Source organism: Roseateles sp. P5_E8 (assembly GCF_054177665.1).
The window spans coordinates 1-55,078 of sequence record NZ_JBGCUM010000026.1; the positions used below are offsets into that span (position 1 = coordinate 1).

Below are 55,078 nucleotides of genomic sequence, written 5' to 3' on the forward strand. Positions count from 1 at the left end.
GGCTGGGTGCCCGGGCGAGGCGCGCAACGACGCCCTGCGCCCGCGCAGACCCTCTCCCGAAGGGTTGTCACTCAAAAGCCCGCGCGCGGCGTTGCGAAGCCTCGCTGGGGGCGACCCCAGCTTCGACTCCGCGCCTTGCTCGCGGGCTTTTGAGTGGCAACGCATCCGACTCCCGTAGCCTTAACAGGCCCTCAATTCATGGGCAACATAGCACACTATCCCGGCGCTTCCACCCCATAGGAAACACCATGTTTGCCCGCGCTGCCACGCGCTTGAATCGGTGCATGAGCACCGAGCGCTTCACCCGCTTCGCCGACTTCTACCCCTTCTACCTGCGCGAGCACAGCAACGTCGTCTGCCGGCGCCTGCACTTCATCGGCTCGACGCTGGTGCTGGTCTGCCTGTGGCAGCTGGTCGCCACCGGCCACCCTGTCTGGCTGCTGAACGGCCTGCTGTGCGGCTACGGCTTTGCATGGATAGGCCACTTCTTCTTCGAGAAAAACCGGCCGGCGACCTTCAAGTACCCGCTCTACAGCTTCATCGGCGACTGGGTCATGTACGCCGACATCTGGCGCGGCCGCATCAAGATTTAGGCTTCGTCGACGAGCACATAGGCCACGCGCTCTGCGCGCGGGTCCAGCGCCGGCTGGGCGCAGTCGGTACCGCCGGAGCGGCTGAGGTTGCGAGGCGGCGAGCCGTCGCGCGGCAGCAGCATGATGTCCAGCCACTCCAGCATGCCCGACTTGCCCTCGCGGCTTTGCTGGCGCGGGCCGATGACGAAGCCCGCCGTGCCGCGCGACTCGCCACGCATCTGGCCCAGCATGCGCAGGGTCTCGTCGGCCGTCAGGTCCAGCTCCAGCAGCTGGACGGCACCACCGCCCAACGGCCAGGCGGCCAAGGGCTGCCGGGCATCCGAGCGCAGGAAGATCAGCTCACCATCGGACACGCCCACCAGCTTCTGCGCTCGCTCCAGCAGCGCCAGCCTGACCGGTTCGCGGCCGGGCGCGTCCAGGCGCACCAGGTCGTCGCCGCGCAGCGCGTAGAGGCTGCGGCCTTCGGCGTCGAACACCGGCGAGCGCAGGCCGCCGCGCCGGCTCCAGCGCTGCGGCGCCTCGTTGCCACTGAGGGCCGCCACCCAGATGCTGCCGGTTGCGTCGCCCGGCCCCTTCAGCTGCCCCGGCGCCAGGCTCAGGCCCGTGATGCGCAGCAGCCGCTTGACCAGCGAGGGCTTGGGCGGCGGCGGCGCGCCGTGCACCACACCCGCCAAGGCCAGCAGGCCCAGCAGCAACTGGCGGCGCGGCGCCGGGGTGGTCTTTCTCGTCATGGTGCACTCCCTTGCTTGGACGGTGGCGCCGGCACCACCACCAACAGGCGCGGCACGATGGCATCGACGCCGATGACCTCGATGGTCGGCACCTGCTTGCGCTCCACGCTCAGCAGGCTGCGCCGGCCGTCGGCGCCCAGCACCAGGAAACTGACCGCCTCCTTGCCCTCCCAGACCAGCCAGGCCGACTCGCCCGCCAGCAGCACACGCGGCCCGGCGGCGGCGACCCGGGGCAGGCTCTGGTCCAGCACCAGCATGCCGTAGTTCACCGGCAGCAGCAGCAACTGGATGGCCACCAGCAGGGACAGCAGGGCCCGGCCCAGGCCCAGCGCCGACGAAGGCGCCTCGACCGCCCAGAGCTGGCGCAGCAGCAGGGCCGACACGGCGCAGGCGCCGATCAAGGCCATGAAGTAGAAGGGCTGGCTGCCTTCGTCCAGCAGCACCTGCCGGACCCAGGGCAGCATGTCCTCCGGCAGCGCCTTGATGAAGAGCAGGTTGCTCAGCGCCCAGCACTGGCGCATGACGAGCTGTATCCAGCCCAGCGTCCACAGCACGCCCAGCCACGCCAGGCGGTGCGGCGCCAGCCACCAGGCCTGCAGGCGCGCGAGCCGGCGCCGCGCCAGCATGGCCAGCAGCGAGGCCAGCAGGACGACTGGCAGCAGCACCAGCACGAGGTTGGGAATGGCCGCCGCGAGGTAGACCAGGAAGCGCGCGCCGGCAAAGAGGTAGCGCTCGTCCAGCACCGCCAGGTCGCCGGTCACGCCCAAGGCCATCAGGTGAAAGCGCAAGGCCAGGTAGCCGCACAGATAGAGCACGAAGCTGCCGAGCGCGGCATAGCCGGCCCAGCCGCCGGCGAGCTCCTTCAGGGATTTGGGYAGATCGTCCAGCGGGTTGCTCATCGGGATGTCCGCGTGAAGGCGGCCCAGTGGAAGGAGCGGCGGGGGCATCGGCGATGCCCGGTCAGACTAAACCCAGCCGCTCAGGGATGGCATCCCCACTTGTGGAGACGGCAGCCTAGTTGCGCCAGGCGACGCCCATGGCGGCCGAGGTGCCGCTGCGCTTCTGCACCAGCGGGCTGTCCGCCGCCGGGCCGAGCAGGCGGCTCGTGCCGGCGCCGCCGAACAGGAACCAGTGCTTGCTGAACATGTGCTTGAAGTTGACGCCGAGGTGGGCGTCACGCAGCCCCGCGCCCGGTTCGTAGAGCGGCTTGCCGCTGGCGACGACGGCCGAGGCCGGCACGCCGAAGTAGCTGCGCAGGTTGAGGCCGTTGGCGGCCGACAGGCCGATGCCGGTCGTCCACTCGGTCTCTTCGCTGCGATAGAAGCGCCAGCCCAGGTCCAGCCCGGTCGTCATGCCGCCCTTGCGGCCCAGCACGTCCTGGGACAGCGAGACGCTGGCGTTCCAGTCCTTGGTGAAGCTGTAGCTGGCATTGAGCCGTGCGCGCAGCGTGCGCTTGACGTCGGGCAGGCCCTGCGTCGTGCGGGCATCGCCGCTGTCGCGGCCACTGTCGATGCGCAGCGAGAGACCGACACGCCACTTCTCGCCCTCGATGAGCTGGGTGCTTGCACCGGCGCCCACGCCCTCGCGGCCGAAGCCCAGCAGCGCGCTGCCGCCCGAGGTGGCGATGCGTATGCGACCGAACTTGGCGGCCCACAGCGGCCTGATTCTGACCTTGCGCTGGCTGGCGCCGTCGTACTCTGGGCTGCTGGCCAGCGAGGCGCCGAGCAGGTAGCGCATGCTGTCTTCCTTCTCCGGCGCGGGCTCGGCCTGCGCCAGGGCAGGCAGGGCAGCCATCAGGGCGGTGGTCACGAAGGCTGCGGGCAGGAGGGCGCTCATGCGGGCCAGCCTAACAGCGCAGCTCCGTGCGCCCTGTCAGGCAGGTTTCAATTCGCGTGCCAGATTCAACAGCATGTCGTCGACCATGGCGTCAAGGTCGTAGCGCAGCGCCCAGCCCCAGTCGGCCTGCGCGGCGGTATCGGCGATGCGCTGCGGCCAGCTGGCGGCGATGGCCTGGCGGAAATCAGGCACGCAGTCCATCGTGAACTGCGGCAGCTTGCGGCGGATGCTGGCGGCGATCTGCTCGGGCGTGAAGCTCACGCCAGCGAGGTTGTAGCTGCCGCGCTGCTTCACCGCTTCGGCAGGCGCGTTCATCAGCTCGATGGTGGCGCGCAGCGCATCGGGCATGTACATCATCGGCAAGGCCTGGCCGGCTTCGAGGAAGCAGGTGTAGCGGCCCTGCTGGAGGGCGGCGTGGAAGATCTCGACGGCGTAATCCGTCGTGCCGCCGCCGGGTGGCGTCTTCCAGCTGATGAGGCCGGGGTAGCGCAGGCTTCGCACGTCCACGCCGTGCTTGGCGTGGTACCAGGCGCACCAGCGCTCGCCGGCGAGCTTGGAGATGCCGTAGACCGTGGTCGGGTCCATCACGGTGGTCTGCGGCGTATCCACGGCCGGCGTGTTGGGGCCGAAGGCGGCGATGGAGCTGGGCCAGAAGATGCGGTCCAGCTTTTCGTGCCGGGCCAGCTCCAGCACATTGAGCAGGCCCTTCATGTTCAGGTCCCAGGCCCACATCGGATGCTTCTCGCCATTGGCCGACAGGGCCGCGGCGAGGTGGTAGATCTGCGTGATGTGGTGGCGTTGGACTATTGTGGCCAGCGCGCCCGCGTCGGTCACGTCCAGCGTCTCGTGGTGCAGCTGGGGCACGCGACCCTTGGGGCTGAGGTCGCTGGTGACGACGGCATCGTTGCCGTGCAGGCGGGCCAGCTCGGTGGCCAGCTCGGTGCCGATCTGGCCATTCGCTCCGATGATGAGGATCTTCATTTGATGATCCCCAGTTCGCGGCCGGCCTGCGTGAACGCGGCGACAGCCTGTTCCAGATGCTCGCGCTCATGCACCGCCGAGACCTGCACGCGGATGCGCGCCTGGCCCTTGGGCACGACCGGGAAGAAGAAGCCGACCGCGTAGATGCCCAACTCCAGGATGCGCTTGGACAGTTCCTGCGCCTTCACCGCGTCGTAGACCATGATGGGCACGATGGGGTGGGTGCCGGGCTTGATCTCGAAGCCGGCGGCCTGGATGGCCTCGCGGAACCAGGCCGTGTTGGCTTCCAGCTTGTCGCGCAGGGCGGTCGAGCCTTCCAGCAGGTCCAGCACGGCCAGCGACGCACCAGCGATGCTGGGCGCCAGCGTGTTGCTGAAGAGATACGGCCGCGAACGCTGGCGCAGCAGCTCAACGACTTCCTTGCGCGCGGCCGTGAAGCCGCCCGATGCGCCGCCCAGCGCCTTGCCGAAGGTGCCGGTGATGATGTCGATCTTGCCGAACACGCCACGGTGCTCGTGCGTGCCACGGCCGGTCTTGCCCATGAAGCCTGACGCATGGCATTCGTCGATGCCCAGCAGCGCGTCGTAGCGGTCGCAGAGGGCGCGGATCTTGTCGAGCTGGGCGATGGTGCCGTCCATGGAGAACACGCCGTCGGTGAAGACCAGCTTGAAACGGGCGCCCTTCTCGGTCGCTTCCTTCAGGCAGCGCTCCAGGTCGTCGAGATTGTTGTGCTCGTAGCGCCAGCGCTGCGCCTTGCAAAGGCGAATGCCGTCAATGATGGAGGCGTGGTTGAGCGCGTCGCTGATGATGGCGTCCTGCTCGCCCAGCAGCGGCTCGAACAGGCCGCCGTTGGCGTCGAAGGCGGCGGCGTAGAGGATGGCGTCCTCGCAGCCGACAAAGCGGGCGATGCGGGCTTCGAGTTCCTTGTGCACGTCCTGCGTGCCGCAGATGAAGCGCACCGACGACAGGCCGAAGCCGTGCGTGCGCAACGCCTCGTGCGCCGCTTCAATGACCTGCGGGTGGGACGACAGGCCAAGATAGTTGTTGGCGCACAGGTTGATGACCTCACGGCCCTCGGTCGTCTTGACGACGGCGCCCTGGGGCGTCGTGATGATGCGCTCGGACTTGTAGAGGCCGGCGGCGCGGATGCCATCCAGTTCGGTTTGCAGGTGTTGAAAGAAGGCTTGGCTCATGGCCGCTCTCCTGGTGCACAATTCGGTAAATTGGACATGTTCGATATATCGAACATTCGTGCAGTATCTGAAAAACATCTATTGCCGTCAAGCATGAACAAGCCCGCCCCCGATCTCGAACCACCTCGCGTCGGCGCTGCCCTGCAGGCGCTGCGCGGCAGCCGGGGCCTGTCGCTGGATGATCTCTCCAAGCGGGCCGGCGTGAGCAAGTCGATGTTGTCGCAGATCGAGCGCAACCAGGCCAATCCCACGGTGGCCGTGGTGTGGCGGCTGGCGAACGCGCTGGGCGTGGAGATGGGTGAGCTGCTCGGCACCGAGCGCGCCGCCACGCCGGCCATAGAGACGGTGCCGGCCCACGCGACGCCGGGGCTGACCAGCCCGGACGGCCTGTGCAAGCTGCGCATCCTCGGGCCCATCGAGCTGGCGGGTCAGTTCGAGTGGTACGAGCTGAGCATGCAGGCCGGCGGCGTGCTAGACAGCCAGGCCCACGAGCCGGGGTCGCGCGAACACCTGAGCGTGCTGAGCGGCAGCCTGGAGGTCAGCGCTCAGGGCGTGACAAGCAGGCTCAAGACCGGCGAGACGGCGCGTTATGCGGTGGACGGCCCGCATGCCATCCGCAATGTGGGCAAGTCGGCGGCGACTGCGCTATTGGTCGTCCTTCATCCGTAGACTTCAGCCTCCGCACAAGGAGGCATGCATGCAGATCACCCGTCGCTCGACGCTGGCCGCCCTGGCCGCCCTGGCCGCCCTGCCCTTTGCCAGCCGGGCCGATGACAAACCCATCCGCCTGCTCGTCGGCTTCCCCGCCGGCGGCGGCACCGACGCGATTGCGCGGCTGTTGGGCGAGGCGCTGCAGGCGTCGCTGGGCACGCCGGTCATCGTCGAGAACAAGCCCGGCGCCRGCGGCCAGATCGCCGCCCAGGCCTTGAAGGCTGCGCCGCCCGACGGCACGACCTTCTTCGTCAGTCACGACCACACCATCTCCATCCTGCCACTGGTGCTGAAGAACCCCGGCTTCGACCCGGCCAGGGACTTCGTGCCGGTGGCCGGCTTTGCGACCTTTGCCAACGCGCTGGCGCTGTCGGGCGGCACGCCGGCGGCCAGCCTGCCGGAGTACTTGGCCTGGGTGAAGAAGCAGGGCGGCCAGGGCAGCATCGGCGTGCCGGCGCCGGCCTCGGTGCCGGAGTTCCTCGTCAAGCTGCTTGGCGAGAAGAACGGCCTGAACCTGCTCAGCGTGCCCTATCGCGGCAGCGCGCCCATGGTGGCCGACATGCTGGGCAACCAGATCAGCGCGGGCGTGGGCTCGGTGCCCGACCTCATCGTCAACCACCAGCAGAAGAAGCTGCGCATCGTCGCCGTCATGGGCCAGCAGCGTCAGGCGGTTGTCCCAGAGGTGCCGACATTTGCCGAACTGGGCATTGCCGGCTTCGAGGACCTGCCCTACTACGGCCTGTTCGCGCCGGCCGGCACCGCGCCGGCCGTGGTGGAGCGCTTCTCCAACGCGCTGGCCGGTGTCATCGCCCAGGCCGGCGTGAAGGCGCGGCTGACCGAACTGGGCCTGTCGGTGGGCATGATGAGCTCGGCCCAGCTGGCGGCCCGGGAACGCGCCTACGCGGCAGCCTGGGCCCGCATCATCAAGGGCGGGGGCTTCCAGCCTCAGTGAGCAGGCGGTCCAGCATCAGGCTGGACCATTCGCCCTGCAGCCACAGATTGCCCAGCAGCCCCTGGCGCTCGGCCAGGAAGGCGCTGACCAGCGGCCCGGCCGGCGCGCGCTCGGGCGAGCACAGCAGCACCAGGCGCTGGGCGCCCTCCTCTTCCAGCCGACCCAGCCAATCCATGGCCAGCAGCTTGTCGACGACGGGGCTGAGCTGCAGCGGGTCCACGCGCAAGGCGCTGGCCAGGCCCAGGTCCGACAGGCCCTGCTTGCCGGCCTCGCGCACGCGCCAGAGCTCGCGCAGCACCTCCAACGCCAGCGCCATGGGCTGGCCCGGCGTGTCGGGCCGCAGGTGCAGGCGGCCGGTCAGGCTGGGCGTGTTGGCCGCCAGGATGGCGCCCAGCAGCACGATGACCCAGCCGAGGTAGACCCAGACCAGGAAGACCGGCACGGTGGCGAAGGCGCCGTAGAGCGTCGAATAGGTCGGCACCAGCTTGACGTACCAGGCCAGCAGCGACTTGGCGAAGGCGAAGCCTATCGACACGAAGGCGCCGCCCAGCAACGCATGGCGCCAGCGCACATGGGTGTTGGGCACGTAGTGGAAGAGGCCGGCGATGGCCAGGCCCAGCAGCACGATGTCGGCGCCGCCCAGCAGCGCGGCAAGGTTGCCGGGCATCTTGGTGATGAGACCCTGGCCGACGCTGACGGCATAGCTGGTCAGCGTGAGGCTGCCGCCCAGCAGCAGCGGGCCCAGCGTCAGCGCGGCCCAGTAGACGAGCACGCGCTGGGCCATGGGCCGCGGCCGCTTGACGCGCCAGATGGCGTTGAGCGTGCGGTCGATGGTGAGCATCAGCGCCAGTGCCGTGATGCCGAGAAACACCAGGCCCACCGCGCCCAGCTTGTTGGCCTTGGCCGCGAACTGCGTCAGCGCACCCAGCACGGGCTTGGCGATGTTGGGCGGGATCAGGCTCTTCAGGAAGTACTGCTCCAGCGCCGCCTGCAGGCTGGAGAAGATGGGAAAGGCCGTGAAGATGGCCAGCATCACCGTCAGCAGCGGCACGAGCGAGATGAGCGTCGTGAACGTGAGGCTGCCGGCGGTGAGGCCGAGCTTCTCTTCGCGGAATCGCTGGCGGAAGGTGTGCAGCGTCTGCAGCCAGGGCCAGGCCAGCAGTTCGGTGATGAAGTCGCTGGCGAAGGCGATGGGGTTGCGCGCGAGGGGCGCGTCGGGGCTGTCGGGCTCTGCCGGCGGGACTGGGGTCAGGGACATGGCTTCTATGATGCCGCAGCTATGTCCTCCGCCCTCGAAAGAACCCAACCCCGCGCGAACGAACGCCTGTCGCGCAACCTCGCTTTTGGCGCCACCGTCGCGCTGATCCTGCTGTGCCTGGCCTGGGAGTTGTGGCTGGCGCCGACGGGCCGCGGCACGCTGGCCGTGAAGGCGCTGCCGCTGCTGGCCGCGCCCGTCGGGTTGTGGCGTTACCGCATGTACACCTACCGCTGGCTGTCGCTCGCCATCTGGCTCTATGTGATGGAAGGCCTGGTGCGCTCCACCAGCGAAGCTGGCCTCGGCCAGTGGCTGGCGCTAGGCGAGGTGATCCTGGGCGTCGTCATCTTCATCGCCTGCACGGCGCAGATCCGCCTGAGGCTGGCGGCGGCGAAGGCGTCATGAACGCCCTGCTCGACGCGCTGCGTGAGCGGCTCGGCGAGGCGGGCCTGCTGGTGGGTGGCGACCTGGCGGCCTACGAGAACGACTGGCGCAAACGCTACGTGGGCCACGCGCTGGCCGTGGCGCGGCCGGCCTCGACCGAGGAAGTGGCTGCCGTGATGCGCCTTTGCCACGAGCACCGCGTCGCCGTCGTGCCCCAGGGTGGCAACACCGGGCTGGTGGGCGGCTCGACGCCGGACGACAGCGGCCGCCAGCTCGTGCTGAGTCTGTCACGCATGAAGCGCGTGCGCGGCATCGATGTGGCCAACGCCAGCCTGACGGCCGAGGCCGGCTGCGTGCTGGCCGTGGTGCAGGCGGCAGCGGCCGGTGCGGGCCTGCTGTTCCCGCTCAGCCTCGCGGCCGAGGGCTCGTGCACTCTGGGCGGCAACCTGGCGACGAATGCCGGTGGCACGCAGGTGCTGCGTTATGGCAATGCGCGCGAGCTGTGCCTGGGGCTGGAGGTCGTGACCGCGAGCGGCGAGATCTGGCACGGCCTGTCGGGCCTGCGCAAGGACAACACCGGCTACGACTTGCGCGATCTCTTCATCGGCAGCGAGGGGACGCTGGGCGTCATCACTGCCGCGACGATGAAGCTCTACCCGCAGCCCAAGGACCGCCTGACGGCGCTGGCGGCATGCGCGTCCCTGGACGATGCGGTGGCGCTGCTGGGCCTGGCGCGCGAGCGTGCGGGGGATGCGCTGACCGGCTTCGAGGTCATGAACCGGTCCTCGCTCGCCTTGGTGGCGCGCGAGCTGCCGCAGCTGGCCCAGCCGCTGGGCGCGGCCGAATGGACGGTGCTGCTGGAGCTGTCCGACGCCGAGAGCGCCGAGCATGCGCATGGCGTGTTTGAGGGCTTGCTGGAGGCAGCCATCGAGCAAGGCACCGTGCAGGACGCAGCCATCGCTCAGAACATCCAGCAAGCGAAGACCTTCTGGCACTTACGCGAATCCATCCCGCTGGCCCAGGCCCAGGCGGGGCTGAACATCAAGCACGACATCTCACTGCCGGTGTCTGCCATTCCCGGCTTCGTCGCCGAGATGGATGCGGCGCTGACGGCCTATCTGCCCGGCATCGAAGTGATCGACTTCGGCCACCTGGGCGACGGCAACCTGCACTACAACGTGCAGGCACCGGCCAGCGTGGCACCGGCGGAGTTCCTGGCCACGCACGAGCCGGCGATCAACGAGCTGGTCTACAACGCCGTGCAGCAGCGCGGCGGGTCGATCTCAGCCGAGCATGGCATAGGCCGGCTCAAGCGCGAGGAACTCGCTCAACGCAAGGACCCGACGGCCCTCGCGTTGATGCGGGCGATCAAGCGGGCACTGGACCCGCTGGACCTGCTCAACCCTGGACGACTGGTGTGACCGTGACGCGGCGGCCGGTGGCGAGGCGGCCCAGCTTGACGATCATGCGGAACACGAAGCGCACCATCACCAAGGTCAGCACCGCCTCGATCAGCGTGATGAAGAAGGCGCCCACCACGGTGAAGCGCGGCTCACGGCGGTGGAACTTGGCCAGCGCGCCATCACGGGCGAGCTCGATGCTGTCGTAGAAGGTGGGCACGATCAACAGCGTCAGGAAGGTCGACGTGATCGTGCCGCCGATGATGGCCACGGCCATCGGGCGGTAGAACTCGCCGCCCTCGCCGATGCCCACGGCCACCGGCAGCATGCCGGCGATCAGCGCCAGCGTCGTCATCAGGATGGGCCGGAAGCGCTTGCGGCCCGCATGCATCAGCGCCTCTTCGCGGTCGATGCCGGCCTTCTCCTCCTGGCGCGTTGCATCCAGCAGCAGGATGGCGTTCTTGGCCACCAGGCCCATCAGCATGATGACGCCGATGAGGCTCATCAGGTTCAGCGTGCCGCCGGTCAGCAGCAGCGCCAGCACGACACCGATCAGGCTCAGCGGCAGCGACAGCATGACGCCCAGCGGCGCCGTGAAGCTGTTGAACTGGATGACGAGCACGAAGTACATCAGCGCGATGCCGGCCAGCAGCGCGGTGATCATGGCCGTGAACACGACCTGCTGGTCACGTGCCGAGCCGGCCAGCTCGATGCCGAAACCGGGCGGGAAGGCGATCTTCTCGGCCAGCTTCTTGGCCTCGGCCGTGACCTCGCCGGGCGCGCGGCCCTGGGCGTTGGCGCTGACGGTGATGGTGCGCTTGCCGTCCCCGTGCTGGATCTGGCCGGGGCCTTTGCCCATGGTGACGGTGGCGATCTGGTCCAGCGGCACCATGCGGTTGGTGCCGGTCACGGTGATGGGCAGGCGCTCGATGTTGGCGGCGTCCACGCGGTCGGCCGGGTGCAGGCGCACGGCCACGTCGCGGGCCTCGCCGGTCGGGTCGATCCAGTCACCCACCTCGACACCGGCAAAGGCCACGCGCAGCGCCTGGGCCGCGTCGTTGACCGAGATGCCCATCTGGTTGGCCAGACCGCGGTCGAGCTCGATCTGCAGCTCGTTCTGCGGGTCCTGCTCGGAATAGCCCACGTCCACCGCGCCCTTGACGCCGCGCAGCGTCGTCACGAACTGCTGCGTGATCTCCTGCAGCTTGCGCGAGTCGGCGCCGTAGAAGCGGATCTGCACGGGCTTTTGCGCGCCGTTGTTCAGGTCGTCCAGAACGACGTACTCGGCGCCGACCAGGCGGCCGACCTTCTCACGCAGGATCTTGGCCACATCGGTGGCCGAACGCTGGCGCTCGGTGCTCTTGCCGATGTCGACGTAGATACGACCACCGCTGGCGTTGGGATAGGCCATCGTCGCCTTGGTCTCGGGCATGGTCGAGGCCAGGGAGGCGGCGGCATCAAGCTTGAGCTTGGAGTAATCGAGGCTGCTGGACGCCGGTGAGCGCACGTCGATGACCAGGAAACCGGCATCGGCCTGCGGCAGGAAGCTGGAGCCGCCGATCGTGGCCTGCAGCGCGATGGCGCCGACGAAGCTGGCCACGGCAAACGCGGCCATCCAGCGCCGGTGATGCAGCGCCCAGGCGATGACATGGCCATAGCCGTTGGAGACGCGGTCGAACCACTCGTTGAAACGGTGCAGCAGCTTGCTGATGCCCTTCTTCTCGGCGTGGTGGTAGCCCGGGGGGTCACCCCAGTAGGCCGACAGCATGGGGTCGAGCGTGAAGCTGATCAGCAGCGAGACGATGACCGAGGCGACGACAGTCAGCGCGAAGGGTTTGAACCACTGGCCGGGGCCGTTGCCCATGAAGGCGACCGGCACGAACACGGCGACGATGGCGAAGGTGGTGGCCGCAACGGCCAGGCCGATCTCGGCCGTACCCTCGCGCGCGGCGGTGACGCGGTCGCTGCCGCGTTCCATGTGCCGCACGATGTTCTCCCGCACGACGATGGCGTCGTCGATCAGCACGCCGATGGCCAGCGACAGGCCCAGCAGGCTCATGAAGTTCAGCGAGAAGCCCAGCAGCCAGACGGCGATGAAAGCGGCCAGCACCGAGGTGGGCAGGGACAGCGCGGTGATCAGCGTGGAACGCCAGCTGTTCAGGAAGGCATAGACGACGAAGATGGTCAACCCGGCGCCGAACACCAGCGCGTGGGTCACGTTGTTCAGGCTGTTCTCGGCGTCCTTGCCGCCGTCCTGCGTGATCTCGAGCGTCGTGCCCTTGGGCAGGTCCTTCTCAACTTCCTTGAGCAGCTTGCGCGCGTCGTTGGCGACACCGACGGTGGAGCTGTCACGCGAGCGCGTGATGGAGATACCGACATTAGGCCGGCCGTTGCGCAAGCTATAGCCGCTCATCTCGGCAAAGCCGTCCTTGACCTCGGCCACCTGGCCCAGGCGCACGACGGTGCCGACGCCGTTCGTGACCAGGCGCTTGACGATCATCTGCTCGAACTCGGCCGGGCTCTCCAGGCGGCCCAGCAGGCGGATGCTCTGGTCTTCCAGCGCGCCGCGCACCTTGCCGACCGGCGCGGTGGTGTTCTGGGCGCGCACGGCGTTGGTCACCTCGGTAACGGAGACGCCGAACTCGCGCAGCCTGTCGGCGCGCAGCAGGATGGACAGCTCGCGCCTGAGCGCGCCATTGACATTGACAACCGCCACGCCGGTGATGCCGCGGAAGCGTTCGGCTAGCTGGTCCTCGGCCAGGCGGCTGAGCTGGGCGTGCGTCAGCGTCGTGCTGGACAGCGACAGCTGCAGGATGGGCTGGGCGCCCGGGTCGGCCCGCGTGATGATGGGCTCGCGGATCTCGGTGGGCAGCTTGTAGCGCACCGAGGCGATGGCGTTGCGCACCTCGTCGGCGGCCTCGATCATGTTCTTCGAGAAGTCGAAGATCAGCACGAGGGTGGCACTGCCCTCGCGCGACGTGGAGTTGGAGCGATCCACGCCGGAGATGCTTTGCAGCGCCTTCTCGATGCGGTTGACGACCTCGCGCTCCACCGTCTCGGGCGACGCGCCCGGGTAGGGGATGTTGATGACGAGCACGGGCGGCTCGACCTCGGGGAACTGGTTGACCTTGAGCTTGGACAATGCCAGCAGGCCCACCAGCATCAGCCCGATGACCATGACCACGGTCGCGACGGGCTTGTTGATGCTGAAGTTGGAGAGGAACATGAGCTGACCTCTTGAGGGTTACTTGCTGGCTGCAGGGGTGGGTGGCACGGCGGATGCCGCGGCGGCACCTGCGCCGACACGCTGCACGGGCGCGCCGTCAACCAGGCTGCTCGTGGGCGCGCGCAGCACCAGGTCACCCAGGGCCAGGCCTGAGGTGATGACGACTTCGCCGCGGCGGTCATCGCGCTCGCCCAGCGTCACGGCGACCTTCTTCAACTGATTGCCGGCCACCTTCCAGACGACGGCGGTGTCGCCCAGGCGCTGCACCGAGCCTTCGGCCAGCACCAGCGAGCGGCGGTCGGCGTTCTCGACGCGGCCTTCTGCGTAAAGACCGGCGACCTGGGGCGCCTTGCTGCGGTCGTTGAACTCAGCAATGAGTTCGACCTGGCGTGTCGTCGCGTTGGCAGAGGCGTCGATGCGCGCCAGCTTGCCGCTGAACTCGGCGTCGCCAAAGCCGTTGATGCGGAAGGCCACCGGTTGCCCGACCTTGAGTTCGCCGAGGCGGTCGGCGGAGACCTGGCCTTCGAAGCGCATGGAGGCGGGGTCGATGACCTTGATGAGTTCGCGGCCGACCTGGACGGTGTCGCCCACCGACGTCTTGCGCTCGCTGACGACACCGTCGAACGGGGCGCGGATCTCGGTGCGCGAGACCTGCTGGCGGGCCGTGGCCGCACGTGCCTTGGCTGCGGCCAGCTCGCTCTGCGCAGAGTTGCGGCGCACCTCGGCGTCTTCCAGACCCTGCATGGAAATCATGCCCTGCTGGTTCAGCGTGCGCTGGCGGACCAGCACGCGCTCGGTCTGCTCGAAGCTCTGCTGGGCGGCGCGCAGGGCCTCGTCGGCAGACGTGAGGCCGTCGCGGATGGAGGTGGGATCCAGGCGGATGATGAGATCGCCAGCGCGCACGCGCTCGCCGTTGTCCTTGGCCACCTGCACCACCACGGCGGCCACCTCGGCGCGCAGGTCGGCGCGGCGGGCGGGCTGGATGGCACCGGAGATCACGGCGCCGCCGATCAGGCCGCTCTGCCCCACCGCACGCAGGTCCTCGGGCGCCAGCAGCAGCGGCGCGGCGGGCTTGGCCGCAGCGGCCTTGTCGTCGGGCTTGCCACCCTTGCCGCAGGCGGTGAGGGCCAGAGCCAGCGTCAGAGCGGTGAGGATCGGCGTTGCGCGAATCATGGAAAAACCTTCTTGTGAGGACAGGGTTCGAACGACAAAAACACTTGAGCTTAACGATCTGATACAGAGCCGCCAGAGGTCATGTACGAAGTGCCCGCCGGTTCTTCAACGGCGGGGCACGTGAGATCAGGCAGGTTGCCAGCTCAGCGCCCAGGCACCTTGTTGCCAGCGCCGCAGCCACAGCAGACCGATCAGCGTCTTGGCGTCGGTCAGCTCACCGCTGGCGGCCATGCGGTCGAGGTCGTCGACCGAGTGCGTGACGATCTCCAGGAACTCGCCGTCGTCGAGCTTCTGCTCGCCGCGCTGGAGGCCACGCGCGAAGTAGATGTGGATGCCCTCGTCCGAGTAGGCAATGGCGTTGTGCAAGACGCCGGCATAGGCCCATTCGGCTGCGCGGTAGCCGGTCTCTTCGAGCAGCTCGCGCTGGCCGCACACCAGCGGGGCCTCGCCGGCGTCGAGCTTGCCGGCCGGGAACTCCAGCATCACGCGAGCCATGGGGTAGCGGTACTGGCGCTCCATCAGCAGGCGGCCGTCATCCAGCAACGGCACGACCATCACGGCGCCGGGGTGGCGGATGTATTCGCGGTGCGCGGTCCTGCCGTCGGGCAGTGCGACGCTGTCGCGACGCACGTCCAGGAAGTGGCCGCGATAGACCTGGGTGCTGTCGAGCAGGCGCTCGACAAGATGGTCGTCCTCAGATTCGGCCACGGCGCAGATATCTCCAGACGAAGCCAGGGAAGCCCAGCGTGATGAAGAGGCAGGTGCCCGCCGCGTAGAACTCCCAGCCCTGGGAGTGCCGCTGGCCGATGCGGGCCTCCAGTGCGGAACCCACGGCAAAGGTCAACGAGGCCATCAACACCAGCTCGAGCAACCGCCACCAGGCAGCCTTGGGCGCACGGCGCGGGCCGACGAGCAGCAGCCGCTCGTTGAAGTAAGGCAGGTTGGCCGCGATGACGGCCAGGGCGAGAACCAGCCAGACGGCGGCGGACTGGTCCATGCCTTCTTAAGTTGCCAGTGCTTGGCGGATCGCGACCTTGCACAGCTCCAGCAGACCGCCGGGCAGCAGGCCGAAGACCAGCACGGCGGCGCCATTGAGCGTCATGACGAAGCGCACGTCGCCCGGCGCGGCCAGCGGGGCCGTGTCGGTCGGTGCGTCGAAGAACATGACCTTGACGACACGCAGGTAGTAGAAGGCGCCGATCAGCGACACAACGACGGCGAAGCCAGCCAGCCACAGGTAGAACGGCAGGCCGGTGGACACCAGCGCCTGCAGCACGGCGAGCTTGGCGTAGAAGCCAACGGTGGGCGGCAGGCCGGCCAGCGAGAACATGAAGATGGACATGACCAGCGCGAACCACGGGCTGCGCTTGGCGAGGCCGGCCAGGTCCTTGATCTCCTCGGCCTCATGACCTTGGCGCGACAGCAGAATGATCATGCCGAAGGTGCCCAGCGTCGTCAGCACGTAGGTGACGGCATAGAACATGGCCGCGCTGTAGGCGTTGGCCGCCGACAGCGTGTTGTTGTTGACCACGCCCGAGGTCATGCCCAGCAGCATGAAGCCCATGTTGGCGATGGTCGAGTAGGCGAGCATGCGCTTGAGGTTGCTCTGCGCGATGGCCGCCAGGTTGCCGATGAGCAGCGACATGATGGACAGCACGACCAGCATCTGCTGCCAGTCCACGGCCAGGCCGATCATGCCTTCGACGAGCAGGCGCACGGTGATGGCAAAGGCAGCCAGCTTGGGTGCTCCACCGATCAGCAGCGTGACGGCCGTGGGCGCGCCCTGGTAGACGTCGGGCACCCACATGTGGAAAGGTGCGGCACCCAGCTTGAAGGCCAGGCCGGCGACGACGAAGACGGTACCGAAGACCAGCACACTCTTGTTCGGGATGCCCTTGGAGATGACGTCGAAGACTTCGGGGATGGTCAGCGAGCCGGTGGCGCCGTACATCATCGACAGGCCGTACAGCAGGAAGCCGCTGGCCAGCGCGCCGAGGACGAAATACTTCATCGCTGCTTCGGTCGAGACCGCATGGTCGCGGCGCAGCGCCACCAGTGCGTACAGCGACAGGCTCATCAGCTCCAGGCCGAGGTAGACGACCAGGAAGTTGTTGGCCGACAGCATCACGTTGATGCCCAGCAGCGAGAACAGGCTGAGGATGAAGAGCTCGCCCTTGAGCATGTCGCGCGAGGCGGCGTAGGGGCGCGCATAGACCAGCGTGATCAGCGTGGCCAGGCAGGCGAAGCCGGCCAGCAGGTGGCCCATGGGATCGGCCACCACCATGTTCTGCATGGCGTAGGTCGTCACGCCCGCGTCGAAATAGGCGAAGTGCATGCCGCCCACGACGACCAGCGTCAGCTGGGTCAGCCAGTAGGTGGGGCGGCGTTGCTCGTCGGTGACCCACAGGTCAGCCAGCGCAACGACGCAGCCCATCACGAGCAGCAGGATTTCAGGGTAGATCGCGAGCCAGTTCATGTCGTTCATTGTTCTTGCCTCTGCTCGGGATCAGGCCGGGATCTTGGTGAGCGCGACGTGCTTGAGCAGCTCGGTGACCGACTCGTGCATCACGTCGGTGAAGGGCTTGGGATAAAGGCCCATGTAGAGGGTCGCCACCGCCAGCAGTGCCAGCATCAGGAACTCGCGGCTGTTGATGTCGGTCAGCGCACGCACGTCGTCGTTGGCGATGTCGCCGAAGTAGACGCGCTTGATCATCCACAGCGTGTAGGCCGCGCCGAACACCAGCGCCGTCGCCGCCACGCCGCCAAGCCAGAAGTTGAACTGCACGGTGCCGAGGATGACCATCCACTCGCCGACGAAGCCGGCCGTGGCGGGCAGGCCGCAGTTGGCCATGCCGAAGAACACGGCGAAGGCGGCGAACTTGGGCATGGTGTTGACGACACCGCCATAGGACGCGATCTCACGCGAATGCACGCGGTCGTAGAGCACGCCGATGCACAGGAACATGGCGCCGGACACGAAGCCGTGCGAGATCATCTGCACGAGGCCGCCGGACACGCCGAGCTCGTTGAAGATGAAGAAACCCAGCGTCACGAAGCCCATGTGGGCGATGGACGAATAGGCCACCAGCTTCTTCATGTCCTTCTGCACCAGGGCCACGAGGCCGATGTAGACGACGGCGATCAGCGACAGCGCAATGATGAGCCAGGCCCACTGGTGGGCGGCGTCCGGCGCGATGGGCAGCGAGAAACGCAGGAAGCCATAGCAGCCCAACTTCAGCATGATGGCAGCCAGCACGACGGAGCCGCCCGTGGGCGCCTCGACGTGGGCGTCGGGCAGCCAGGTATGCACCGGCCACATCGGCACCTTGACCGAGAACGCGGCCAGGAAGGCGAAGAAGAGGTAGGTCTGCGCGGTGCCCGACAGCGGCAGCTTGTGCCAGGTCTGGATGTCGAAGCTGCCGCCCGGCACCTGCGAGTACAGGTAGAGCAGCGCGATCAGCATCAAGAGCGAGCCGGCCAGCGTGTAGAGGAAGAACTTGAAGGCCGCGTAGACGCGGTTCGCACCGCCCCAGACGCCGATGATGATGTACATCGGAATCAGCGTGGCCTCGAAGAACACGTAGAACAGCATGCCGTCCAGCGCGCTGAACACGCCCACCATCAGGCCCGACAGGATCAGGAAGGCGCCCATGTACTGGTTGACGCGCGTCTCGATGACCTCCCAGGCGGAGATGACGACGATGATCGTGATGAAGGCCGTCAGCGGCACGAACCACATCGAGATGCCGTCCACGCCCAGGTGGTAGTGGATGTTGAAACGCTCGATCCAGGGTTGGTTCTCGACGAACTGCATCGCAGCGGTCGTGGTGTCGAAGAGGTTGATCAGCGGCAGCGTGACGACGAAGCTCGCCACGGCGGCGACCAGCGCCATCCAACGCACAGCCTGGGCCTGTTCGTCGCGCCCGAGCGCCAGCAGCAGAGCGCCGCAGGCAATGGGCAGAAAAATCGCAAGACTCAAATACGGTGTCATTCTTGTTCTCCGCCTCTCGCTCAGGCCCCGAGCAGGGACTTGAATTGCGGCTCGATGTAGGGCCACAGCTGCCAGGTCATCAGACCGGTGACGCCGAGGATCATGACGAGGGCGTACCAATACAGGTAACCGCTTTGCAGGCGACGCACCAGGCCGGCAATGCCGCCCACAGCGCGGGCCGAGCCGTTGATGACGAGCCCGTCGATCAGCGCTCCGTCGCCGCCCTTCCACAGGCCGGTGCCCAGCAGGCGCGCGCCACGGGCCAGCACGTTCTCGTTGAACCAGTCCAGGAAGTACTTGTTCTCGAGGATGACGATCAGCGGGCGCAGCACCTTGGCCAGTGTGGCCGGAATGGCGGGGGCCACCATGTAGAACACGTAGGCCGTGGCGACACCGCCGAGCGCCAGCCAGAACGGCAGCGTCATCAGCCCGTGCACGGCCATCTTGAAAGCGCCTTGGAACTCATGGGCCAGTTCCTCCATGGCCGGATGGGCATGCAGGTTGACGGTGATGGCGTCCTTCAGGAAGTCGCCATACAGCATCGTCTCGATGCTCATGTAGCCGATGACGACCGAGGGAATGGCCAGCAGCACCAGCGGCACCCAGACGACGGCGGGCGACTCGTGCGGCACGTGCGCATGCGAATCATGACCGTGGTCATCGTCGTGATGGTCGTGCTCGCCCGGGAAGGGCTTGTGCCGGAAGTTCTCCTTGCCATGGAAGACCAGGAAATACATCCGGAACGAGTAGAAGGCCGTCACGAACACGCCGGCGACGACGGCGAAGTAGGCGAAGCCCGCAGCCGGCAGCGTGCTGGCGTGCACGGCCTCAATGATCGAGTCCTTSGAGTAGAAGCCCGAGAACAGCGGCGTGCCGATCAGCGCSAGCGAACCCAGCAGCGACGTGATCCAGGTGATCTTCATGTACTTGCGCAGGCCGCCCATGTTGCGGATGTCCTGGTCATGGTGCATGCCGATGATSACSGAGCCSGCGCCGAGGAACAGCAGCGCCTTGAAGAASGCGTGCGTCATCAGGTGGAAGACGGCGACCGAGTAGGCCGAGGCGCCCAGGGCCACTGTCATGTAGCCGAGCTGGGACAGCGTCGAGTAGGCGACGACGCGCTTGATGTCGTTCTGGATGATGCCCAGGAAGCCCATGAACAGCGCCGTGATCGAGCCGATCACCATGACGAAGTTCAGCGCCGTATCAGACAGCTCGAACAGCGGCGACATGCGCGCCACCATGAAGATGCCGGCCGTCACCATCGTCGCCGCGTGGATCAGCGCGGAGATGGGCGTCGGGCCTTCCATCGAGTCCGGCAGCCAGACGTGCAGCGGGAACTGCGCCGACTTGCCCATTGCGCCGATGAAGAGGCAGATGCACGCGACGGTCATCAGCGACCAGTCGGTGCCGGGGAAGACCATCTTGGACAGCAGATCCGCCTTGGCGAAGGTCTCGGCGTAGTTCAGCGTGCCGCCGAAGGCCACCAGCAGGCCGATGCCGAGGATGAAGCCGAAGTCACCGACCCGGTTCACCAGGAAGGCCTTCATGTTGGCGAAGATGGCCGTCGGTTTCTTGTACCAGAAGCCGATCAGCAGATACGACACGAGGCCCACCGCTTCCCAGCCGAAGAACAGCTGGAGCATGTTGTTGCTCATGACCAGCATCAACATGCTGAACGTGAACAGCGAGATGTAGGAGAAGAAGCGCTGGTAGCCGTCGTCCTCTTCCATGTAGCCGATGGTGTAGATGTGCACCATCAACGACACGAAGGTCACGACGCACATCATCATGGCGGTCAGGCCGTCGATGAGGAAGCCGACCTCCATCTTCAACGGGCCGAGGTTCATCCACTCGTAGATGGTCGCGTTGAAGCGCGCACCGTCAACGGCCACGCTGTACAGCGTTTGGGCCGACAGGATGAAGGCGATCAGCACGCCGAGGATGGTGACGATGTGCGAGCCGCGGCGGCCCACCGTCTTGCCGAAGAAGCCGGCAACGATGGCGCCCGCGAGTGGCGCCAGGGCCACCGTCAACAAAACGTTCTGGGAGAGTTGTGCAGACATCTTTTTCTCAACCCTTCAGCGCGTCGAGTTCCTCGACGTTGATGCTGGCGCGGTTGCGGAACAGCACGACGAGGATGGCCAGGCCGATGGCCGACTCGGCCGCCGCGACGGTCAGGATGAAGAACACGAAGACCTGGCCGGCCATCTTGTCCGCCTCGACAGGCAGGTAGTGCGAGAAGGCGACGAAGTTCAGGTTGACCGCCAGCAGCATCAGCTCGATGGCCATCAGCAGCACGATCAGGTTCTTGCGGTTCAGGAAGATGCCGATCACCGACAGCGCGAACAGCATCGCGCCCAGCGTCAGGAAGTGGCCCAGGGTCAGTCCAGCGGCGCCGATCATGCCTGGCCTCCTTCGGTGGGTGCGGCGGGCGGAGCCGGCGGCGTGGCGACGGTCGGTGCCATCTTGACGATCTTCAGGCGCTGGGCCTTGGTGACCTTGATCTGCTCCGACGGGTCCATGGCGCGCGAGTCCTTGCGGCGGCGCAGCGTCAGGGCGATGGCGGCGACGATGGCGACCAGCAGCAACACGGCCGCGATTTGCAGCGGGTACAGGTAGGCCGTGTAGACCTCGATGCCGAGCAACTTGGTGTTGCCCATCTTGATCTGCTCGGCGGTGGCTACCGGTGCGTCGGTCAGCTGGAAACCGCCCATCAGAACGATGCCCATCTCGAAGGCGATCAGCGCGCCGACGACGGCCGCGAGCGGCAGGTGCTTCCAGAAGCCCTCACGCACGCCGTCCGTATTCAGGTCCAGCATCATGAYGACGAACAGGAACAGCACCATGACGGCGCCGATGTAGACGAGCACCAGCGCGATGGCGAGGAACTCGGCCTTCAGCAGCAACCAGATGCAGGACGCCGTGAAGAAGGAGAGGATCAGGAACAGCGCCGCATGCACGGTGCTGCGCGCCGTGATGACGCGGAACGAACTCACCAGCAGGATGCCGGAGAAGACGTAGAAAAGGATGGTCGTGATGTCCATACGTATCCAGGCCAGCTGAGCTGGACCGCGGTGCGCCTCGCGGCGCGCCAGCGATCAGCGGTACTTGGCGTCGGCCTCCTTTTGAGCCGCGATCTCGGCTTCGTACTTGTCGCCAACGGCCAGCAGCATGTCCTTGGTGAAGTACAGGTCGCCGCGCTTCTCGCCGTGGTATTCGAAGATGCTCGTCTCGACGATGGAGTCCACCGGGCAGCTTTCCTCGCAGAAGCCGCAGAAGATGCACTTGGTCAGGTCGATGTCGTAGCGCGTCGTGCGGCGGCTGCCGTCGGCGCGCACGTCGCTCTCGATGGTGATGGCCATCGCCGGGCAGACAGCCTCGCAGAGCTTGCAGGCGATGCAGCGCTCTTCACCGTTCTCGTAACGGCGCAGCGCGTGCAGGCCGCGGAAGCGCGGACTCAGCGGCGTCTTCTCTTCGGGGAACTGGATGGTGATGTTGCGCGAGAGGAAATGCCTCCCGGTGAGCTTCATCCCCTTGAGCAGCTCCCAGAGGAAGAAGGTCTTCGCGAAATTCGTGATTGCAGTCATGGGCGCCGCCTCACTTCCAGATGTTGTACGGAGCCGGCAATTGCATCCAGGCACCGACAACGACCAGCCAGATCAGCGTGATGGGGATGAAGATCTTCCAGCCCAGACGCATGATCTGGTCATAGCGGAAGCGTGGGAACGTGGCGCGCACCCACAGGAACATCGTGACGACGAAGAAGGTCTTGCCGAACAGCCAGGCCCAGTTCCAGAACGCCATCGTGTGCTGGATGAAAGACGGCGTCTCCAAGCCGAACAGGCTCCAGGAGATCGGTGCCATCCAGCCGCCCAGGAACATGAGGACGGCCAGCGCCGACACCAGGATCATGTTGGCGTATTCGGCCAGGAAGAACATCGCGAACGACATGCCCGAGTACTCGATCATGTGGCCGGCGACGATCTCCGATTCGCCTTCGACGACGTCGAACGGGTGGCGATTGGTTTCGGCCAGGCCCGAGATGAAGTAGACGATGAAGATCGGGAACAGCGGCAGCCAGTTCCAGGACAGGAAGGTCAGGCCGTGCGACGCGAACCAACCGCGCTCCTGCACCTGCACGATTTCCGTCATGTTCAGGCTGCCGGTCACCATCAGCACGATGACGAGCGCAAAGCCCATCGAGATCTCGTAGGAGACCATCTGGGCCGACGCGCGCAGCGCACCGAGGAAGGCGTACTTCGAGTTCGATGCCCAGCCGGCAATGATGACGCCGTAGACCTCAAGCGACGTGATGGCCATCAGGAACAGCAGGCCGGCATTGACGTTGGCGACTGCGGCGTCAGGGCCGAAGGGCACGACGGCCCAGGCGGCCAGCGCCGGCATGATGGTCATGACGGGGCCGAGGAAGAACAGGCCCTTGTGCGCGGCGGCGGGCTTGATGATCTCCTTGAAGATCAGCTTGACCGCATCGGCAATGGGCGTCAGCAGGCCGTAGGGGCCGACGCGATTCGGGCCCGGCCGGATCTGCGACCAGCCGATGGCCTTGCGCTCCCACAGCGTCAGGTAGGCCACGCAGCCGAGCAGCGGCAGGATGACCGCGACGATCTTCAACAGGCTCCAGACCACGGGCCACAAGGCACCCAGCAAAGCAGCGCCGTTTTGGTAGAGAGAGTCGATCATGTGTTCAGGCTCCCTCAGACCTTGCTCAGCGTCAGCGTGCCGAAGGCGGCACCCAGCGCGGCGGTTTGTGCGAGGCCGGCGGGCACGCGGGCGACGCCGTCGGGCAGACCGGCTTCGAGGCGGGCGGGCAGTTGGGCGGCACCGCCGTCCTGCACGACACGAACCAGGTCGCCGTCAACCAGGCCGAGCTGTTGCCACAGTCCAGCAGGCAGGCCGACCGTGGCGGCTTCGCGGCCGTCGGCGGTCAGTTGCAGCGAGGTCGAGTTGCGCACCAGCGCGTCGGTTGCATAGATTGGCAGGTTGCCGAATCGCTCGACGCCCTCAGCCTTCGCCACAGCTTGCGRCGTGGCAGATGTCGCGTTGCTGAGCCGAGCGGTGATGTCACCACCCAGCGCCTGCTCGCGGACCTGCTCGGAGCTGTCCTGGTCGAAACCGGCCAAGCCCAGCAAGTTGCCCAACACGCGAAGCACCTTCCAGCCCGGGCGCGTTTCGGCCAGCGGCTTGACGACGCCGACGAAGCTTTGCAGGCGGCCCTCGGCGTTGACGAAGGAACCCGAGGTCTCCGTGAACGGCGCGATCGGCAGCAGCACGTCGGCGTATTCGAGACCGCTTTTGAACGGGCTCAGCACGACGACCATCTCGGCCGCGTCCAGCGCCTTGGCGGCGGCAGCGGCGTTGGCGGAGTCGAGCACCGGATCGGTGTTCAGCAGCAGTGCGGCCTTCAGCGGCGTGCCGGTCAGCATCTGGGCGGCGTTCAGGCCGTCAATCTGCGGCTGTGCCTTGACGAGCTGGGCGCCCACGGTGTTTGCAGCAGCGGTCAGGTAGCCGACGCTCGCGCCGGTCTGCGCGCCAATCCACTGCGCCAGCGCCAGCAGGCTGGTGGCTTGCGGATGTTCGGCGGCGGCGTTGCCCAGCAAGATGGCCTTGCGTTGACCCGAGACGAGACTGGCCGTGATGGCCTTGGCTTCTTCAGTCGCAGTGCCAGCCAGCGGTGCGCCTTCACCAATCGCGGCGGCCACGTCGGCCAGGGCTTGCACCCAGCCCGACGGCGCGACGGATTGCGACGCGGCGAGCGAGATCAGCCAGTCGTCGTTGTTGATGCCGACGCGATGGACGGCAGCGCCGCGACGCGCGGCGTGGCGCAGGCGGGCGGCGAACAGCGGATGGTCCTTGCGCAGGTTGGAGCCGACGACCAGCGCGCGGTCCAGTTCGGAGAGGCTCGCGATGCTCGTGCCCAGCCAATGCGCCTGACCAGCCGACGCGGCGTTGCCGAAGTCGCTGTGGCGCAGGCGGTGGTCGACGTTGTCGCTGCCCAGGCCGCGCACGATTTGCGCCAACAGGTGCAGTTCTTCCACCGTGTTGTGGGCCGAACCCAGCGCGCCGATAGACGCAGCGCCATGGTCGCCCTTGATGGACTTCAGGCCGTTGGCAACGTACTCAAGCGCCGTCGTCCAGTCGACCTGCTTCCAGGCGCCGCCCTGCTTGATCATCGGCGCGGTCAGGCGCGCATCGCTGTTCAGTGCTTCGTAGCTGAAGCGGTCGCGGTCGGCGATCCAGCATTCGTTGACGTCTTCGTTCTCCAGCGGCACGACGCGCAGGACCTGGTGGTTCTTGACCTGGACGACCAGATTGGCGCCGGTCGAATCGTGCGGGCTGACGCTCTTGCGGCGCGACAGCTCCCAGGTGCGGGCGCTGTAGCGGAACGGCTTGCTGGTGAGTGCGCCGACCGGGCAGATATCGATCATGTTGCCCGACAGCTCGGAGTCCACCGTGCGGCCGACGAAGGTCTGGATCTCGCTGTGCTCGCCGCGGTGGGCCATGCCCAGTTCCATCTGGCCGGCGATCTCCTGGCCGAAGCGCACGCAGCGGGTGCAATGGATGCAGCGGCTCATCTCTTCCATCGAGATCAGCGGGCCGACGTTCTTGTGGAAGACGACGCGCTTCTCTTCGGAGTAGCGGCTCTTGCCGGCGCCGTAGCCCACGGCCAGATCCTGCAACTGGCACTCGCCGCCCTGGTCGCAGATGGGGCAGTCCAGCGGGTGGTTGATCAGCAGGAATTCCATGACGCCCTGCTGGGCCTTGATCGCCTTGTCGCTCTTGGTGCGGACGATCATGCCTTGCGTGACCGGGGTCGCGCAGGCGGGCATGGGCTTGGGCGCCTTCTCCACGTCCACCAGGCACATGCGGCAGTTGGCCGCGATGCTCAGCTTCTTGTGATAGCAGAAGTGCGGGATGTAGGTACCGGCCTTCTCGGCAGCATGCATGATCATGCTGCCTTCCTTGGCCTCTACCTTCTGACCGTCGAGTTCGATTTCAACCATGGTGGTGTTTCTCTAGGCGCTCAGGTCGGAGCCACCAGGGGCTTCTTGTGTTCAATCAGGTGCAAGAACTCGTGCTTGAAGTTCTTGATCATGGCGCGCACGGGCATCGCGGCRGCRTCGCCYARMGCGCAGATSGTGCGGCCCTGGATGTTGTCGGCCACGGAGTTCAGCAGGTCGATGTCTTCTGCCCTGCCCTCGCCGTGATAGATGCGTTCCAGCACGCGGTGCATCCAGCCCGTGCCTTCGCGGCAGGGCGTGCACTGGCCGCAGGACTCGTGGGCATAGAAGTAGGACAGGCGCAGCAGGCTCTGCACCGCGCAGCGCGTGTCGTCCATGACGATGACCGCGCCCGAGCCCAGCATCGAGCCGGCCTTGGCGATGGAGTCGTAGTCCATCGTGCACTGCATCATCACTTCGGCCGTCAGCACGGGGGCAGACGAGCCACCGGGGATCACGGCTTTCAACGTGCGACCCTTGCGCACGCCACCGGCGAGTTCCAGCAGCTTGCTGAACGGCGTGCCCAGCGGAATCTCGTAGTTGCCCGGGCGCTCCACGTCACCAGACACCGAGAACAGCTTGGTGCCTCCGTTGTTGGGCTTGCCGATCTCGAGGTAGGCCTGGCCGCCGTTGCGGATGATCCAGGGCACCGCCGCGAAGGTCTCGGTGTTGTTGATCGTCGTCGGCCGGCCGTACAGGCCGAAGCTGGCCGGGAAAGGCGGCTTGAAGCGCGGCTGGCCCTTCTTGCCTTCCAGCGATTCCAGCAGCGCGGTTTCCTCGCCGCAGATGTAGGCGCCGAAACCATGGTGGCCGTGCAGCTGGAAGCTGAAGGTGGAACCGAGGATGTTGTCGCCGAGGTAGCCGGCGGCGCGCGCTTCTTCCAGGGCCGCTTCGAAGCGCTCGTAGACCTCGAAGATCTCACCGTGGATGTAGTTGTAGCCCACCTTGATGCCCATCGCGAACGCGGCGATGGCCATGCCCTCGATGACCTGATGCGGGTTGAACATCAGCAGGTCGCGATCCTTGCAGGTGCCCGGCTCGCCTTCGTCCGAATTGCAGACGAGGTACTTCGCACCGGGAAACTGGCGCGGCATGAAGCTCCACTTCAGGCCGGTCGGGAAGCCCGCGCCGCCGCGGCCGCGCAGGGCGGAGGTCTTCACTTCGGCGATGACTTGATCAGGCGTCATGCCGCCTTCAAGCGCGAGGATCTTCTTCAGCGCCGCGTAGCCGCCACGCGCTTCATAGTCCTTGATCGACCAGTTCTTGCCGTCCAGGTCCGCGTAGATCTGCGGCGTGATGTGACGACCGTGGAAGCAGGTCTCGTTGCCGGTGGATTGGAATTTGGTGAGGTCCAGCATCGTCTTCCTCAGGCCTTCGCAGCTTCAGCGCGCAGCACGTCGACCAGCTCGTCGAGCCGGTCGTTCGTCATGAAGCTGCACATCTGACGGTCGTTGACCAGCATCACCGGCGAGTCGGCGCAGGCGCCCAGGCACTCGGTCTTCTGCACGGTAAACAGGCCATCGGCCGTCGTGCCGCCCTGCTCGATGCCGAGCTTGCTGCACAGATGGTCCAGTGCGTTCTGACCGTCACGCAACTGGCAAGGCAGGTTCGCGCAGACGCCCAGCTTGAACTTGCCAACCGGGCGCTGGTTGTACATGTTGTAGAAGGTCGTCACCTCGTACACGGCGATAGGCGCCATGCCGAGATGAGCGGCGATCACATCTTCCGCAGCGCGCGGCACGAAGCCTTCTTCCTGCTGCACGATGGCCAGGCAGGCCATGACGGCGGACTGGCGCAGTTCGTAGGGGTACTTGGCAACCTCGCGGTCGAAGCGCGCGCGGGTGGCGTCAGAGAGTTGGTAGCTGCTCATCGATCAATCTCGCCGAACACGATGTCCATGGTGCCGATGATGGCGACGGCGTCCGCAATCATGTGGCCGCGACCCATCTCGTCCAGTGCGGCCAGATGGGCAAAGCCTGGCGCGCGGATCTTCAGGCGGTAAGGCTTGTTGGCGCCGTCGCTGACCATGTAGATGCCGAACTCGCCCTTGGGGTGTTCGACGGCCGCATAGGCCTCGCCCTCGGGCACGTGGAAGCCCTCGGTGAAGAGCTTGAAGTGGTGGATCAGCTCTTCCATGTTGGACTTCATGTCCACGCGCGAAGGCGGCGCCACCTTGTGGTTGTCGGTGATGACCGGGCCAGGGTTGGCGCGCAGCCAGGCCGAGCACTGCTGAATGATGCGGTTGGACTGACGCATCTCTTCCACGCGCACGACGTAGCGATCGTAGGTGTCGCCGTTGGTGCCGATGGGGATGTCGAAGTCCAGCTTGTCGTACACATCGTAGGGCTGCTTCTTGCGCAAGTCCCAGGCGATGCCGGAGCCGCGCAGCATCGGGCCGGTGAAGCCCAGGTTCAGCGCGCGCTCGGGCGACACGATGCCGATGCCGACCGTGCGCTGTTTCCAGATGCGGTTGTCGGTCAGCAGCGTTTCGTAGTCGTCGACGTTCTTCGGGAAGCGCCTGGTGAAGTCATCGATGAAGTCCAGCAGCGAGYCCTGGCGGTTCTCGTTGAGGCGGTCGATGGCCTTGGCATTGCGGATCTTGCTGGCCTGGTGCTTGGGCATCGTGTCCGGCAGGTCGCGGTAGACGCCACCTGGCCGGAAGTAGGCCGCATGCATGCGCGCGCCCGAGACCGCCTCGTACATGTCGAACAGGTCTTCGCGCTCGCGAAAAGCATAGATGAGCACATTCATCGCACCGCAGTCCAGGCCATGCGCGCCCAGCCACATCAGGTGGTTCAGCAAGCGCGTGATCTCGGCAAACATCACGCGGATGTATTGCGCGCGGACCGGTACCTCGATGCCCATCATCTTCTCGATGGCCAGGCAGTAGGCCTGCTCATTCGCCATCATCGACACATAGTCGAGACGGTCCATGTAGGGCAGCGACTGAATGTAGGTCTTGCTCTCGGCGAGCTTCTCGGTCGCGCGGTGCAGCAGGCCGATGTGCGGGTCGGCGCGCTGGATGACTTCGCCGTCCAGCTCCAGCACCAGGCGCAGCACGCCGTGGGCGGCCGGATGCTGCGGGCCGAAGTTGAGGGTGTAGTTCTTGATCTCGGCCATGTTCAGATTCCGCCGTACTTGTCTTCGCGGATGATGCGCGGCGTGATCTCGCGCGGCTCGATGCTCACCGGCTGGTAGATGACGCGCTTCTGCTCGGCGTCGTAGCGCATCTCGACATGACCCGACACCGGGAAGTCCTTGCGCATCGGGTGGCCGATGAACCCGTAGTCCGTCAGGATGCGGCGCAGATCGTCATGGCCGTCGAAGATGACGCCGTACATGTCGAAGGCTTCGCGCTCGAACCAGTCGGCCGAGCTCCACACGCCAGTGACCGAAGCTACAGCGGGAAAATCGTCGTCGGTGGCGAACACCTTCAGGCGCAGGCGCCAGTTCTTGCTGATCGACAGCAGGTGGCTGACGATGGCGTAGCGCGGGCCTTCATAGCCACCGTTGCCAAAGTCGCTGTAGTCGACACCGCAGAGGTCGATCAACTGCTCGAACTTCAACTCGGGGTGATCGCGCAGCGTCGTCGCCACATCCAGGTAATCGGCCGCACGCACAGTCAACGTCAGCTCGCCGAGGGCGGACTTCAGCGAGACGACGCGCTCGCCGAGGACGGCACCAACTTGCTGGGCCAGGGTTTCGAGATTCAGGCTCATACCTTGGCGCTCAGCGGGCAATGGTGTTTTCGCGGCGGATCTTGGCCTGCAATTGCAGGATGCCGTAGAGCAGCGCCTCGGCCGTCGGCGGGCAGCCGGGCACGTAGACATCCACCGGCACGATGCGGTCGCAACCGCGCACGACGGAATAGCTGTAGTGGTAGTAGCCGCCGCCGTTGGCGCAGCTGCCCATCGACAGCACCCAGCGCGGCTCGGCCATCTGGTCGTAGACCTTGCGCAGTGCCGGCGCCATCTTGTTGCACAGCGTGCCGGCCACGATCATCAGATCGGACTGGCGGGGGCTCGGGCGGAACAGCATGCCGAAGCGGTCGATGTCGTAGCGCGCAGCACCCGCGTGCATCATCTCGACTGCACAGCAGGCCAGACCGAACGTCATCGGCCACAGCGAGCCGGTCTTGGACCAGTTGATGAGCTTGTCGACCGACGTGGTGACAAAGCCTTCTTTCAGGACGCCTTCAATACCCATTTCGAATTCCCAGCAGCGTGTTTGGCTTAGCGCTTATTCCCAGTCCAGGGCGCCTTTTTTCCACTCGTAGGCAAAGCCGACGACCAGAATGCCGAGGAAGATGATCATCGCCCAGAAGCCCGTTGCACCGATTTCCTTGAGCGCGACGGCCCAGGGGAACAGGAAGGCAATTTCCAGGTCGAAAAGAATGAACAGAATGGCGACGAGGTAGTAGCGCACATCGAATTTCATGCGCGCGTCTTCAAAGGCCTCAAAGCCGCATTCGTAGGGGGAGTTCTTGGCCGCGTCGGGCCGATTCGGGCCGAGCAGCGCGCCGAGCACCTGGGGTGCGATCCCGACCACCGTGCCGACCAAAATGAAGAGGATGACGGGCAGGTATTGATCGAGATTCATCTGGGCTTTCTCGGGGTCGACTTCAATGTCTTCGTCAACGTGGCACGCAAGGAGCGGGCCACAAAAGCAAACAGGCGCGCCACCAGCGAATCGAAAAACTCGCTCGCGGATCGCGCCCGCCTTGAACCTTGCTTTGATCAACCCAGACCGGGTGATCTCAGCGACAGGTCGCCTTGGCTGACTCCCGCTTCAAGACCAGCGGGAATCCTAGCCGATGTTCTGGTGCCGTCGGCGAGACTCGAACTCGCACAGCTTTCGCCACTACCCCCTCAAGATAGCGTGTCTACCAATTTCACCACGACGGCAGGTATTCAAATATGCCTGGCGGCTAGTGAGGGTTTGCCTGCCAGACAGCCTCGCATTCTATACCGAAAATTCTGGGCTTCCCGGTGAGCAGGCGAGGGTTTTAGTCGGGATTCAGTTCGCTGCGGACGAAGCGGCAACCGAGGCCGGCACAGCCGGCGCCACGACAGCGCCAGGGATGGCGGCGGCACCCGAAGCGGCCGGAGCCGGAGCGGTGACGGGCGCGCGATCCAGTGCGCTGTCACCACCCGACGTGGCCGGGCGGCCGTTCGAGAGGAAGGCCAGGCCCAGCGTGCAACCAAAGAACAGCGTCGCAGCGACCGCCGTGGTGCGCGACAGGAAGTTGGCGCTGCCAGTGGCGCCGAACAGGCTGCCCGACGCACCACTGCCGAAGGAGGCACCCATATCGGCACCCTTGCCGTGCTGCACAAGCACCAGACCGATGATCGCCAGGGCCGACAGCAACTGAACGATCAACACCAGATTTGCAAAGAACTGCATTCCAAACACTCCATCAAAACTCTTGTGACGCGCGCCGGCATTGGCACGCGCCGGGGAAACTTCAGTGGGCCGCAGCCCGGCAGATGGCAGCGAAATCGGCCACCTTCAACGACGCGCCGCCAATCAGGCCACCGTCAATGTCTGCTTGAGAGAACAACTCGGCCGCGTTGTCGGCCTTGACGCTGCCGCCGTAGAGGATGCGCATGACGCCGGATCGGTCCGTCGCCGCGTGCAGTTGGGCGCGCAGCACGGCGTGCACGGCCTGCGCTTCGGCGGGCGAGGCGGTCAGGCCGGTGCCGATGGCCCAGACGGGCTCGTAGGCAACAACCATCTCGCCGCAGCAGTGGCCCAGCGTGTGGATGACGGCGGCAAGCTGACGCTTGACGACGGCCTCGGTCTGACCAGCCTCGCGCTCGGCGCGCGTTTCACCAACGCAGACGATGGGCGTCACACCATGGGCCAGCGCGGCCTTGGCCTTGTCGGCGACGAGCTGGTCGCTCTCCGCGTGATAGGCGCGGCGCTCCGAGTGGCCGACGATGGCGTAGCGGCAGCCGACGTCAGCCAGCATCGCGCTGGACACCTCGCCGGTGTAGGCGCCCTGCTCGTGCGAGGAGCAATCCTGCGCGCCGTAGACGATGGCATTGCCGGTCAGCGCAAGCGCGGTCTCGGCGATGTAGACGGCAGGCACGCAGACGGCGACATCGGCGTTCCAGGGGCCGGCTTCCTTGAGGCCGGCAAGCAACTGGGCATTGGCGGCGCGGCTGCCATGCATCTTCCAATTGCCTACGACGAGTTTTCTTCTCATGTCAGCTCTCCTCACCAGGTCAGCACGATCTTGCCGATGTGCTCGTTGGATTCCATCAGCGCGTGCGCCTCGGCCGCCTGGGCAGCAGGCAGTTCGCGGTACACGACCGGCTTGATGCGGCCGGCCTCGATCAGCGGCCAGACCTTGTCGCGCAGCGAGCGCGCCAGGCCTGCCTTGAACGCCGCCGAGCGCGGGCGCAGTGTCGAGCCGGTGATGGTCAGCCGCTTGCGCAGCACGAGGCCGGCATCAATCTCCGACTTCACACCGCCCTGCACTGCAATCAGCGCCAGGCGACCATCCTCAGCCAGCGCCTGCACGCCGCGGCCGATGTAGTCGCCGGCCACCATGTCCAGGATCACGTCGACACCGCGACCGCCGGTGGCGGCCTTGGCTTCGGCGACGAAATCCTGTTCGCGGTAGTTGATCGCCACGTCGGCCCCCAGCGCCTTGCAGGCCTCGGCCTTGTCTGCGCTGCCGACGGTGACCAGCACGCGGGCGCCCAGCGCCTTGGCGATCTGGATGGCCGTCACGCCGATGCCGCTGGAACCGCCGTGGACCAGCAGCGTCTCGCCGGCTTGCAAACCCACGCGGTCGAACACATTGGCCCAGACCGTGAAGCAGGTTTCCGGCAGCGTCGCAGCTTGCGTCAGCGTCCAGCCCTCGGGCACTGGCAGGCATTGGCCCACCGGCGCCGTGCAGAGCTCCGCATAACCGCCACCATTGACCAGCGCGCAGACCTTGTCGCCGATGGCAAAGCCGTTCGCAGCCAGGGCCTCGGCATCGCCGGCGACGATCTCGCCAGCAACCTCCAGCCCAGGCAGATCACTCGCACCCGGCGGCGGCGGGTAGGCGCCCTTGCGCTGCAGCACGTCCGGGCGATTGATGCCCGAAGCGGCTACGCGGATCAGGCACTCGCCCGGGCCCGCGACTGAATCCGGCCTTTCGGCCAGCTCCAGCACTTCAGRCCCGCCGGGGCGGGTGATCGCGATGGCCTTCATCGCTGCGGGAGTTACTCCGCAGCCGGGCCGGCGTCGGCAACCGGAGCGACCGGAGCCGGAGCGGCTTCGCGGTCGATCAGCGCCTTCATGGACAGCTTGATGCGGCCCTTCTCGTCGGTCTCCAGCACCTTGACCTTGACGACCTGACCTTCGCTCAGGAAGTCGGTGACCTTCTCGACGCGCTGGTGGGCGATCTGGCTGATGTGCAGCAGGCCGTCCTTGCCRGGCAGCAGGTTCACGAGGGCGCCGAAGTCCAGGATCTTGACGATCGGGCCTTCGTAGACCTTGCCGACTTCGACTTCGGCCGTGATTTCCTGGATGCGCTTCTTGGCCAGCTCGGCCTTGTCGGCGTCCGTCGAGGCGATGGTGATGGTGCCGTCTTCGCCGATGTCGATGGTCGTGCCGGTCTCTTCGGTCAGCGCGCGGATCGTGGAGCCACCCTTGCCGATGACGTCACGGATCTTCTCCGGGTTGATCTTCATCGTGTACAGACGCGGCGCGAACACCGACACCTCGGTGTTGGCCGTGCCCATGGCTTCGGTCATCTTGCCCAGGATGTGCAGGCGGGCTTCCTTGGCTTGCGCCAGCGCGACCTGCATGATTTCCTTGGTGATGCCCTGGATCTTGATGTCCATCTGCAAAGCGGTGATGCCGGTCGTCGTGCCGGCCACCTTGAAGTCCATGTCGCCCAGGTGATCTTCGTCACCCAGGATGTCGGTCAGCACGGCGAAGCGGTTGGCGTCCTTGATCAGGCCCATGGCGATACCGGCCACGTGGGCCTTCATCGGCACACCGGCGTCCATCAGCGCCAGGCAGCCGCCGCAGACGGAAGCCATCGACGAGGAGCCGTTGGACTCGGTGATTTCCGAGACCACGCGCAGCGAGTAGGGGAAGTCTTCCTTGCTCGGCAGTGCGGCGATCAGAGCGCGCTTGGCGAGGCGGCCGTGGCCGATTTCGCGGCGCTTCGGGCTACCGACACGACCCGTCTCGCCGGTGGCGAAGGGGGGCATGTTGTAGTGCATCATGAAGCGGTCTTCGAACTCGCCGTCCAGCGCGTCGATGCGCTGCGCGTCACGGTCCGTGCCCAGCGTGGCGATGACCAGCGCTTGCGTCTCGCCGCGCGTGAACAGCGCCGAGCCGTGGGTGCGCGGCAGGATGCCGTTGCGGATTTCGATGGGGCGCACGGTGCGGGTGTCGCGGCCGTCGATGCGCGGCTCGCCGGCCAGGATCTGGTTGCGAACGATACGGGCTTCGATCTCGAACAGCAGGCCTTCGACTTCGACCTTGTCGAAGACGACGCCATCGGCCTTCAGCGCGGCGAAGACATTGGACGTCACGCTGCGGCAGGCTTGCGTACGGGCTTGCTTGGAACGAATCTGATACGCCTCGCGCAGCGGGCCTTCGGCCAGCGCGTTGATGGTGGCGATGAAGGCTTCGTTCTTGGCCGGAGCGGTCCAGTTCCAGGCCGGCTTGCCGGCGTCACGCACCAGGTCGTTGATCGCGGCGATGGCGACATTGCCTTGCTCGTGGCCGTAGACGATGGCGGCCAGCATGACTTCTTCGGACAGGCCCGAGGCTTCGGACTCGACCATCAGCACGGCGGCTTGAGTGCCGGCGACGACGAGGTCCATCTGGCTGTTGACCAGCTCGGACTTGCTGGGGTTCAGCACGTACTCGCCGTTGACATAGCCCACGCGGGCGGCGCCGATGGGACCGCTGAACGGGATGCCGGAAATGGCCAGCGCGGCGGACGAGCCGATCAGCGCGGCGATGTCGGCCTGCACTTCGGGGTTCAGGCTCACCACGTGGATGACGACCTGGACTTCGTTGAAGAAGCCTTCCGGGAACAACGGGCGGATCGGGCGGTCGATCAGGCGGCTGGTCAGCGTCTCGTGCTCGCTCGGGCGGCCTTCACGCTTGAAGAAGCTGCCGGGGATCTTGCCGGCGGCGTAGGTCTTCTCGAGGTAGTCGACGGTCAGCGGGAAGAAGTCCTGGCCGGCCTTGGCTTCGGTCTTGGCGACCACGGTGGCCAGCACGACGGTGCCTTCGATGTTGACGAGGACGGCGCCGGACGACTGGCGGGCGACTTCACCCGTTTCCAGCACGACGTTGTGGCGACCCCATTGGAAGGACTTCGTGACCTTGTTGAAAATGGACATGCTCATCTCCTGGTTATGGTGGTGCGGGGGCACCCGGGGGAACCGGGAACGAGACTGGGTTTGGTCCAGATGCCATTCCAGGGCGGTTCAGCAAACCGTCTTGGAATGATCCGACACCACGACAGCTCGGTTCCGGTGGATAGATGGACAAAGAGCCTGTACTGGGCTTGAGGACCAGACAGGCTCCGTGTCGGAATCAGCGAATTACTTGCGCAGGCCCAGCTTGCCGATCAGCGCGACGTAGCGGCTGGAATCGATGCGCTTCAGGTAGGCCAGCAGGCTCTTGCGGGTGTTGACCATCTTCAGCAGACCGCGACGACCGTGGTGGTCCTTGGCGTGGGTCTTGAAGTGAGGGGTCAGATCGTTGATGCGGGCGGTCAGCAGCGCGACTTGGACTTCCGGCGAGCCGGTGTCGTTGGTGCTGCGTGCGTTGGCCTTGACGATTTCGGCCTTGTTCAGATCGGCGACGGACATTTTGTTTTCCAAAAGGTTTCGGAAGTCCGGCCGGGCAAGACGCATACAAGGCGCTGCCGCAGACGGTTTCCGGGTTGACTTGCGGACAAGGGGGAAACCGCCCCAAGCCGTGCTTGATGTGCCGCCCAACTTACGTTGAGCTGCCATTTCGGCACCTTGCGGTGCGCAAAACCTGCGGATTCTAGCCCAAAGCGAAGGCAGGACCAATTCGCGCAAGGCCAAGCGGGCGGACGTGGGGCGCTCGATGACGCTTTCAAGGGCCCGAACCGCCCTGCCCTGCAAATGCGTGACTTCTCTGCGTTTGCAGCACAAAGGCACTTGAAGCGCCTTCGTGCCGCCCTATCTCTCGGTCATCGGGTGCTGCTCCCGACTCTTCGAAGCAGCGTCAACCGCCACGGAGTTTCACCATGTTCTATCTGACCCACCCCCGCCATGTTGCCCGCGTCCTGCGCCAGTTCGACGCCGATGCGGACGCTGCCCGCACGCCCGCCCTGGACGTCAGCGAGGACGACAAGGGCTACCACGTCACCGTGGACATGCCCGGCGTTGCCAAGGAAGCCGTCAAGGTCCGTGTCGAAGGCCGCCGCGTGCAGGTCGAGACCGTCACCGAAGAGGCCGCAGCGCCGACCGACGGCTCCCGCGTGCTCTACCGCGAGCGCCGCGCTGCCCGCTATGCCCGCAGCTTCTCGCTGCCGGCCGAGATCGACCAGGGGCAATCGCAAGCCCGTTTCGAGAACGGCGTGCTGACGCTGAACCTAGTCAAGCGCGTTGCCGAGAACGGCGGCGAGCTGACGGTCAACTGAGCGGCGCCCCAACCTGACGCGGGAGCGTCAGGTCCCAAGTTCCCAGCGCGGGCGGACTTCAAAGCCGCCGTCGCGCCGGGACTCTGCCGTGCCGCGCTGCACCCGCAGCGCGGCGGCCATCGCGATCATGGCGCCGTTGTCGGTGCACAGTGACAGCTCGGGGTAGTGCACGCGCACGCCCAGTTTTTCGCAGACAGCGTTCAGTTGCTCGCGCAGCTTGATATTCGCGCCGACGCCACCAGCCACGACGAGGCGCTTCAGGCCGGTCATCTTCAAGGCCAGCAGCGACTTCTTCACCAGCACCTCGACGATGGCCTCCTGCGTCGCCGCAGCGAGGTCCGCTTTCGTCTGATCGCAGGGGGAGTCGCCGATCTTCTTCACCTGCGTCAGCACGGCGGTCTTCAGGCCGGCGAAGCTGAAGTCCGGCTTGCCGCTGTGCAGCAGCGGGCGTGGCAGCGCGAAGGCGGCCGGGTTGCCGAACTCGGCCATGCGCGCCAGATGCGGGCCACCCGGGTAAGGCAGGCCCAGCAGCTTGGCGCTCTTGTCGAAGGCCTCACCGGCCGCGTCGTCGATGGTCTCGCCGAGCATCTCGTAGGCGCCTACGTCGTCCACGCGCATCAGCTGCGTGTGGCCGCCGCTGACCAGCAGCGCAACGAACGGGAACTCCGGCGGATCGGCCGACAGGAAGGGCGACAACAGATGCCCTTCGAGGTGATGAATGGGCAACGCCGGCACGTCCAGCGCTGCGGCCAGCGACACGGCCACACCGGCGCCCACGAGCAGCGCCCCCGCAAGGCCGGGGCCTTGCGTGTAGGCGATCAGATCGACGTCGCTCAGCGCCAGGCCGGCCTGCGCCAGCACCTCTCGCGTGAGCGGCAGCACGCGGCGCACGTGGTCGCGCGAGGCCAGCTCGGGCACGACGCCACCATAGGCCTGGTGCATCGTGATCTGGCTGTACAGCGCCTGCGCCAGCAACTTCGGCGGCTCATCGCCATCCACCTCGACAAGCGCGACCCCGGTCTCGTCGCAGGACGACTCGAAACCCAGGATGCGCTTCACGTCACTCACTTGCCTTCCTTGGCGTGATTGATCGAATACTTGGGGATCTCGACCGTCACGTCCTGCTGGCGCAGCAGGGCCTGGCAGGACAGGCGCGAATCGGGCTCCAGCCCCCAGGCGCGGTCCAGCATGTCTTCCTCGTCCTCCTCCATCTCGCTCAGCGAGCGACCGCCCTCGCGGACGATGACGTGGCAGGTCGTGCAGGCGCAGACCTGGTCGCAGGCGTGCTCGATGTGGATGTCGTTGGCCAGCAGCGCTTCACAGATCGACGTGCCGGGCACCGCCGTGATGCTGGCGCCGTCGGGGCAGTACTCGGCGTGCGGGAGGATCTTGATGACGGGCATGTCTTTTGTTCTCTTAAAGGGCCGAGACGTTGCGGCCGGTCAGCGCGCGGGCAATGGAGCGGTTCATGCGCTCGGCGGCAAAGCCTTCGGTCGCTTCAGCAAGCTGCTTGATCGCGGCATCAATCGCGTCCGCGTCGTCGTCCATCGCAGCCAGCGTCACCAGACGCGCTTCCAGCGCCTGGCGCTCGCTCTCGGGCAGCAGATCGCCATCGGCAGCCAGCGCGCTGCGCGTTGCGAGAACCATTCGCTCCGCGTCGACCTTAGCCTCGCGCAGCTTGCGCGCGGCCATGTCGCCCTCGGCGCTGTTGAAGCCGTCCTTGAGCATGTTGGCGATCTCATCGTCGCCAAGCCCGTAGCTGGGCTTGACGGTGATGGCCGTCTGCACGCCCGAAGTCAGCTCCTCGGCAGAGACGTTCAGCAGCCCGTCCGCATCGACCTGGAAGCTGACGCGGATGCGCGCCGCGCCGGCCACCATCGGCGGAATGCCGCGCAGCTCGAAGCGCGCGAGCGAGCGGCATTCGCTGACCAGCTCGCGCTCGCCCTGCACGACGTGGATGGCCAGCGCGGTCTGGCCGTCCTTGAAGGTCGTGAAGTCCTGGGCCTTGGCGACGGGAATGGTCGAGTTGCGCTCGATGACGCGCTCGGTCAGGCCACCCATGGTCTCCAAACCCAGCGACAACGGAATCACATCGAGCAGCAGGATTTCGCCATCGGCGGCATTGCCGGCGAGCTGGTTGGCCTGGATGGCGGCGCCCAGCGCGACAACCTCGTCGGGGTTCAGGTTGGTCAGCACGTCGCGGCCGACGAGTTCGCTCACCGCACGGCGCACGATGGGCATGCGCGTGGAGCCGCCGACCATGACGGTGCCGGCCACGTCGGCCGCCTYGACCCTGGCGTCGCGCAATACGCGCTTCACGGCGGACAGCGTCTTGGCGATCAGCGGTTGGGCCAGTTGCTCGAATTGCTCGCGCGTGACGGTTGCGCGAAGTTCGCCGCCGTCCAGCGCGGCGATCAGCTCGGTCGAGGCAGCGTCGGACAGCGCCTCCTTGGCTGCGCGTGCCGCGACGAGGACGGCGCGCTTGTCGTGGGCCGATTCAACGGCGCGACCACCCAGCGACCAATCGGCCAGCACACGGTCGAAATCGTCTCCGCCCAGGGCGGCATCGCCGCCGGTCGCGACGACCTCGAAGACGCCGCGCGTCAGGCGCAGCAGCGAGATGTCGAAGGTACCGCCGCCCAGGTCGTAGACCGCGTAGAGGCCTTCGCTGGCGTTGTCCAGGCCGTAGGCGATGGCCGCGGCAGTGGGTTCATTGATGAGGCGCAGCACCTTGAGGCCGGCCAGCTCGGCGGCGTCCTTGGTGGCCTGGCGCTGGGCGTCGTCGAAGTAGGCCGGCACCGTGATGACGGCGCCGAACAGGTCGTCGGCAAAGCTGTCTTCGGCGCGGAAACGCAACGTGGCCAGGATCTCGGCGGACACCTCGACTGGGCTCTTCACGCCGTCGCGCGTGGCGATGGCCAGCATGCCGGGGCGGTCTTGGAACTGATACGGAAGCTGCTCGCGGTTGGCCACATCGCCAAGGCTGCGACCCATGAAGCGCTTGACCGAGACGATGGTGTTCTCGGGGTCGTCGGCCTGCGCGGCCAGCGCGTCGGCGCCGATCTGGCGGCGGCCTTCGGGCAGGTAGCGCACGGCGGACGGCAGGATCACGCGACCTTGCTCGTCGGGCAGGCATTCGGCCACGCCGTGGCGCACGGCGGCGACGAGGGAATGCGTCGTGCCGAGGTCGATGCCGACGGCGATGCGGCGCTGGTGCGGGTCGGGCGAGGCGCCGGGTTCGGAGATTTGCAGGAGAGCCATGTTCAGGCGTCGAGCGCGGCAAGGCGCTGGTCAATATCGGCACGGAAGCGCTGGACGAACATCAGCGCGCGGACCTGGGATGCGGCAGCGGGCGCGTCGTGGGCATCGTCGAGCAGGCGCTGCACGGTGGCGAATGCGGCGGTTTCGGCTTGGGCCGCGTCGTCGTCCAACGCTTGCAGCGCAGCCTCACCGTCGGCTTCGTCGAGCGCCTCGCGCCATTCCATCTGCTGAATCAGGAAGGCAGCGGGCATCTGCGTGTTGTTCTCTGCCTGCACGGGCGCGCCGCGCAGCTCGCAAAGGTAGGCGGCCCGCTTCAGCGGGTCACGCAGGCGCCGATGCGCCTCGTTGACACGCATGGCCCACTGCATGGCCACGCGCTGGGCGGCGGCGCCCTCGGCGGCAAAGCGGTCGGGGTGGACTTCGGCCTGCAACGCCTTCCAGCGCGCGTCGATGCCGGCGCGCTCCTGGGCCTGCTGTTCAGGCAGGCCGAAGAGCTGGAAGTCGTTGTCGGTCAGGCGCATGGGGTGAAAAAGCAAAAAGCGCGGCCGGTGCCGCGCTCAGCAAGAACTCAGGGTCGGTCAGACACGGAAGGACTCGCCGCAGCCGCACTTGTCTTTCTCGCGCGGGTTGCGGAACTTGAAGCCTTCGTTGAGGCCTTCGCGGACGAAGTCCAGCTCGGTGCCGTCGAGGTAGGGCAAGCTCTTGGGGTCGATGAGGATCTTGACCTCATGGCCCTCGAAGATCACGTCCTCGGGCGCCACGTCGTCAGCGTACTCCAGCTTGTAGGCCAGGCCCGAGCAGCCGGTCGTCTTCACGCCCAGGCGCACGCCCACACCCTTGCCGCGCTTGGCGATGTAGCGCTTGACGTGGCGGGCTGCGGCTTCGGTGAGCGTGACGGACATGTCAGTTCGCCACAGCCGCGTGTTTGGCGCGGTAATCATCCACCGCAGCCTTGATCGCGTCTTCCGCCAGGATGGAGCAGTGGATCTTGACGGGCGGCAGCGCCAACTCTTCGGCGATGTGCGTGTTCTTGATCGTCAGCGCTTCGTCCAGGCTCTTGCCCTTGACCCATTCGGTCACGAGCGAGCTGGAGGCAATGGCCGAGCCGCAGCCGTAGGTCTTGAACTTGGCGTCCTCGATGAGGCCGGTCGCCGGGTTGACCTTGATCTGCAGCTTCATCACGTCGCCGCAGGCCGGCGCGCCGACCATGCCGGTGCCGACGTCGTCATCGCCGTTGTCGAACTTGCCGACGTTGCGGGGGTTTTCGTAGTGGTCTACGACCTTGTCGCTGTATGCCATGGTGTTCTCCTGCTCAGTGGGCAGCCCACTGGATGGTGCTGATGTCGACGCCGTCCTTGAACATGTCCCACAGCGGGGACAGCTCGCGCAGCTTGCCGACGCGGTCGGTCAGCACGCTGATGGCGTAGTCGATTTCTTCTTCGGTCGTGAAACGGCCGATGGTCATGCGAAGTGAGCTGTGGGCCAGTTCGTCGCTGCGGCCCAGGGCGCGCAGCACATAGCTGGGCTCCAGGCTGGCCGACGTGCAGGCCGAACCCGACGACACCGCCAGGCCCTTGACGCCCATGATCAGCGACTCGCCCTCGACATAGTTGAACGAGATGTTCAGGTTGTGCGGCACGCGACGCTCGAGGTCGCCGTTGATGAAGGTCTGCTCGATGCCCGAGAGGCCCTGGATCAGCCGGTTGTGCAGCGCGCGGATGCGCTCGTTCTCGGCGCCCATCTCCTCGCGGGCGATGCGGAAGGCCTCGCCCATGCCGACGATCTGGTGCACTGGCAGCGTGCCGGAGCGCATGCCGCGCTCATGACCGCCGCCGTGCATCTGCGCTTCCAGGCGGATGCGCGGCTTGCGGCGCACGTAGAGCGCGCCAATGCCCTTGGGGCCGTAGCTCTTGTGCGAGGCCAGGCTCATCAGGTCGATGGGCAGCTTGGCCATGTCGATCTCGACCTTGCCGGTGGCCTGGGCCGCGTCGACGTGGAAGATGACGCCGCGCTCACGGCACAGGTTGCCCAGGGCGAAGACGTCCTGAATGACGCCGATCTCGTTGTTGACGAACATGACCGAGGCCAGGATGGTGTCCGGGCGCAGCGCGGCCTTGAAGGCTTCCACGTCGACAAGGCCGCTTTCCAGCACGTCGAGATAGGTCACGTCGAAGCCCTGGCGCTCCAGCTCACGCATGGTGTCGAGCACGGCTTTGTGCTCGGTCTTGACGGTGATGAGGTGCTTGCCGCGCGTCTTGTAGAACTGCGCGGCGCCCTTGAGTGCCAAGTTGTTGGACTCGGTCGCGCCGGAGGTCCAGACGATCTCGCGCGGGTCGGCGCCAATCAGCTCGGCGACCTGCACGCGAGCCTTCTCGACAGCTTCTTCCGCTTCCCAGCCCCAGGCGTGGCTGCGTGACGCCGGGTTGCCGAAGTGCTCGCGCAACCAGGGAATCATCGCGTCCACCACACGGGGGTCACACGGCGTCGTGGCGCCGTAGTCGAGGTAGATCGGGAAGTGCGGGGTCATGTCCATGGAACGACTACTTTTGAGTTTTTCTGACTTACTTGCTGAACGCGTTGCCGAGCGCGAATACCGAGTTGGGTGCCGTCACGCGGATGGGCTTGAGCACCGGCTGCGAGGAGATGGCGCGCTTGACCGGCGCCGCCTCGACCTCGAAGCCCTTGGCCAGTTGCTCGTCAGCCAGCTTGCGCAGGGAGACGGAGTCGAGGTACTCGATCATCTTGGCGTTCAGATTGGTCCAGAGTTCATGGGTGATGCAACGGCCGCTGTCTTCACCCATGCAGTTGTCCTTGCCGCCGCAGCCCGTGGCGTCGAGCGCCTCGTCCACGGCGACGATGATGTCGGCGACGGTGATGTTCTCGGCCTTGCGGCCCAGCGAGTAACCGCCGCCCGGGCCAYGGGTGCTTTCCACCAGTTCATGGCGGCGCAGCTTGCCGAAGAGCTGCTCCAGGTAGGAGAGCGAGATCTGCTGCCGTTGGCTGATCGCCGCCAGGGCGACGGGGCCCGTATTCTCGCGCAGCGCCAAGTCCAGCATCGCGGTGACAGCAAACCGGCCTTTGGTGGTGAGACGCATACGAAACTCCTTTGCGAGACGCCCGGACACGATTTGTCCAGGGCATTAATTCGGGGTTAACCCGGGCTGACCGGGACAATRGCCGACTAATTCATTTCCGATCATTTTACTCGACTAATCGAGCGCATCCCAGGGTTACTAGGTAGCCCCTAGGCTCAGGCAGGTTTTTGGCCGGTCAGCGCGGCGCGGCCTTGCGCGCACTGTCCAGCGGCACGATGTTGTCGTGCACGCGCGCACCAAAAGCCGCCTCCCGCAGCTGCGCTAGCTGATCGCGCGTCCGCGCCGCCTGTTCGAACTCCAGGTTGCGGGCGTGCTCCAGCATCTGCTTTTCCAACTGGGCAATACGTTTGGCCAGATCCTTCTCGGACAAGTCCTCGACCTTGGCGGCCGCCAGCAGCTTGGCGTCGTCGCGGCCGGATTCGGCGGAATACACGCCGTCGATCAGGTCCTTGATGCGCTTGACCACATTGCGCGGCGTGATGCCGTTTTCCGCATTGAAGGCGATCTGCTTGGTACGGCGGCGTTCGGTCTCGTCAATGGCCTTGCGCATCGACTCGGTGATGCGGTCGCCGTAGAGGATGGCCTTGCCGTTCAGGTTGCGCGCCGCCCGGCCTATGGTCTGGATCAGGCTGCGCTCGGCGCGCAGGAAGCCTTCCTTGTCGGCGTCCAGGATCGCGACCAGCGACACCTCGGGGATGTCCAGCCCCTCGCGCAGCAGGTTGATACCCACCAGCACGTCGAAGGCCCCCAGCCGCAGATCGCGCAGGATCTCGACACGCTCCACCGTGTCCACGTCCGAATGCAGATAGCGCACCTTGACGCCGTTGTCTGACAGGTAATCGGTCAGCTGCTCGGCCATGCGCTTGGTCAGCGTCGTGATGAGCACACGCTCCTGCACCTCGACGCGCAGGCGGATTTCCTGCAGCACGTCGTCGACCTGGTGCGTGGCGGGCCGCACTTCCACCAAGGGGTCGACGAGGCCGGTCGGCCGCACGACCTGCTCGACCACTTGGCCGGCGTTGTCCTTCTCGTACTGAGCCGGCGTGGCCGACACGAAAACGGCCTGGCGCATCTTGCGTTCGAACTCGGCGAACTTCAGCGGCCGGTTGTCCAGCGCCGACGGCAGGCGAAAGCCGTACTCGACCAGCGTCGTCTTGCGCGCCCGGTCGCCGTTGTACATGCCACCAAACTGGCCGATCAGCACATGGCTTTCGTCCAGAAACATGATGGCGTCCTTGGGCAGGTAGTCCACCAGCGTCGGCGGCGGGTCGCCCGGCTCGGCGCCCGACAGATGGCGCGTGTAGTTCTCGATGCCCTTGCAGTGGCCCACCTCCTGCAGCATCTCCAGATCGAAGCGCGTGCGCTGCTCGACGCGCTGGGCCTCGACGAGCTTGCCCTCCTTGATGAAGAAGGCGACTCGCTCGCGCAGCTCCGCCTTGATCGCGTCGGTCGCCGCCAGCACGCGGTCACGCGGTGTCACGTAATGGCTGCTCGGGTAGACCGTGAAGCGCGGGATCTTCTGGCGGATATGGCCCGTCAACGGGTCGAATAGCGACAGCGCCTCGATCTCGTCGTCGAACAGCTCGATGCGGATGGCCAGCTCCGAGTGCTCGGCCGGGAACACGTCGATGGTGTCGCCGCGCACGCGGAAATGGCCGCGCGTGAACTCCATCTCGTTGCGCGTGTACTGCATGCGGATCAGGTGGGCGATGACGTCGCGCTGGCCCATCTTGTCGCCCACGCGCAGCGTCATGACCATCTGGTGATAGTCCGCAGGCGAGCCAATGCCGTAGATGGCCGACACCGACGCGACGATGACAACGTCGCGTCGCTCCAGCAGGCTCTTGGTGCAGGACAGGCGCAACTGCTCGATGTGCTCGTTGATCGCGCTGTCCTTCTCGATGAACAGGTCGCGCTGCGGCACATAGGCCTCGGGCTGGTAATAGTCGTAATAGCTGACGAAATACTCGACCGCGTTGTTCGGAAAGAAATCCCGGAACTCGCTGTACAGCTGGGCGGCCAACGTCTTGTTGGGCGCAAAGATGATGGCGGGACGGCCCAGGCGGGCGATGACGTTGGCCATCGTGAAGGTCTTGCCCGAGCCGGTCACGCCCAGCAGGGTCTGGTAGCTGAGGCCGTCGTTGATGCCTTCGATGAGCTGGGCGATGGCCTTGGGCTGATCCCCAGCGGGCGGGAAAGGCTGGAACAACTGGAACGGCGAGCCTTCGAAGCTCACGAATTCGCCCTTGCGTTCCTCTGTGTCGCCCTCTGGGGCGGTCACGGCGTTCAAGGCATCTTGCATTGGGGAGATCTCTGGGTTCACGGGCAAAATTGCTGCCCTGCGCAATCCGTCAGCTTAAGCCTCAGCCCGGCTGACCGCCCTCACCCTGCTGCCAACGTCCTTTCAGGAATCTCGCCATGTCTCTCTTTGCCGATGTCGCCCTTGCCCCCCGTGATCCCATCCTCGGCCTGAACGAACAGTTCAACGCCGACACCCGCCCGGGCAAGGTCAACCTCGGCGTCGGCGTCTATTACGACGAAGCCGGCAAGCTGCCGCTGCTGAAGTGCGTGCGCGAAGCCGAGGCCGCCATGGCCGCCGCACCCAAGCCGCGCGGCTACCTGCCCATCGACGGCATCGCCGCCTATGACAAGGCCGTACAGAAGCTCGTCTTCGGCAGCGAACTGAAGAACGTCGCCACCGTGCAGGCCATCGGCGGCACCGGCGCACTGAAGATCGGCGCCGACTTCCTGAAGCAGCTCAACCCCGGCTCCAAGGTGCTGATCTCCGACCCGAGCTGGGAGAACCACCGCGCGCTGTTCGCGCAGGCAGGCTTCACGGTCGAGACCTATCCCTACTACGACGCCGTTAACAAGGGCATCAACTTCGACGGCATGCTGGCCGCGCTGAACGCCGCGCCCGCCGGTACYGTCGTCGTGCTGCACGCCTGCTGCCACAACCCGACCGGCTACGACATCACTGCCGCGCAATGGGCTGAGGTCGTCGCCGCCGTGAAGGCCAAGGGCCTGACGCCCTTCCTGGATATGGCCTACCAGGGCTTCGGCTTCGGCCTGAAGGAAGACGGCGAAGCCGTGCGCCAGTTCCTGGCCGCCGGCGTCGGCTTCTTCGTGTCTACCAGCTTTTCCAAGAGCTTCTCGCTGTACGGCGAGCGCGTCGGCGCGCTGAGCGTCGTCTGCACCAGCGACGAGGAAGCCGTGCGCGTGCTGTCGCAACTGAAGATCATGATCCGCACCAACTACTCCAACCCGCCGACGCACGGCGCCCAGGTCGTCGCCCAGGTGCTGGCCGACGACAAGTTGCGCGCGCTGTGGGAAGAAGAGCTGGCCGGCATGCGCGTGCGCATCAAGGCCATGCGCGGCGCTCTCGTCTCGGCGCTGAAGGCGGCGGGCGTGACGCAAGACCTGGGCTTTGTCACCGAGCAGCTCGGCATGTTCAGCTACTCCGGCCTGAATGCCGCCCAGATGCAGCGCCTGCGCAACGAGTTTGCCGTTTACGGCGTCGATTCCGGCCGCATCTGCGTCGCCGCACTGAATGAGGGCAATCTGCCGACCGTCGCTGGTGCAATGGCGGCCGTGCTGAAGGGCTGATTTGGGGGTTTATCGCACCACTCAAGTGCGCAGGATTGGCGGTTTGACCGCCAATCCATGTTGCAGCGCACAAAGCTGACAACGTTTTCTGGCACCATCAAGCCTTCCTGATCCTCGCCAAGGCCGGCCATGCTGTATCAACTGTTCGAAACCCAGCGCGCCCTGCTGAGCCCGTTCTCCGAGTTCGCCGCCGCGTCGGCCAAGCTCTACAGCCACCCGCTGTCGCCGTTCGCGCACACGCCGATGGCCCAGCGCCTGTCCGCCGGGCTGGACCTGATGCACCGCCTGGCCAAGGACTACGAGAAGCCCGAGTTCGACATCCGATCGGTCGAGGTCGACGGCGTCGATGTCGCCGTGCAGGAACTCGTGGCGCTGGAGAAGCCCTTCTGCCGCCTGCTGCGCTTCAAGCGCTACACGGACGAGCTGACCGTGCTGTCGCAGATGAAGGACCAGCCGACCGTTCTCGTCGTGGCGCCGCTGTCGGGCCACCACAGCACGCTGCTGCGCGAGACGGTCAAGCAACTGCTGAAGACCCACAAGGTCTACATCACCGACTGGACCGACGCGCGCATGGTGCCGCTGGACGTCGGCCCCTTCCATCTGGACGACTACATCGCCTACGTGCAGGAATTCATCCGCCACGTTGGCGGCGCCGACAGCCACGTCATTTCCGTCTGCCAGCCCACCGTGCCCGTGCTGGCCGCCATCTCGCTGATGGCCAGTGCCGGCGAGGCCACGCCGCGCAGCATGACCATGATGGGTGGCCCCATCGATGCCCGCAAGAGCCCGACGGCCGTCAACAACCTGGCCATGAACCGCAGCTACAGCTGGTTCGAGAACAACGTCATCTACCGCGTACCGACCAATTTCCCCGGCGCCGGCCGCGCGGTCTACCCCGGCTTTCTGCAGCACACCGGCTTCGTCGCGATGAACCCGGACCGCCACCTGACCTCGCACTACGACTATTTCCTGGACCTGGTGCGCGGCGACGGCGACAGCGTCGACGCCCACCGCAAGTTCTACGACGAGTACAACGCCGTGCTGGACATGCCGGCCGAGTACTACCTCGACACCATCAAGACCGTCTTCCAGGACTTCGGCCTGGTCAACGGCACCTGGGAGGTCGACGGCCAGCTGGTGCGCCCGCAGGACATCACGACGACGGCGCTGCTGACGGTCGAAGGCGAACTGGACGACATCTCCGGCGCCGGCCAGACCAAGGCTGCGCACGACATCTGCTCCGGTGTGCCCAAGCAGCACCAGTTCCACTACGACGTCGAAGGCGCAGGCCACTATGGCATCTTCTCGGGCCGCCGCTGGCGCGAGCACGTCTATCCGCAGGTGTGCAACTTCATCGCCAAGTACGAAGCCGCGCCGCTGAAGAAGACCTCCAAGGCCACGGCGACGAAGGCCACCGCCAAGTCGTCGCCGGCCCGCAAGCGCAGAGCGTGAACCTTGCCGAGCTGATCGACGCCGCACTGCCGCAGACCCAATGCACCCGCTGCGGCTACCCGGACTGCCGTCGCTACGCTGAAGCCATCGCCGCCGGCGAGGCCGAGATCAACCAATGTCCGCCCGGCGGCGCCGAGGGCGTGGCCCGGCTCGCAGCCATCACCGGCCGACCCGCTCAACCGCTGAATACCGTCAACGGCATCGAAGCCACGCGCGGTGTGGCCATCATCGACGAGGCCTGGTGCATAGGCTGCACGCTGTGCATCAAGGCCTGCCCGGCGGACTGCATCGTCGGCGCGCCCAAGGCCATKCACGTCGTCGTCACGGCACAGTGCACCGGCTGCGAACTCTGCGTGCCAGCCTGCCCGGTCGACTGCATCTCCATGCCCGAGGTGACGACGACCACCGGCTGGACCGCATGGAGCGCGGCGCAGGCAGACGAAGCTCGTGAGCGCTACGTCTTCCGCCAGTTCCGCCGCCACCGCGAGGCGCAAGAGAACGAAGCGCGCCTGGCCGAGAAGGCTCAGGCCAAACTCGCCGACCTGCCGGCTGCTTCGGCCATCACCGACCCGGTTCAACTCGATCGCAAGCGCGCCGCCATCGAGGCGGCAATGGCCCGAGCGAGAGCCAAACGCAGCTGACAATTGCGGCATGAACGGTGCCCAAGTCGAACGTTTCTTCGCCACCTTGAAAGCCGCCAACCCGGCGCCGCAGACCGAACTGGAGTTTTCCAGCGTCTTCGAGCTGCTGACGGCCGTGTTGCTGTCCGCTCAGGCCACCGACGTCGGCGTCAACAAGGCCACCAGGCGCCTGTTTGCCGTTGCCAACACGCCGGCGCAGATCCTGGCGCTTGGCCAGGAAGGCCTGGAGTCGCACATCAAGACCATCGGCCTGTACCGCAGCAAGGCCAAGCACCTGCTGCAGACCTGCCGGATGTTGATAGACCTGCACGGTGGCGAAGTGCCTCGCTCGCGCGCCGAGCTGGAGGCCCTGCCCGGCGTCGGCCGCAAGACGGCCAACGTCGTGCTCAACGTCGCCTTCGGCGAGCCGACCATGGCCGTCGACACCCACATCTTCCGCGTCGGCAACCGCACCGGCCTGGCGCCCGGCAAGACGCCACTGGCCGTGGAGTTAGGCCTGCTGGACCGCATCCCCGAGGCCTATCTAGTCGACGCCCACCACTGGCTGATCCTGCACGGCCGCTACGTCTGCCAGGCGCGCAAGCCGTTATGCAATGTTTGCGCCGTCATCAACGAATGCGACTACGGCCGCAACCTAAAATCGGTCTCCGCCTGATCCCGAGCCCATCCATGGCCAGCCTGACCGACCTGACCGACCGCGTGGAGCGCTTGCTCGTGCGACACGACGAAATCCTGCGCACCAACCTGCTGCTGCAGGTGCAGCTCACTGCCATCACGCAGGAGCGTGACAGCCTGCGCTCGCGCCTGAGCGCCGCCCGCGCCCGCGTGGACGCGCTGCTGGAACGCCTGCCGGCCGACTCGCCCAAGGAGGAGCAGCCATGAAGCAGATGGAAGTCACCATCATGGGCCAGAGCTACCTGCTCGGCTGCCCACCGGGCGGCGAGACCGCTCTGACCGCGGCCGTGGCGCAGGTGGACCGCGAGATGAGCGCCATCCGCGACGCCGGCAAGGTCAAGGCACGCGAGCGCATCGCCGTGCTGGCCGCGCTGAATCTCGCCTATCAGCTGGCCGAAGCGCCGCGCGAAGCCTCGGTTTCTACGCCTGTTTCTTCGCCAGAAGTCGATACCCTCATCAAGCGTCTGGACGAAGCACTCGGACACGACGGCCAGCTGCTCTGAGACTTAGAATTCACACCGTCCACCGCTTTCCCCGAGGCTTTATTTCCTTCATCCGATGCTCTACGAGCAAGGGCTTGGAAAATGCCGGACGGGCGTGATCGTCTCGCGTCAGATGAACCCGAAGTCCGGCTGACTTCGCCCACCTGATTACCCCTGGGTGTTCAGGATCTCGGTCTCCAGGATTGCGGTGGACACCTTCTTCCCCCTTAGCATCAGCCCATGAACTACTGGCTGATGAAGTCGGAGCCCGACGAAGCGTCGATCGCCGACCTGGCCCGCGCGGGCACCCTGCCCTGGACCGGCGTTCGCAACTACCAGGCGCGCAACTTCATGCGCGACGACATGCGACTCGGTGACGGCGTGCTCTTCTATCACTCGTCCTGCCCCGAGCCCGGCGTTGCCGGCCTCGCCGAGGTTTGCAGCGCGGCCTACCCGGACGCGACGCAGTTCGACCCGGCCAGCCACTACTTCGACCCCAAGTCCAAGCCCGACGCGCCGCGCTGGGTGCATGTGGACGTGCGCTGGCGCGAGACGACGCGGCTGCTGAGCCTCAAGGAGATGCGCGAGGCGCCCGAGCTGGCCAGCATGGTGGTGCTGCAGCGCGGCAGCCGGCTGTCCATCACGCCGGTCACGACGACCGAATGGCAGGCCGTGCTGAAGCGGCTGCGCGGATGACGGCCGGCCTGGTTGCCGAGCTGCTGGCGCTGGGACTCGCAGCTGGCTTTCTGGCCGGCCTGCTTGGCATAGGCGGCGGCATGCTGCTGGTGCCCTTCCTCACCTTCATCCTGAGCCAGCGCGGCGTCGAGCCCGGCATGGCCGTCAAGATGGCCATCGCCACGTCGATGGCGACCATCATGTTCACGTCGCTGTCCAGCGTGCGCGCCCACCATCAGCGTGGTGCCGTGCGCTGGGATCTCGTCAAGGGCCTGGCGCCCGGCATCCTCGCCGGCGGGCTGCTGGCTGGCGCGGGGCTGTTCGCGCTGTTGAAAGGCGCCTGGCTGGCCCTGGTGTTCGCGGCCTTCGTCAGCTTCTCGGGCTGGCAGATGCTTCGCAACAAGCGCCCCGCTCCCACCCGCCAGATGCCCGGCCCGGCCGGCCAGTTCGGCGCCGGCGCGGGCATCGGCCTGCTGTCGGGGCTGGTGGGCGCGGGCGGTGGCTTTGCCAGCGTGCCCTTCATGGTCTGGTGCAACGTACCGGTGCACTTCGCCGTGGCGACGAGTGCGGCGCTGGGCTTCCCCATCGCCATTGCCAACACGCTGGGCTATGTGGTCAGCGGCTGGGGCGTTGAGCCGGCGCTGCCGGGTGCCTTCGGCTACCTCTACCTGCCGGCGCTGGCGTTGATCGCCGCCGCCAGCGTGACCATGGCGCCGCTGGGTGCCCGCACGGCGCACGCCATGAACGTGGCGCAGTTGAAGAAGGCGTTCGCGGCGCTGCTGTTCGCGCTCGCGGCCTACATGCTCTGGAAGGGGCTCAGCGGGATCTAGCGAGATCTAGCTGAAGGCGATCGACGCCAGCACGACCTGGTTGCCGCCGCGGCGCTGGGCCTCGTGGACGGCGGCCTCGCTGGCGGCCACCAGCTCCTCCTGGCGAGAGGCCGTGTGCGGGAAGCTGGACACGCCCATCGAGATCGACAGACCCAGGTCCTGGCCGTTCAGCACGACGATCTGCGCCGCGCACTGGCGGCGCAACTGCTCCATGCGGGCATGCGCCGTGGCCAGGCCGACGCCCGACAGCAGCACGGCAAAGCGCTGCGCACCGATGCGGCAGGCCGAGTCCATGGCCCGCGTGTTAGCGCGCAGCATGCGGCCAATACCTTCGAGCAGTCGCTGCTGCGCTTCGTCGCCCAGATCTGCGGCCGCCGGCAAGGCGTCCAGCGCGATGACGACGAGGGCGAACTCGCGATGCTCGCGCGAGGACAGGTCGATCTCGCGCAGCAGTTGGTCGTCGAACTGCGGGCGCATGTAGAGGCCCGAGACATCGTCGCGGCCCGAGCCCAGCTGCAGCTCGCGGCGGATCTGTTCGATGGCGCCCTGCTGCTGCTCGATCTGGGCCAGCGCGCGCTGCAGCTGCGCCTCGCGATGGCGTTCCTCGGTGCGCTCATGCCAGACCGACAGCAGAAAGTCCTGGCCCAGCGCCAGGCGCGTGACACTGAACTCGCGGCGGCGGCCGTTGATCTCCAGCTTGTGCTCGGACACGACCGGGTGACGCTGGGCCATGACGGTCTGTTCGACGCGGCGCAGCGCGGTGGTCTCGTCGGCCTTGAGTAGCTCGGCATCGGTGTGGCCGATGACGGTCTCGCTTTCGAACAGCTGGGCCAGGCCCGGGCTGGCAAACACATAGCGGCCGTTGGCCACCGTCTTGATCGCCGCCTGGCTGCCCAGAGGCTCGATCAGCGCGACCAAGCCGGCCAGCGTCTCGCCGCCCAGCTCGGTGCGTCCGGCAAGCCAATGCGCCAGGCTGCCGGGCTGCGTCGCGGAGGAGTCAGCGGTCATGTCCATGAAATCGTTTTGATGCGATCGCTTGCGGTCGGTGGGGGAACCGGGCCGGTCCAGTGTCAAAGGACTGTAGTAGGGCGCGAACGCGGCCAGCAAGGCCGGGTCACCCCATGAATCGGGCCTCCCCCCTAGAAGGCCCGCTGCATCACTTGGAGGGCATCCTACCGAGTTTCAACACGGTGACCCGCGAGAATGGCGCCCCATTCACGGGAGGTTTATGCAGGGATTCGATGCGGTGGTGGTGGGCGCGGGCGCGGCAGGCCTGTTCTGCGCGGGGCTTGCGGGCCAATTGGGCCTGCGCGTGCTGCTCATAGACCATGCGCCACGCCTGGCTGAAAAGATCCGTATCTCGGGTGGCGGGCGTTGCAATTTCACGAATCGCGAGGCCGGGCCGGCCAATTTCCTGTCCGAGAACCCGGCCTTCTGCCGCTCGGCACTGGCGCGCTACACGCCGCAGGACTTCATCAAGCTCGTGCAAAGCCATGGCATCGCCTTCCACGAGAAGCACAAGGGCCAGCTGTTCTGCGACGGCGCCAGCGAGCAGATCATCCAGATGCTGGTCAAGGAGTGCGAGGCTGGCGGCGTCACGCGCTGGCAGCCCTGCACGGTGGCCGATGTGCGCCCGCTGCCCGACGGTGGCTTCGAGCTGGACACAAGCCAGGGGCCGGTGACGGCGCCGCGCGTCGTCGTTGCGACCGGCGGGCTGCCGGTGCCCAAGATCGGCGCCAGTGACTGGGGCCTGCGTCTGGCCAAACGCTTTGAGCACGCCCTCGTCGAGCCGCGCCCGGCCCTCGTGCCGCTGACCTTCGACGAACACGCCTGGGCGCCCTTCGCGGCGCTGGCGGGGCTGTCGCTGCCGGTGGAGGTGTCCTGCGGCAGCGGCAAGGCGCGCGGGCGCTTCCTGGAGGACCTGCTGTTCACGCACCGGGGCCTGAGCGGCCCGGCCATCCTGCAGATTTCGAGCTACCGCACGGCCGGCGATCAGCCGCTGCAGATCAATCTGGCCCCCGAACTGCAGCTCGACAAGGACCTCATCGAGGCCAAGGCCACGTCGCGCCGCCAGCTGGGCAACGAGTTCGCGGCCCGCCTGCCGCAGCGCCTGGCGGCCGCCTGGCTGGAACGCGCGAAGCTGGATGCCGCCCGCCCCCTGGCGGAATGCCGCGATGCCGACCTGCAGCGCCTGGGCCGCAGCGTGCACGATTGGCAGCTGCTGCCCAGCGGCGACGAGGGCTGGCGCAAGGCCGAAGTGATGCGCGGCGGCGTCTCTACCCGCGACCTGAGCTCGCAGACGCTGGAGAGCAAGCGTGTGCCGGGCCTGTTTTTCATCGGCGAAGTTGTCGACGTGACGGGCTGGCTCGGGGGCTACAACTTCCAGTGGGCCTGGGCCAGTGCGGCCGCCTGCGCGCGGGCGATGGCCGAGGCTTCAACACCCGCCTGAGCAAATCTTGGCAAGTGCTTGATTTTCTGGCTACAATCCTCGGCTTTGCTGGCAAACCCCGCGCGTCGATTCGCTGCATGTCATTGGACTAAACAAGTGACGCAGTAATCCGGAACCTGCTGCTGAACTTAGCCGCGAATACCGAGCGCAATCTGAAGGAAATACATGACCACTATCCGCGTCAAAGAAAACGAGCCGTTCGACGTCGCACTGCGTCGCTTCAAGCGCACCATCGAAAAGCTGGGCCTGCTGACCGACCTGCGCGCCCGCGAGTTCTACGAGAAGCCCACCGCCGAGCGCAAGCGCAAGAAGGCCGCGGCCGTCAAGCGCCACTACAAGCGCGTGCGCAGCATGCAGCTGCCCAAGAAGCTGTACTGATCGGCTCCTGACGCGACCCGGAACCCTGTGTTCCGGTGAACTCCAAAACCCGCCACAGGACGCTGTCGCGGGTTTTTGTCTTTTTGAACTGGACCTCCCCATGAGCCTCAAAGACCGCATCACCGAAGACATGAAGGCCGCCATGCGCGCCAAGGAAGCCGACCGCCTGCTGACCATCCGCGGCCTGCTGGCTGCCGTGAAGCAGAAGGAAGTGGACGAGCGCGTCGTCGTCGACGACACGGCCCTGGTCGCCATCGTCGACAAGCTGATCAAGCAGCGCAAGGACTCGATCAGCCAGTTCGGCGCCGCCGGCCGCGATGACCTCGTCGCCAAGGAAACCGCCGAGCTGGCCGTGCTGCAGGGCTATCTGCCCGAGCGCCTGTCGGCCGAGGCCGTGGCGGAGAAAGTCGCAGCCATCGTTGTCGAACTCGGTGCCAGCGGTCCGAGTGACATGGGCAAGGTCATGGCCGCCGCCAAGGCCGCCCTCGGCGGCGTGGCCGAAATGAGCACGGTGTCGGCTGCGGTCAAGGCCGCGCTGGCCAAGTAAGGAGTCGCCATGAGCCTGCCTCTGCAAGCAATCGCCCCCGACATCTGCGCCGCGCCGCAGCTGACGCCCGAAGCCATGGCCGAGGCTGCGGCCATGGGCTTCAAGAGCGTCGTCAACAACCGCCCCGATTTCGAGCATGGCCCGGACCAGCCGACCTCGGCGGCCATTGAAGAAGCCGCCAAGATGGCCGGCCTGGAATACCGCCACCTGCCGGTGGCCGGCGGCTACCAGTCGCCGGAAGAGATCGCGGCCTTCGCGCAGCTGCTGCAAGAACTGCCGCGCCCGCTGCTGGTCTTCTGCCGCTCGGGCGCACGCTCGACGCGCCTCTTCGTGCAGGCCCAGCAACTCGGCTGAACCCCTCGGGGCTTACCCTTGACGACGGCTGAAAGAAGCCGTCGTCCCCCAAGCGGTCGCTACATTGGCGGCCGCTTCGCTTTTCTCCTGTGACCAGCCCATGAACGCCCTGCTCTCCCTGGCGCGGCGCATCGACAGCCTCAACGACCGCTTCGGCAAGTTCGCCGCCTGGGCCGTGCTGCTGTCCTGCTTCATCAGTGCCGCCAATGCCGTCGTCCGCTACACGCTGGACTACAGCTCCAACTCCTTCCTGGAAATCCAGTGGTATCTGTTCGCCACCTGCGTGATGCTGGGCGCGGCGCAGGTGCTGCGGCTCAACGAGCATGTGCGCGTCGACCTGGTCTACAGCCGGCTCACGGGCCACGGCAAGGTCTATGTCGACCTGTTCGGGCTGGTCGTCTTCCTGCTGCCCGTCATCTGCTACATGGCCTGGCTGTCCTGGACCCTGTTCATCGTCAAGCTCAGCACCGGTATGTCGGCCAGTGACTCGGTCGCCAGCCTCGGCTTCACGGGCTACTGGATCAAGCTGCTGACCTCGGGCGA

At 66.3% G+C, this 55,078-nt stretch carries 58 protein-coding genes and 1 tRNA gene (1 of these 59 cut by a window edge); 19 read left to right on the forward strand and 40 right to left on the reverse strand.

The features are described from left to right. Positions 1-248 precede the first annotated feature (248 nt). A complete protein-coding gene (locus ACXRVZ_RS15865) occupies positions 249-593 on the forward strand; it encodes an Mpo1-like protein (RefSeq protein WP_457426690.1) in 345 nt (114 codons plus the stop codon). On the opposite strand, the gene ACXRVZ_RS15870 is transcribed toward ACXRVZ_RS15865, so the two are convergent. The 5 genes from ACXRVZ_RS15870 to kbl form a co-directional block, all read right to left on the reverse strand. Continuing rightward, positions 590-1,324: a hypothetical protein gene (locus tag ACXRVZ_RS15870; protein ID WP_457426688.1), complete on the reverse strand. Its 735-nt coding sequence runs from the start codon at positions 1,322-1,324 to the stop codon at positions 590-592. The two genes, ACXRVZ_RS15865 and ACXRVZ_RS15870, sit on opposite strands and share 4 nt — an antisense overlap. Next, positions 1,321-2,223, reverse strand: a complete 903-nt coding sequence (locus ACXRVZ_RS15875) for a hypothetical protein (RefSeq protein ID WP_457426686.1) — start codon at positions 2,221-2,223, stop codon at positions 1,321-1,323. Before ACXRVZ_RS15875 ends, ACXRVZ_RS15870 begins: the two co-directional genes overlap by 4 nt. A 115-nt stretch (positions 2,224-2,338) precedes the next feature. Next, positions 2,339-3,160 carry a MipA/OmpV family protein gene (locus ACXRVZ_RS15880; RefSeq protein ID WP_457426684.1) on the reverse strand — a complete coding sequence of 274 codons (822 nt, stop codon included), beginning with the start codon at positions 3,158-3,160 and terminating at the stop codon, positions 2,339-2,341. Between the two features lie 36 nt (positions 3,161-3,196). Further along, positions 3,197-4,141: an NAD-dependent epimerase/dehydratase family protein gene (locus ACXRVZ_RS15885; protein ID WP_457426682.1), complete on the reverse strand. Its 945-nt coding sequence runs from the start codon at positions 4,139-4,141 to the stop codon at positions 3,197-3,199. After that, the gene (gene kbl, locus ACXRVZ_RS15890; protein ID WP_457426680.1) at positions 4,138-5,334 is read right to left on the reverse strand and encodes a glycine C-acetyltransferase; all 1,197 of its coding nucleotides are present in this window, start codon (positions 5,332-5,334) and stop codon (positions 4,138-4,140) included. The genes ACXRVZ_RS15885 and kbl overlap by 4 nt, the downstream gene beginning before the upstream one ends. Before the next feature lie 93 nt (positions 5,335-5,427). Here kbl and ACXRVZ_RS15895 point away from each other — a divergent pair, with 93 nt between their 5' ends. Beyond that, positions 5,428-6,003, forward strand: coding sequence for a helix-turn-helix domain-containing protein (locus ACXRVZ_RS15895; RefSeq protein ID WP_457426678.1), 576 nt, complete (start codon positions 5,428-5,430; stop codon positions 6,001-6,003). 28 nt (positions 6,004-6,031) lie between these two features. Next, positions 6,032-6,997, forward strand: a complete 966-nt coding sequence (locus ACXRVZ_RS15900) for a Bug family tripartite tricarboxylate transporter substrate binding protein (protein ID WP_458232560.1) — start codon at positions 6,032-6,034, stop codon at positions 6,995-6,997. Here the strand turns inward: ACXRVZ_RS15900 and ACXRVZ_RS15905 are convergent. Then, entirely contained in the window at positions 6,969-8,255 is a 1,287-nt protein-coding gene (locus ACXRVZ_RS15905) for a YihY family inner membrane protein (RefSeq protein WP_457426674.1), read from the reverse strand. The two genes, ACXRVZ_RS15900 and ACXRVZ_RS15905, sit on opposite strands and share 29 nt — an antisense overlap. Positions 8,256-8,276: 21 nt before the next feature. On the opposite strand from ACXRVZ_RS15905, the gene ACXRVZ_RS15910 reads away from it, so the two are divergent. Beyond that, on the forward strand, positions 8,277-8,657 hold the full coding sequence (locus ACXRVZ_RS15910) for a DUF2069 domain-containing protein (RefSeq protein WP_457426672.1): 381 nt from the start codon (positions 8,277-8,279) through the stop codon (positions 8,655-8,657). After that, positions 8,654-10,057, forward strand: coding sequence for an FAD-binding oxidoreductase (locus tag ACXRVZ_RS15915; protein ID WP_457426670.1), 1,404 nt, complete (start codon positions 8,654-8,656; stop codon positions 10,055-10,057). The genes ACXRVZ_RS15910 and ACXRVZ_RS15915 overlap by 4 nt, the downstream gene beginning before the upstream one ends. On the opposite strand, the gene ACXRVZ_RS15920 is transcribed toward ACXRVZ_RS15915, so the two are convergent. From ACXRVZ_RS15920 to rpsO, 24 genes are all read right to left on the reverse strand, one after another. Further along, positions 10,035-13,262 (reverse strand): efflux RND transporter permease subunit, encoded by a 3,228-nt coding sequence (locus ACXRVZ_RS15920; protein ID WP_457426668.1) that lies wholly within the window; start codon positions 13,260-13,262, stop codon positions 10,035-10,037. The genes ACXRVZ_RS15915 and ACXRVZ_RS15920 overlap by 23 nt on opposite strands. Positions 13,263-13,280: 18 nt before the next feature. Then, positions 13,281-14,435 carry an efflux RND transporter periplasmic adaptor subunit gene (locus tag ACXRVZ_RS15925; RefSeq protein ID WP_458232561.1) on the reverse strand — a complete coding sequence of 385 codons (1,155 nt, stop codon included), beginning with the start codon at positions 14,433-14,435 and terminating at the stop codon, positions 13,281-13,283. Between the two features lie 126 nt (positions 14,436-14,561). After that, positions 14,562-15,143 carry an NUDIX domain-containing protein gene (locus ACXRVZ_RS15930; protein WP_457426664.1) on the reverse strand — a complete coding sequence of 194 codons (582 nt, stop codon included), beginning with the start codon at positions 15,141-15,143 and terminating at the stop codon, positions 14,562-14,564. Further along, on the reverse strand, positions 15,130-15,432 hold the full coding sequence (locus tag ACXRVZ_RS15935; RefSeq protein WP_457426662.1) for a DUF2818 family protein: 303 nt from the start codon (positions 15,430-15,432) through the stop codon (positions 15,130-15,132). The genes ACXRVZ_RS15930 and ACXRVZ_RS15935 overlap by 14 nt, the downstream gene beginning before the upstream one ends. 6 nt (positions 15,433-15,438) lie before the next feature. After that, positions 15,439-16,920 (reverse strand): NADH-quinone oxidoreductase subunit NuoN, encoded by a 1,482-nt coding sequence (nuoN, locus tag ACXRVZ_RS15940; RefSeq protein WP_458232562.1) that lies wholly within the window; start codon positions 16,918-16,920, stop codon positions 15,439-15,441. Between the two features lie 21 nt (positions 16,921-16,941). Beyond that, the gene (locus ACXRVZ_RS15945) at positions 16,942-18,426 is read right to left on the reverse strand and encodes an NADH-quinone oxidoreductase subunit M (RefSeq protein WP_458232563.1); all 1,485 of its coding nucleotides are present in this window, start codon (positions 18,424-18,426) and stop codon (positions 16,942-16,944) included. A gap of 20 nt (positions 18,427-18,446) precedes the next feature. Next, entirely contained in the window at positions 18,447-20,492 is a 2,046-nt protein-coding gene (gene nuoL, locus ACXRVZ_RS15950; protein WP_457427393.1) for an NADH-quinone oxidoreductase subunit L, read from the reverse strand. 7 nt (positions 20,493-20,499) lie between these two features. Further along, a complete protein-coding gene (gene nuoK / locus ACXRVZ_RS15955) occupies positions 20,500-20,832 on the reverse strand; it encodes an NADH-quinone oxidoreductase subunit NuoK (RefSeq protein ID WP_394488036.1) in 333 nt (110 codons plus the stop codon). Continuing rightward, positions 20,829-21,473, reverse strand: a complete 645-nt coding sequence (locus tag ACXRVZ_RS15960) for an NADH-quinone oxidoreductase subunit J (protein WP_458232564.1) — start codon at positions 21,471-21,473, stop codon at positions 20,829-20,831. Before ACXRVZ_RS15960 ends, nuoK begins: the two co-directional genes overlap by 4 nt. Before the next feature lie 54 nt (positions 21,474-21,527). Further along, positions 21,528-22,016: an NADH-quinone oxidoreductase subunit NuoI gene (nuoI, locus tag ACXRVZ_RS15965; RefSeq protein WP_056196926.1), complete on the reverse strand. Its 489-nt coding sequence runs from the start codon at positions 22,014-22,016 to the stop codon at positions 21,528-21,530. A 10-nt stretch (positions 22,017-22,026) separates the two neighbouring features. Next, the gene (nuoH, locus tag ACXRVZ_RS15970) at positions 22,027-23,130 is read right to left on the reverse strand and encodes an NADH-quinone oxidoreductase subunit NuoH (RefSeq protein ID WP_458232565.1); all 1,104 of its coding nucleotides are present in this window, start codon (positions 23,128-23,130) and stop codon (positions 22,027-22,029) included. Positions 23,131-23,144: 14 nt separating this feature from the next. Further along, positions 23,145-25,451, reverse strand: coding sequence for an NADH-quinone oxidoreductase subunit NuoG (gene nuoG / locus ACXRVZ_RS15975; protein WP_458232566.1), 2,307 nt, complete (start codon positions 25,449-25,451; stop codon positions 23,145-23,147). 20 nt (positions 25,452-25,471) lie between these two features. Continuing rightward, entirely contained in the window at positions 25,472-26,806 is a 1,335-nt protein-coding gene (nuoF, locus tag ACXRVZ_RS15980) for an NADH-quinone oxidoreductase subunit NuoF (RefSeq protein ID WP_457427402.1), read from the reverse strand. 8 nt (positions 26,807-26,814) lie between these two features. Further along, positions 26,815-27,318, reverse strand: a complete 504-nt coding sequence (locus ACXRVZ_RS15985; RefSeq protein WP_458232567.1) for an NADH-quinone oxidoreductase subunit NuoE family protein — start codon at positions 27,316-27,318, stop codon at positions 26,815-26,817. Then, positions 27,315-28,568 (reverse strand): NADH-quinone oxidoreductase subunit D, encoded by a 1,254-nt coding sequence (locus tag ACXRVZ_RS15990; RefSeq protein WP_458232568.1) that lies wholly within the window; start codon positions 28,566-28,568, stop codon positions 27,315-27,317. The genes ACXRVZ_RS15985 and ACXRVZ_RS15990 overlap by 4 nt, the downstream gene beginning before the upstream one ends. Before the next feature lie 2 nt (positions 28,569-28,570). Next, complete coding sequence (locus ACXRVZ_RS15995; protein WP_457427408.1) at positions 28,571-29,167, reverse strand: NADH-quinone oxidoreductase subunit C; 597 nt, start codon at positions 29,165-29,167, stop codon at positions 28,571-28,573. Positions 29,168-29,177: 10 nt separating this feature from the next. Continuing rightward, positions 29,178-29,654 carry a NuoB/complex I 20 kDa subunit family protein gene (locus ACXRVZ_RS16000; protein ID WP_046113908.1) on the reverse strand — a complete coding sequence of 159 codons (477 nt, stop codon included), beginning with the start codon at positions 29,652-29,654 and terminating at the stop codon, positions 29,178-29,180. A gap of 33 nt (positions 29,655-29,687) precedes the next feature. Next, complete coding sequence (locus ACXRVZ_RS16005; protein ID WP_457427410.1) at positions 29,688-30,047, reverse strand: NADH-quinone oxidoreductase subunit A; 360 nt, start codon at positions 30,045-30,047, stop codon at positions 29,688-29,690. A 220-nt stretch (positions 30,048-30,267) separates the two neighbouring features. Further along, positions 30,268-30,352: transfer RNA gene (locus ACXRVZ_RS16010), tRNA-Leu, on the reverse strand. Between the two features lie 112 nt (positions 30,353-30,464). Continuing rightward, the gene (secG, locus tag ACXRVZ_RS16015; RefSeq protein ID WP_457427412.1) at positions 30,465-30,851 is read right to left on the reverse strand and encodes a preprotein translocase subunit SecG; all 387 of its coding nucleotides are present in this window, start codon (positions 30,849-30,851) and stop codon (positions 30,465-30,467) included. 61 nt (positions 30,852-30,912) lie between these two features. After that, a complete protein-coding gene (gene tpiA, locus ACXRVZ_RS16020) occupies positions 30,913-31,656 on the reverse strand; it encodes a triose-phosphate isomerase (RefSeq protein ID WP_457427415.1) in 744 nt (247 codons plus the stop codon). An 11-nt stretch (positions 31,657-31,667) separates the two neighbouring features. Then, positions 31,668-32,654 (reverse strand): NAD(P)H-quinone oxidoreductase, encoded by a 987-nt coding sequence (locus tag ACXRVZ_RS16025; RefSeq protein ID WP_458232569.1) that lies wholly within the window; start codon positions 32,652-32,654, stop codon positions 31,668-31,670. Between the two features lie 11 nt (positions 32,655-32,665). Further along, positions 32,666-34,813 carry a polyribonucleotide nucleotidyltransferase gene (gene pnp / locus ACXRVZ_RS16030; protein WP_458232570.1) on the reverse strand — a complete coding sequence of 716 codons (2,148 nt, stop codon included), beginning with the start codon at positions 34,811-34,813 and terminating at the stop codon, positions 32,666-32,668. Positions 34,814-35,017: 204 nt separating this feature from the next. Beyond that, positions 35,018-35,287: a 30S ribosomal protein S15 gene (gene rpsO, locus ACXRVZ_RS16035; protein WP_457427420.1), complete on the reverse strand. Its 270-nt coding sequence runs from the start codon at positions 35,285-35,287 to the stop codon at positions 35,018-35,020. A gap of 407 nt (positions 35,288-35,694) precedes the next feature. Here rpsO and ACXRVZ_RS16040 point away from each other — a divergent pair, with 407 nt between their 5' ends. Further along, positions 35,695-36,090 carry an Hsp20/alpha crystallin family protein gene (locus ACXRVZ_RS16040; protein WP_457427421.1) on the forward strand — a complete coding sequence of 132 codons (396 nt, stop codon included), beginning with the start codon at positions 35,695-35,697 and terminating at the stop codon, positions 36,088-36,090. Positions 36,091-36,117: 27 nt separating this feature from the next. On the opposite strand, the gene tsaD is transcribed toward ACXRVZ_RS16040, so the two are convergent. From tsaD to uvrB, 9 genes are all read right to left on the reverse strand, one after another. After that, positions 36,118-37,149, reverse strand: coding sequence for a tRNA (adenosine(37)-N6)-threonylcarbamoyltransferase complex transferase subunit TsaD (gene tsaD, locus ACXRVZ_RS16045; RefSeq protein WP_458232580.1), 1,032 nt, complete (start codon positions 37,147-37,149; stop codon positions 36,118-36,120). A gap of 5 nt (positions 37,150-37,154) precedes the next feature. Beyond that, complete coding sequence (gene fdx / locus ACXRVZ_RS16050; protein ID WP_457427423.1) at positions 37,155-37,493, reverse strand: ISC system 2Fe-2S type ferredoxin; 339 nt, start codon at positions 37,491-37,493, stop codon at positions 37,155-37,157. 13 nt (positions 37,494-37,506) lie between these two features. After that, complete coding sequence (hscA, locus tag ACXRVZ_RS16055) at positions 37,507-39,351, reverse strand: Fe-S protein assembly chaperone HscA (RefSeq protein WP_458232571.1); 1,845 nt, start codon at positions 39,349-39,351, stop codon at positions 37,507-37,509. Positions 39,352-39,353: 2 nt separating this feature from the next. Next, the gene (hscB, locus tag ACXRVZ_RS16060) at positions 39,354-39,872 is read right to left on the reverse strand and encodes a Fe-S protein assembly co-chaperone HscB (RefSeq protein WP_457427427.1); all 519 of its coding nucleotides are present in this window, start codon (positions 39,870-39,872) and stop codon (positions 39,354-39,356) included. A 57-nt stretch (positions 39,873-39,929) separates the two neighbouring features. Then, positions 39,930-40,253 (reverse strand): iron-sulfur cluster assembly protein IscA, encoded by a 324-nt coding sequence (iscA, locus tag ACXRVZ_RS16065; protein WP_422015086.1) that lies wholly within the window; start codon positions 40,251-40,253, stop codon positions 39,930-39,932. 1 nt (position 40,254) lies between these two features. Next, positions 40,255-40,650 (reverse strand): Fe-S cluster assembly scaffold IscU, encoded by a 396-nt coding sequence (gene iscU, locus ACXRVZ_RS16070; protein WP_457427429.1) that lies wholly within the window; start codon positions 40,648-40,650, stop codon positions 40,255-40,257. A 13-nt stretch (positions 40,651-40,663) separates the two neighbouring features. Further along, positions 40,664-41,884 carry an IscS subfamily cysteine desulfurase gene (locus tag ACXRVZ_RS16075; protein ID WP_458232572.1) on the reverse strand — a complete coding sequence of 407 codons (1,221 nt, stop codon included), beginning with the start codon at positions 41,882-41,884 and terminating at the stop codon, positions 40,664-40,666. A 28-nt stretch (positions 41,885-41,912) separates the two neighbouring features. Then, complete coding sequence (locus tag ACXRVZ_RS16080) at positions 41,913-42,446, reverse strand: Rrf2 family transcriptional regulator (protein WP_458232573.1); 534 nt, start codon at positions 42,444-42,446, stop codon at positions 41,913-41,915. Positions 42,447-42,621: 175 nt separating this feature from the next. Further along, entirely contained in the window at positions 42,622-44,748 is a 2,127-nt protein-coding gene (gene uvrB, locus ACXRVZ_RS16085; RefSeq protein ID WP_458232574.1) for an excinuclease ABC subunit UvrB, read from the reverse strand. A gap of 116 nt (positions 44,749-44,864) precedes the next feature. On the opposite strand from uvrB, the gene ACXRVZ_RS16090 reads away from it, so the two are divergent. The 8 genes from ACXRVZ_RS16090 to ACXRVZ_RS16125 all read left to right on the forward strand — a co-directional run bounded on the left by ACXRVZ_RS16090 (position 44,865) and on the right by ACXRVZ_RS16125 (position 50,807). Then, positions 44,865-46,052 (forward strand): amino acid aminotransferase, encoded by a 1,188-nt coding sequence (locus ACXRVZ_RS16090; RefSeq protein WP_458232575.1) that lies wholly within the window; start codon positions 44,865-44,867, stop codon positions 46,050-46,052. 129 nt (positions 46,053-46,181) lie between these two features. Next, the gene (locus ACXRVZ_RS16095) at positions 46,182-47,504 is read left to right on the forward strand and encodes a polyhydroxyalkanoate depolymerase (protein WP_457426587.1); all 1,323 of its coding nucleotides are present in this window, start codon (positions 46,182-46,184) and stop codon (positions 47,502-47,504) included. Next, positions 47,501-48,145, forward strand: coding sequence for an electron transport complex subunit RsxB (gene rsxB, locus ACXRVZ_RS16100; protein ID WP_458232576.1), 645 nt, complete (start codon positions 47,501-47,503; stop codon positions 48,143-48,145). Before ACXRVZ_RS16095 ends, rsxB begins: the two co-directional genes overlap by 4 nt. A 10-nt stretch (positions 48,146-48,155) precedes the next feature. Continuing rightward, positions 48,156-48,800 (forward strand): endonuclease III, encoded by a 645-nt coding sequence (gene nth, locus ACXRVZ_RS16105; RefSeq protein ID WP_457426583.1) that lies wholly within the window; start codon positions 48,156-48,158, stop codon positions 48,798-48,800. Between the two features lie 14 nt (positions 48,801-48,814). Continuing rightward, complete coding sequence (locus ACXRVZ_RS16110; RefSeq protein WP_457426581.1) at positions 48,815-49,027, forward strand: DUF904 domain-containing protein; 213 nt, start codon at positions 48,815-48,817, stop codon at positions 49,025-49,027. Then, positions 49,024-49,323, forward strand: coding sequence for a cell division protein ZapA (locus ACXRVZ_RS16115; RefSeq protein WP_457426579.1), 300 nt, complete (start codon positions 49,024-49,026; stop codon positions 49,321-49,323). The genes ACXRVZ_RS16110 and ACXRVZ_RS16115 overlap by 4 nt, the downstream gene beginning before the upstream one ends. 219 nt (positions 49,324-49,542) lie before the next feature. Continuing rightward, on the forward strand, positions 49,543-49,998 hold the full coding sequence (locus ACXRVZ_RS16120) for an EVE domain-containing protein (protein ID WP_457426577.1): 456 nt from the start codon (positions 49,543-49,545) through the stop codon (positions 49,996-49,998). Continuing rightward, positions 49,995-50,807 (forward strand): sulfite exporter TauE/SafE family protein, encoded by an 813-nt coding sequence (locus ACXRVZ_RS16125; protein WP_457426575.1) that lies wholly within the window; start codon positions 49,995-49,997, stop codon positions 50,805-50,807. Before ACXRVZ_RS16120 ends, ACXRVZ_RS16125 begins: the two co-directional genes overlap by 4 nt. Before the next feature lie 6 nt (positions 50,808-50,813). Here ACXRVZ_RS16125 and ACXRVZ_RS16130 read toward each other — a convergent pair whose 3' ends face one another. Then, positions 50,814-51,815 carry a GGDEF domain-containing protein gene (locus ACXRVZ_RS16130; RefSeq protein ID WP_457426573.1) on the reverse strand — a complete coding sequence of 334 codons (1,002 nt, stop codon included), beginning with the start codon at positions 51,813-51,815 and terminating at the stop codon, positions 50,814-50,816. 220 nt (positions 51,816-52,035) lie between these two features. On the opposite strand from ACXRVZ_RS16130, the gene ACXRVZ_RS16135 reads away from it, so the two are divergent. From ACXRVZ_RS16135 to ACXRVZ_RS16155, 5 genes are all read left to right on the forward strand, one after another. Next, positions 52,036-53,256, forward strand: a complete 1,221-nt coding sequence (locus ACXRVZ_RS16135; RefSeq protein ID WP_458232577.1) for an NAD(P)/FAD-dependent oxidoreductase — start codon at positions 52,036-52,038, stop codon at positions 53,254-53,256. 165 nt (positions 53,257-53,421) lie between these two features. Beyond that, positions 53,422-53,634, forward strand: a complete 213-nt coding sequence (rpsU, locus tag ACXRVZ_RS16140) for a 30S ribosomal protein S21 (protein WP_007833691.1) — start codon at positions 53,422-53,424, stop codon at positions 53,632-53,634. A 100-nt stretch (positions 53,635-53,734) separates the two neighbouring features. Further along, positions 53,735-54,181 (forward strand): GatB/YqeY domain-containing protein, encoded by a 447-nt coding sequence (locus ACXRVZ_RS16145; protein ID WP_457426569.1) that lies wholly within the window; start codon positions 53,735-53,737, stop codon positions 54,179-54,181. Between the two features lie 9 nt (positions 54,182-54,190). After that, positions 54,191-54,535, forward strand: coding sequence for a TIGR01244 family sulfur transferase (locus ACXRVZ_RS16150; RefSeq protein ID WP_457426567.1), 345 nt, complete (start codon positions 54,191-54,193; stop codon positions 54,533-54,535). A 100-nt stretch (positions 54,536-54,635) separates the two neighbouring features. Next, positions 54,636-55,078, forward strand: the 5' portion of a protein-coding gene (locus ACXRVZ_RS16155; RefSeq protein WP_457426565.1) for a TRAP transporter small permease subunit. Its footprint extends 166 nt past the window's final position; the window shows 443 of its 609 coding nt (coding positions 1-443); its start codon is at positions 54,636-54,638; the stop codon falls past the right edge of the window.

Bases quoted from the DNA above. Each gene is read 5' to 3' on its own strand.
- ACXRVZ_RS15865 (WP_457426690.1), top strand. From the start codon at position 249: ATGTTTGCCCGCGCTGCCACGCGCTTGAATCGGTGCATGAGCACCGAG.
- ACXRVZ_RS15870 (WP_457426688.1), bottom strand. From the start codon at position 1,324: ATGACGAGAAAGACCACCCCGGCGCCGCGCCGCCAGTTGCTGCTGGGC.
- ACXRVZ_RS15880 (WP_457426684.1), bottom strand. From the start codon at position 3,160: ATGAGCGCCCTCCTGCCCGCAGCCTTCGTGACCACCGCCCTGATGGCT.
- ACXRVZ_RS15885 (WP_457426682.1), bottom strand. From the start codon at position 4,141: ATGAAGATCCTCATCATCGGAGCGAATGGCCAGATCGGCACCGAGCTG.
- kbl (WP_457426680.1), bottom strand. From the start codon at position 5,334: ATGAGCCAAGCCTTCTTTCAACACCTGCAAACCGAACTGGATGGCATC.
- ACXRVZ_RS15895 (WP_457426678.1), top strand. From the start codon at position 5,428: ATGAACAAGCCCGCCCCCGATCTCGAACCACCTCGCGTCGGCGCTGCC.
- ACXRVZ_RS15905 (WP_457426674.1), bottom strand. From the start codon at position 8,255: ATGTCCCTGACCCCAGTCCCGCCGGCAGAGCCCGACAGCCCCGACGCG.
- ACXRVZ_RS15910 (WP_457426672.1), top strand. From the start codon at position 8,277: ATGTCCTCCGCCCTCGAAAGAACCCAACCCCGCGCGAACGAACGCCTG.
- ACXRVZ_RS15915 (WP_457426670.1), top strand. From the start codon at position 8,654: ATGAACGCCCTGCTCGACGCGCTGCGTGAGCGGCTCGGCGAGGCGGGC.
- ACXRVZ_RS15920 (WP_457426668.1), bottom strand. From the start codon at position 13,262: ATGTTCCTCTCCAACTTCAGCATCAACAAGCCCGTCGCGACCGTGGTC.
- ACXRVZ_RS15925 (WP_458232561.1), bottom strand. From the start codon at position 14,435: ATGATTCGCGCAACGCCGATCCTCACCGCTCTGACGCTGGCTCTGGCC.
- ACXRVZ_RS15935 (WP_457426662.1), bottom strand. From the start codon at position 15,432: ATGGACCAGTCCGCCGCCGTCTGGCTGGTTCTCGCCCTGGCCGTCATC.
- nuoN (WP_458232562.1), bottom strand. From the start codon at position 16,920: ATGAACGACATGAACTGGCTCGCGATCTACCCTGAAATCCTGCTGCTC.
- ACXRVZ_RS15945 (WP_458232563.1), bottom strand. From the start codon at position 18,426: ATGACACCGTATTTGAGTCTTGCGATTTTTCTGCCCATTGCCTGCGGC.
- nuoK (WP_394488036.1), bottom strand. From the start codon at position 20,832: ATGATCGGCGCCGCTGGACTGACCCTGGGCCACTTCCTGACGCTGGGC.
- nuoI (WP_056196926.1), bottom strand. From the start codon at position 22,016: ATGACTGCAATCACGAATTTCGCGAAGACCTTCTTCCTCTGGGAGCTG.
- nuoH (WP_458232565.1), bottom strand. From the start codon at position 23,130: ATGATCGACTCTCTCTACCAAAACGGCGCTGCTTTGCTGGGTGCCTTG.
- ACXRVZ_RS15985 (WP_458232567.1), bottom strand. From the start codon at position 27,318: ATGAGCAGCTACCAACTCTCTGACGCCACCCGCGCGCGCTTCGACCGC.
- ACXRVZ_RS15995 (WP_457427408.1), bottom strand. From the start codon at position 29,167: ATGAGCCTGAATCTCGAAACCCTGGCCCAGCAAGTTGGTGCCGTCCTC.
- ACXRVZ_RS16000 (WP_046113908.1), bottom strand. From the start codon at position 29,654: ATGGGTATTGAAGGCGTCCTGAAAGAAGGCTTTGTCACCACGTCGGTC.
- ACXRVZ_RS16005 (WP_457427410.1), bottom strand. From the start codon at position 30,047: ATGAATCTCGATCAATACCTGCCCGTCATCCTCTTCATTTTGGTCGGC.
- secG (WP_457427412.1), bottom strand. From the start codon at position 30,851: ATGCAGTTCTTTGCAAATCTGGTGTTGATCGTTCAGTTGCTGTCGGCC.
- tpiA (WP_457427415.1), bottom strand. From the start codon at position 31,656: ATGAGAAGAAAACTCGTCGTAGGCAATTGGAAGATGCATGGCAGCCGC.
- rpsO (WP_457427420.1), bottom strand. From the start codon at position 35,287: ATGTCCGTCGCCGATCTGAACAAGGCCGAAATCGTCAAGGCCAACGCA.
- ACXRVZ_RS16040 (WP_457427421.1), top strand. From the start codon at position 35,695: ATGTTCTATCTGACCCACCCCCGCCATGTTGCCCGCGTCCTGCGCCAG.
- fdx (WP_457427423.1), bottom strand. From the start codon at position 37,493: ATGCCCGTCATCAAGATCCTCCCGCACGCCGAGTACTGCCCCGACGGC.
- hscB (WP_457427427.1), bottom strand. From the start codon at position 39,872: ATGCGCCTGACCGACAACGACTTCCAGCTCTTCGGCCTGCCTGAACAG.
- iscA (WP_422015086.1), bottom strand. From the start codon at position 40,253: ATGTCCGTCACGCTCACCGAAGCCGCAGCCCGCCACGTCAAGCGCTAC.
- iscU (WP_457427429.1), bottom strand. From the start codon at position 40,650: ATGGCATACAGCGACAAGGTCGTAGACCACTACGAAAACCCCCGCAAC.
- ACXRVZ_RS16075 (WP_458232572.1), bottom strand. From the start codon at position 41,884: ATGGACATGACCCCGCACTTCCCGATCTACCTCGACTACGGCGCCACG.
- uvrB (WP_458232574.1), bottom strand. From the start codon at position 44,748: ATGCAAGATGCCTTGAACGCCGTGACCGCCCCAGAGGGCGACACAGAG.
- ACXRVZ_RS16095 (WP_457426587.1), top strand. From the start codon at position 46,182: ATGCTGTATCAACTGTTCGAAACCCAGCGCGCCCTGCTGAGCCCGTTC.
- nth (WP_457426583.1), top strand. From the start codon at position 48,156: ATGAACGGTGCCCAAGTCGAACGTTTCTTCGCCACCTTGAAAGCCGCC.
- ACXRVZ_RS16110 (WP_457426581.1), top strand. From the start codon at position 48,815: ATGGCCAGCCTGACCGACCTGACCGACCGCGTGGAGCGCTTGCTCGTG.
- ACXRVZ_RS16115 (WP_457426579.1), top strand. From the start codon at position 49,024: ATGAAGCAGATGGAAGTCACCATCATGGGCCAGAGCTACCTGCTCGGC.
- ACXRVZ_RS16120 (WP_457426577.1), top strand. From the start codon at position 49,543: ATGAACTACTGGCTGATGAAGTCGGAGCCCGACGAAGCGTCGATCGCC.
- ACXRVZ_RS16125 (WP_457426575.1), top strand. From the start codon at position 49,995: ATGACGGCCGGCCTGGTTGCCGAGCTGCTGGCGCTGGGACTCGCAGCT.
- ACXRVZ_RS16130 (WP_457426573.1), bottom strand. From the start codon at position 51,815: ATGACCGCTGACTCCTCCGCGACGCAGCCCGGCAGCCTGGCGCATTGG.
- ACXRVZ_RS16135 (WP_458232577.1), top strand. From the start codon at position 52,036: ATGCAGGGATTCGATGCGGTGGTGGTGGGCGCGGGCGCGGCAGGCCTG.
- rpsU (WP_007833691.1), top strand. From the start codon at position 53,422: ATGACCACTATCCGCGTCAAAGAAAACGAGCCGTTCGACGTCGCACTG.
- ACXRVZ_RS16145 (WP_457426569.1), top strand. From the start codon at position 53,735: ATGAGCCTCAAAGACCGCATCACCGAAGACATGAAGGCCGCCATGCGC.
- ACXRVZ_RS16150 (WP_457426567.1), top strand. From the start codon at position 54,191: ATGAGCCTGCCTCTGCAAGCAATCGCCCCCGACATCTGCGCCGCGCCG.